Origin of the sequence: Staphylococcus sp. GDY8P120P (assembly GCF_017892065.1) — a bacterium.
Classification (GTDB): domain Bacteria; phylum Bacillota; class Bacilli; order Staphylococcales; family Staphylococcaceae; genus Staphylococcus; species Staphylococcus nepalensis.
This window is the reverse complement of the sequence record NZ_JAESKI010000002.1, coordinates 1-57,671: the sequence shown is the minus strand read 5'-3', so window position 1 is coordinate 57,671 and position 57,671 is coordinate 1. Positions and strand designations below refer to the sequence as shown.

At 32.9% G+C, this 57,671-nt stretch carries 60 protein-coding genes (1 of these 60 running past the window's edge); 16 read left to right on the top strand and 44 right to left on the bottom strand.

Features of this window, described 5'->3' with window-relative positions; translation table 11 throughout:
* On the top strand, nt 1-631 hold the 3' portion of the coding sequence (locus KA900_RS00620) for a metal ABC transporter permease (RefSeq protein WP_096810801.1). The gene continues 200 nt to the left of window position 1, outside the view; 631 of the gene's 831 nt are visible here — the last part of the coding sequence; the start codon falls outside the window, past its left edge; the stop codon is at nt 629-631.
* The gene (mntC, locus tag KA900_RS00615) at nt 631-1,563 is read left to right on the top strand and encodes a manganese ABC transporter substrate-binding lipoprotein MntC (RefSeq protein ID WP_210139175.1); all 933 of its coding nucleotides are present in this window, start codon (nt 631-633) and stop codon (nt 1,561-1,563) included. The genes KA900_RS00620 and mntC overlap by 1 nt, the downstream gene beginning before the upstream one ends.
* 274 nt (nt 1,564-1,837) lie before the next feature.
* On the opposite strand, the gene KA900_RS00610 is transcribed toward mntC, so the two are convergent.
* The 9 genes from KA900_RS00610 to KA900_RS00570 form a co-directional block, all read right to left on the bottom strand.
* Nucleotides 1,838-3,889 carry a cation:proton antiporter gene (locus KA900_RS00610; protein WP_103373007.1) on the bottom strand — a complete coding sequence of 684 codons (2,052 nt, stop codon included), beginning with the start codon at nt 3,887-3,889 and terminating at the stop codon, nt 1,838-1,840.
* 439 nt (nt 3,890-4,328) lie between these two features.
* Nucleotides 4,329-4,778 carry a Na+/H+ antiporter subunit G gene (locus KA900_RS00605; RefSeq protein WP_103372816.1) on the bottom strand — a complete coding sequence of 150 codons (450 nt, stop codon included), beginning with the start codon at nt 4,776-4,778 and terminating at the stop codon, nt 4,329-4,331.
* Nucleotides 4,753-5,055 carry a Na+/H+ antiporter Mnh2 subunit F gene (mnhF2, locus tag KA900_RS00600; protein WP_019468408.1) on the bottom strand — a complete coding sequence of 101 codons (303 nt, stop codon included), beginning with the start codon at nt 5,053-5,055 and terminating at the stop codon, nt 4,753-4,755. The genes KA900_RS00605 and mnhF2 overlap by 26 nt, the downstream gene beginning before the upstream one ends.
* Nucleotides 5,052-5,534 (bottom strand): Na+/H+ antiporter Mnh2 subunit E, encoded by a 483-nt coding sequence (gene mnhE2, locus KA900_RS00595; RefSeq protein ID WP_096810805.1) that lies wholly within the window; start codon nt 5,532-5,534, stop codon nt 5,052-5,054. Before mnhE2 ends, mnhF2 begins: the two co-directional genes overlap by 4 nt.
* Nucleotides 5,534-7,036: a Na+/H+ antiporter Mnh2 subunit D gene (gene mnhD2 / locus KA900_RS00590; protein ID WP_096810806.1), complete on the bottom strand. Its 1,503-nt coding sequence runs from the start codon at nt 7,034-7,036 to the stop codon at nt 5,534-5,536. Before mnhD2 ends, mnhE2 begins: the two co-directional genes overlap by 1 nt.
* On the bottom strand, nt 7,026-7,373 hold the full coding sequence (mnhC2, locus tag KA900_RS00585) for a Na+/H+ antiporter Mnh2 subunit C (protein WP_096810807.1): 348 nt from the start codon (nt 7,371-7,373) through the stop codon (nt 7,026-7,028). The genes mnhD2 and mnhC2 overlap by 11 nt, the downstream gene beginning before the upstream one ends.
* Nucleotides 7,370-7,795 (bottom strand): Na+/H+ antiporter Mnh2 subunit B, encoded by a 426-nt coding sequence (gene mnhB2, locus KA900_RS00580; protein ID WP_096810808.1) that lies wholly within the window; start codon nt 7,793-7,795, stop codon nt 7,370-7,372. Before mnhB2 ends, mnhC2 begins: the two co-directional genes overlap by 4 nt.
* Nucleotides 7,782-10,178, bottom strand: a complete 2,397-nt coding sequence (locus tag KA900_RS00575) for a DUF4040 family protein (RefSeq protein ID WP_210139174.1) — start codon at nt 10,176-10,178, stop codon at nt 7,782-7,784. The genes mnhB2 and KA900_RS00575 overlap by 14 nt, the downstream gene beginning before the upstream one ends.
* A gap of 23 nt (nt 10,179-10,201) precedes the next feature.
* Entirely contained in the window at nt 10,202-10,753 is a 552-nt protein-coding gene (locus KA900_RS00570) for a tyrosine-type recombinase/integrase (protein WP_096810810.1), read from the bottom strand.
* Nucleotides 10,754-10,899: 146 nt separating this feature from the next.
* Between KA900_RS00570 and sroA the strand changes: the two genes are divergently transcribed.
* Together sroA and KA900_RS00560 are read left to right on the top strand one after the other, a co-directional pair.
* Entirely contained in the window at nt 10,900-11,106 is a 207-nt protein-coding gene (sroA, locus tag KA900_RS00565; protein WP_096810811.1) for a sigS mRNA-stabilizing protein SroA, read from the top strand.
* Between the two features lie 14 nt (nt 11,107-11,120).
* The gene (locus tag KA900_RS00560; RefSeq protein WP_210139173.1) at nt 11,121-11,339 is read left to right on the top strand and encodes a DUF2922 domain-containing protein; all 219 of its coding nucleotides are present in this window, start codon (nt 11,121-11,123) and stop codon (nt 11,337-11,339) included.
* A 380-nt stretch (nt 11,340-11,719) separates the two neighbouring features.
* Here KA900_RS00560 and KA900_RS00555 read toward each other — a convergent pair whose 3' ends face one another.
* Entirely contained in the window at nt 11,720-11,956 is a 237-nt protein-coding gene (locus KA900_RS00555) for a hypothetical protein (RefSeq protein ID WP_096810813.1), read from the bottom strand.
* Between the two features lie 250 nt (nt 11,957-12,206).
* Between KA900_RS00555 and KA900_RS00550 the strand changes: the two genes are divergently transcribed.
* The 3 genes from KA900_RS00550 to sarA all read left to right on the top strand — a co-directional run bounded on the left by KA900_RS00550 (nt 12,207) and on the right by sarA (nt 14,930).
* On the top strand, nt 12,207-13,136 hold the full coding sequence (locus tag KA900_RS00550) for a DMT family transporter (protein WP_210139172.1): 930 nt from the start codon (nt 12,207-12,209) through the stop codon (nt 13,134-13,136).
* Nucleotides 13,137-13,254: 118 nt separating this feature from the next.
* On the top strand, nt 13,255-14,193 hold the full coding sequence (locus KA900_RS00545) for an efflux RND transporter periplasmic adaptor subunit (RefSeq protein WP_210139171.1): 939 nt from the start codon (nt 13,255-13,257) through the stop codon (nt 14,191-14,193).
* A gap of 362 nt (nt 14,194-14,555) precedes the next feature.
* The gene (gene sarA / locus KA900_RS00540; RefSeq protein ID WP_210139170.1) at nt 14,556-14,930 is read left to right on the top strand and encodes a global transcriptional regulator SarA; all 375 of its coding nucleotides are present in this window, start codon (nt 14,556-14,558) and stop codon (nt 14,928-14,930) included.
* A gap of 380 nt (nt 14,931-15,310) precedes the next feature.
* On the opposite strand, the gene KA900_RS00535 is transcribed toward sarA, so the two are convergent.
* The 15 genes from KA900_RS00535 to KA900_RS00465 all read right to left on the bottom strand — a co-directional run bounded on the left by KA900_RS00535 (nt 15,311) and on the right by KA900_RS00465 (nt 29,265).
* Nucleotides 15,311-16,111, bottom strand: coding sequence for an alpha/beta fold hydrolase (locus tag KA900_RS00535; RefSeq protein ID WP_210139169.1), 801 nt, complete (start codon nt 16,109-16,111; stop codon nt 15,311-15,313).
* A gap of 347 nt (nt 16,112-16,458) precedes the next feature.
* Entirely contained in the window at nt 16,459-17,169 is a 711-nt protein-coding gene (locus KA900_RS00530; RefSeq protein WP_096810817.1) for a hypothetical protein, read from the bottom strand.
* 164 nt (nt 17,170-17,333) lie between these two features.
* Nucleotides 17,334-17,840, bottom strand: a complete 507-nt coding sequence (locus KA900_RS00525) for an SA0570 family protein (RefSeq protein WP_096810818.1) — start codon at nt 17,838-17,840, stop codon at nt 17,334-17,336.
* 131 nt (nt 17,841-17,971) lie between these two features.
* Nucleotides 17,972-18,769 carry an alpha/beta fold hydrolase gene (locus KA900_RS00520; protein ID WP_096810819.1) on the bottom strand — a complete coding sequence of 266 codons (798 nt, stop codon included), beginning with the start codon at nt 18,767-18,769 and terminating at the stop codon, nt 17,972-17,974.
* Between the two features lie 3 nt (nt 18,770-18,772).
* The gene (locus KA900_RS00515) at nt 18,773-19,471 is read right to left on the bottom strand and encodes an HAD family hydrolase (protein ID WP_115342378.1); all 699 of its coding nucleotides are present in this window, start codon (nt 19,469-19,471) and stop codon (nt 18,773-18,775) included.
* Nucleotides 19,472-19,572: 101 nt separating this feature from the next.
* Nucleotides 19,573-20,523 (bottom strand): FecCD family ABC transporter permease, encoded by a 951-nt coding sequence (locus KA900_RS00510; protein ID WP_207572425.1) that lies wholly within the window; start codon nt 20,521-20,523, stop codon nt 19,573-19,575.
* A 278-nt stretch (nt 20,524-20,801) separates the two neighbouring features.
* The gene (locus tag KA900_RS00505; RefSeq protein WP_107644094.1) at nt 20,802-21,689 is read right to left on the bottom strand and encodes an ABC transporter substrate-binding protein; all 888 of its coding nucleotides are present in this window, start codon (nt 21,687-21,689) and stop codon (nt 20,802-20,804) included.
* Nucleotides 21,690-21,765: 76 nt separating this feature from the next.
* A complete protein-coding gene (locus tag KA900_RS00500; RefSeq protein ID WP_107644095.1) occupies nt 21,766-22,401 on the bottom strand; it encodes an endonuclease III domain-containing protein in 636 nt (211 codons plus the stop codon).
* Between the two features lie 160 nt (nt 22,402-22,561).
* A complete protein-coding gene (argS, locus tag KA900_RS00495) occupies nt 22,562-24,229 on the bottom strand; it encodes an arginine--tRNA ligase (RefSeq protein WP_096810824.1) in 1,668 nt (555 codons plus the stop codon).
* Nucleotides 24,230-24,679 (bottom strand): YwiB family protein, encoded by a 450-nt coding sequence (locus KA900_RS00490; protein ID WP_390894821.1) that lies wholly within the window; start codon nt 24,677-24,679, stop codon nt 24,230-24,232.
* 268 nt (nt 24,680-24,947) lie between these two features.
* Entirely contained in the window at nt 24,948-25,460 is a 513-nt protein-coding gene (locus KA900_RS00485; protein WP_096810826.1) for a YwhD family protein, read from the bottom strand.
* 156 nt (nt 25,461-25,616) lie between these two features.
* A complete protein-coding gene (locus KA900_RS00480; protein WP_210139168.1) occupies nt 25,617-26,933 on the bottom strand; it encodes an HD domain-containing protein in 1,317 nt (438 codons plus the stop codon).
* Between the two features lie 17 nt (nt 26,934-26,950).
* Nucleotides 26,951-27,430 carry a GNAT family N-acetyltransferase gene (locus KA900_RS00475; protein WP_103372857.1) on the bottom strand — a complete coding sequence of 160 codons (480 nt, stop codon included), beginning with the start codon at nt 27,428-27,430 and terminating at the stop codon, nt 26,951-26,953.
* A gap of 132 nt (nt 27,431-27,562) precedes the next feature.
* Nucleotides 27,563-28,108 (bottom strand): flavodoxin family protein, encoded by a 546-nt coding sequence (locus KA900_RS00470; RefSeq protein ID WP_096810829.1) that lies wholly within the window; start codon nt 28,106-28,108, stop codon nt 27,563-27,565.
* A 221-nt stretch (nt 28,109-28,329) separates the two neighbouring features.
* Entirely contained in the window at nt 28,330-29,265 is a 936-nt protein-coding gene (locus KA900_RS00465; RefSeq protein ID WP_210139167.1) for an aldo/keto reductase, read from the bottom strand.
* 852 nt (nt 29,266-30,117) lie between these two features.
* Here KA900_RS00465 and KA900_RS00460 point away from each other — a divergent pair.
* Genes KA900_RS00460 through KA900_RS00450 form a run of 3 tightly spaced genes read left to right on the top strand, consistent with a single transcriptional unit; the run spans nt 30,118 to nt 33,814 of the window.
* Complete coding sequence (locus KA900_RS00460) at nt 30,118-31,713, top strand: xylulokinase (RefSeq protein WP_103372856.1); 1,596 nt, start codon at nt 30,118-30,120, stop codon at nt 31,711-31,713.
* A 51-nt stretch (nt 31,714-31,764) separates the two neighbouring features.
* Nucleotides 31,765-33,012, top strand: a complete 1,248-nt coding sequence (locus KA900_RS00455; protein WP_318270843.1) for an MFS transporter — start codon at nt 31,765-31,767, stop codon at nt 33,010-33,012.
* A 19-nt stretch (nt 33,013-33,031) separates the two neighbouring features.
* Nucleotides 33,032-33,814, top strand: a complete 783-nt coding sequence (locus tag KA900_RS00450) for a glucose 1-dehydrogenase (RefSeq protein WP_103372855.1) — start codon at nt 33,032-33,034, stop codon at nt 33,812-33,814.
* Nucleotides 33,815-33,994: 180 nt separating this feature from the next.
* Here KA900_RS00450 and KA900_RS00445 read toward each other — a convergent pair whose 3' ends face one another.
* From KA900_RS00445 to KA900_RS00425, 5 genes are all read right to left on the bottom strand, one after another.
* On the bottom strand, nt 33,995-34,333 hold the full coding sequence (locus KA900_RS00445; RefSeq protein ID WP_210139166.1) for a YuzB family protein: 339 nt from the start codon (nt 34,331-34,333) through the stop codon (nt 33,995-33,997).
* 276 nt (nt 34,334-34,609) lie between these two features.
* Nucleotides 34,610-35,578 (bottom strand): sugar phosphate isomerase/epimerase family protein, encoded by a 969-nt coding sequence (locus KA900_RS00440; protein WP_096810834.1) that lies wholly within the window; start codon nt 35,576-35,578, stop codon nt 34,610-34,612.
* Between the two features lie 13 nt (nt 35,579-35,591).
* On the bottom strand, nt 35,592-36,638 hold the full coding sequence (locus KA900_RS00435; RefSeq protein ID WP_210139165.1) for a Gfo/Idh/MocA family protein: 1,047 nt from the start codon (nt 36,636-36,638) through the stop codon (nt 35,592-35,594).
* Between the two features lie 15 nt (nt 36,639-36,653).
* A complete protein-coding gene (locus tag KA900_RS00430; RefSeq protein ID WP_103372854.1) occupies nt 36,654-37,367 on the bottom strand; it encodes a ThuA domain-containing protein in 714 nt (237 codons plus the stop codon).
* 12 nt (nt 37,368-37,379) lie between these two features.
* On the bottom strand, nt 37,380-38,462 hold the full coding sequence (locus KA900_RS00425) for a Gfo/Idh/MocA family protein (protein ID WP_103372853.1): 1,083 nt from the start codon (nt 38,460-38,462) through the stop codon (nt 37,380-37,382).
* Between the two features lie 162 nt (nt 38,463-38,624).
* Between KA900_RS00425 and KA900_RS00420 the strand changes: the two genes are divergently transcribed.
* Complete coding sequence (locus KA900_RS00420; RefSeq protein WP_096810838.1) at nt 38,625-39,374, top strand: MurR/RpiR family transcriptional regulator; 750 nt, start codon at nt 38,625-38,627, stop codon at nt 39,372-39,374.
* A 60-nt stretch (nt 39,375-39,434) separates the two neighbouring features.
* On the opposite strand, the gene KA900_RS00415 is transcribed toward KA900_RS00420, so the two are convergent.
* The 6 genes from KA900_RS00415 to pta form a co-directional block, all read right to left on the bottom strand.
* Entirely contained in the window at nt 39,435-41,039 is a 1,605-nt protein-coding gene (locus KA900_RS00415; RefSeq protein ID WP_096810839.1) for an alpha-glucoside-specific PTS transporter subunit IIBC, read from the bottom strand.
* A 704-nt stretch (nt 41,040-41,743) separates the two neighbouring features.
* On the bottom strand, nt 41,744-42,820 hold the full coding sequence (locus KA900_RS00410) for a phosphomevalonate kinase (RefSeq protein WP_103372758.1): 1,077 nt from the start codon (nt 42,818-42,820) through the stop codon (nt 41,744-41,746).
* Nucleotides 42,821-42,832: 12 nt separating this feature from the next.
* A complete protein-coding gene (mvaD, locus tag KA900_RS00405) occupies nt 42,833-43,816 on the bottom strand; it encodes a diphosphomevalonate decarboxylase (protein WP_103372757.1) in 984 nt (327 codons plus the stop codon).
* Between the two features lie 5 nt (nt 43,817-43,821).
* Complete coding sequence (mvk, locus tag KA900_RS00400; protein WP_103372756.1) at nt 43,822-44,745, bottom strand: mevalonate kinase; 924 nt, start codon at nt 44,743-44,745, stop codon at nt 43,822-43,824.
* Between the two features lie 557 nt (nt 44,746-45,302).
* A complete protein-coding gene (locus KA900_RS00395; RefSeq protein WP_119488001.1) occupies nt 45,303-46,139 on the bottom strand; it encodes a lipoate--protein ligase family protein in 837 nt (278 codons plus the stop codon).
* Complete coding sequence (gene pta, locus KA900_RS00390) at nt 46,139-47,125, bottom strand: phosphate acetyltransferase (protein ID WP_103372755.1); 987 nt, start codon at nt 47,123-47,125, stop codon at nt 46,139-46,141. Before pta ends, KA900_RS00395 begins: the two co-directional genes overlap by 1 nt.
* Before the next feature lie 171 nt (nt 47,126-47,296).
* On the opposite strand from pta, the gene hemQ reads away from it, so the two are divergent.
* The 3 genes from hemQ (at nt 47,297) to KA900_RS00375 (ending at nt 49,846) form a co-directional block, all read left to right on the top strand.
* Complete coding sequence (gene hemQ, locus KA900_RS00385; RefSeq protein ID WP_096810845.1) at nt 47,297-48,046, top strand: hydrogen peroxide-dependent heme synthase; 750 nt, start codon at nt 47,297-47,299, stop codon at nt 48,044-48,046.
* Between the two features lie 568 nt (nt 48,047-48,614).
* The gene (locus tag KA900_RS00380; protein WP_369967586.1) at nt 48,615-49,382 is read left to right on the top strand and encodes a threonine/serine exporter family protein; all 768 of its coding nucleotides are present in this window, start codon (nt 48,615-48,617) and stop codon (nt 49,380-49,382) included.
* 11 nt (nt 49,383-49,393) lie between these two features.
* Entirely contained in the window at nt 49,394-49,846 is a 453-nt protein-coding gene (locus KA900_RS00375; RefSeq protein ID WP_096810847.1) for a threonine/serine exporter family protein, read from the top strand.
* Between the two features lie 51 nt (nt 49,847-49,897).
* Here the strand turns inward: KA900_RS00375 and KA900_RS00370 are convergent, their stop codons facing one another.
* The 7 genes from KA900_RS00370 to KA900_RS00340 all read right to left on the bottom strand — a co-directional run bounded on the left by KA900_RS00370 (nt 49,898) and on the right by KA900_RS00340 (nt 55,067).
* Entirely contained in the window at nt 49,898-50,095 is a 198-nt protein-coding gene (locus tag KA900_RS00370; protein WP_103372752.1) for a hypothetical protein, read from the bottom strand.
* A gap of 305 nt (nt 50,096-50,400) precedes the next feature.
* Entirely contained in the window at nt 50,401-51,564 is a 1,164-nt protein-coding gene (gene chrA, locus KA900_RS00365) for a chromate efflux transporter (RefSeq protein ID WP_207606458.1), read from the bottom strand.
* Between the two features lie 11 nt (nt 51,565-51,575).
* The gene (locus tag KA900_RS00360) at nt 51,576-51,878 is read right to left on the bottom strand and encodes a PadR family transcriptional regulator (RefSeq protein WP_096810850.1); all 303 of its coding nucleotides are present in this window, start codon (nt 51,876-51,878) and stop codon (nt 51,576-51,578) included.
* 218 nt (nt 51,879-52,096) lie between these two features.
* On the bottom strand, nt 52,097-53,584 hold the full coding sequence (locus KA900_RS00355) for an APC family permease (RefSeq protein ID WP_096810851.1): 1,488 nt from the start codon (nt 53,582-53,584) through the stop codon (nt 52,097-52,099).
* Nucleotides 53,585-53,647: 63 nt separating this feature from the next.
* Nucleotides 53,648-54,010: a DUF423 domain-containing protein gene (locus tag KA900_RS00350; RefSeq protein WP_096810852.1), complete on the bottom strand. Its 363-nt coding sequence runs from the start codon at nt 54,008-54,010 to the stop codon at nt 53,648-53,650.
* 24 nt (nt 54,011-54,034) lie between these two features.
* Nucleotides 54,035-54,406, bottom strand: a complete 372-nt coding sequence (locus KA900_RS00345; protein WP_096810853.1) for a DUF5327 family protein — start codon at nt 54,404-54,406, stop codon at nt 54,035-54,037.
* Between the two features lie 4 nt (nt 54,407-54,410).
* Nucleotides 54,411-55,067, bottom strand: coding sequence for a uracil-DNA glycosylase (locus KA900_RS00340; protein ID WP_210139164.1), 657 nt, complete (start codon nt 55,065-55,067; stop codon nt 54,411-54,413).
* 316 nt (nt 55,068-55,383) lie between these two features.
* Between KA900_RS00340 and thiD the strand changes: the two genes are divergently transcribed.
* Both thiD and vraX read left to right on the top strand, forming a co-directional pair.
* A complete protein-coding gene (gene thiD / locus KA900_RS00335) occupies nt 55,384-56,214 on the top strand; it encodes a bifunctional hydroxymethylpyrimidine kinase/phosphomethylpyrimidine kinase (RefSeq protein ID WP_210139163.1) in 831 nt (276 codons plus the stop codon).
* Nucleotides 56,215-56,601: 387 nt separating this feature from the next.
* Complete coding sequence (gene vraX / locus KA900_RS00330) at nt 56,602-56,772, top strand: C1q-binding complement inhibitor VraX (RefSeq protein ID WP_096810856.1); 171 nt, start codon at nt 56,602-56,604, stop codon at nt 56,770-56,772.
* Nucleotides 56,773-57,026: 254 nt separating this feature from the next.
* Here the strand turns inward: vraX and KA900_RS00325 are convergent, their stop codons facing one another.
* Nucleotides 57,027-57,467, bottom strand: coding sequence for an ASCH domain-containing protein (locus KA900_RS00325; protein WP_103372749.1), 441 nt, complete (start codon nt 57,465-57,467; stop codon nt 57,027-57,029).
* Between the last annotated feature and the right edge of the window lie 204 nt (nt 57,468-57,671).

The following is a 57,671-nucleotide window of genomic DNA, read 5'->3' as shown; positions in this document are numbered from 1 at the left end:
TGCATTAGTTACAGGTATGATCGCCAGCATTTTTATAGGCTTTATTACTAAAAGCAGTAAAACCAAACCCGACGCAGCTATTGGCATTAGTTTTACAGCCTTTTTAGCAACTGGGGTCATTTTAATTAGTTTAATAAATAGTACTACTGATTTATATCACATTCTTTTTGGTAATTTATTGGCAGTAACACAGTCTACTTTTTGGTCGACTGTAGTCGTGGGTGTCATTGTTATGATTTTAATTATTATTTTTTATAGACCATTAATGATTTCTACATTTGACCCTATTTTTAGTAGAATGAGTGGTTTGAACACTACTTTTCTACACTACTTCGTTATGTTATTGCTTTCACTTGTTACTGTAGCAAGTATACAAACTGTAGGTATTATATTAGTTGTAGCATTACTTATCACCCCTGCTTCAGCTGCATTTTTAATTGCTAAAAAACTACATACAATGATGATCATTTCCAGTTTAATAAGCATTATAAGTGCGATGGTCGGCATGTACTTTAGTTATATTTATAATATTCCAAGCGGTGCAACGATTGTTTTATGCGCGTTTGTTATCTATATCATTATTTTTGCTTGTAATAAAATGCAAGTGTTCACAAAAAAAGGAGTGGTTTAATGAAAAAGTTATTAACAGTTGCACTTATCTTCCTTTTATTCTTAAGTGCGTGTAGCAACGGTAAAAGTGATTCTTCATCTCAATCTCATGACAAAATAAAAGTCGTAACGACAAATTCTATTCTATACGATATGGTTAAAAACGTTGGTGGCGATAATGTTGAAATACACAGTATTGTCCCAATTGATCAGGACCCACATGAATACGAAGTTAAACCAAAAGATATTAAAGCATTGACAGATGCAGATGTCATCTTTTACAACGGATTAAATTTAGAAACAGGTAACGGTTGGTTCAAAAATGCTTTATCACAGGCCAACAAATCATATGAAGATGGTTCTGTTGTCAAAGTTTCACAGGACGTTAAACCTTTATACTTAAATGGAGCAACAGAAGGCGACGAATCTAAACAAGACCCACATGCCTGGTTAAGCTTAGACAATGGTATTAAATATGTAAAAACAATCAGTGATGCTTTAATTAAAAAAGATGACAAACATAAAGATGATATTGAAAGCCATACAAAGGATTATGTAGCTAAATTGGAATCTTTAAAACAAGATAGTCATGAGAAATTTAACGACATCCCTAAAGAAAATCGTTCAATGATCACAAGTGAAGGTGCTTTTAAATATTTCTCTAAACAGTTTGATATTAAACCTGGATATATTTGGGAAATAAACACTGAGAAACAAGGCACACCTGAACAAATGGAACAAGCTGTTAAATTTGTTAAAGATAACCACCTTAAACATCTACTTGTCGAAACTAGCGTAGACAAGAAAAGCATGCAAAGTTTAAGTGAAGAAACGAATTTAGATATCTACGGAGAAGTTTATACAGATTCCATAGGTAAAGAAGGCACTAAAGGTGATTCTTATTATAATATGATGAAAGAAAATATCGATATCGTACACGGCAGTATGGAATAATAACAAGGCTATTTAACCTACTTTGTAGGTGAATAGTCCCATGTCGTACGTTTCCCTCCTAATGACGTACGACATGGTGGTATTCAAGCCTTAAATCATCTATCTCCCTTAACTCCATCAATGGTTGGCTCCTCCCCCCATTGATGGAGATTTTTAATGAAAAAGGGAATTTTAGCTCAAATCATTTTATATCCTAAAAAATTCATTTCATTTATACAATTCAATTCACCAAAAAAACAGATTCCGATATCGGAATCTGTTTTTCACTGATAGCTTAATCCGTTAAACTATCAACAATAATCATTTCATCATAGTTAATGGCTTCACGTAATTTCAAAGCAGTTACCTCGTTAATTTCTTCATCTTCAACAAGTTCATTCAAGACGCGACGTTGCTCTCTAAGTGCCTCCAACTTAATTTTAGTGATTGACGTTTCACTTTTAGGATTAAAGAAATTCGAAGGTGTTAAGTTTTCAATTCTCATTAAATAACTATCACAAATCATGCCCACTTCTAATTTATTTTCTTCAGTCGTCTCTTTACCTAGACGACTTACCACGCGATAATGCACTGTTCTCATTACATTAGAAATTTCTCGCAAGTTATCAATCACAGATAAAGACGAAGCAGCGTTGGTTTTTACTTTTGTCTTAATTCTACTTTTTAAAATAAATGCTTTTAATTCAACTTTGATACGTTGGATTAAAGAAGACTGTTTATAAACTTGTGTACGTTCAGCATAACGCATGTAGTTATCTAAAACATTCGTTGTAATATCTCCATTAGATACTAAGCTATTAAGTGTATTGTTTTCAACATCAAATGCGATTTTTTGCAATCTTTCTAGTTCTTTAGTATTTTCATCTTCATTTTCAACCGTTTTAAGAAAAGCTAATTTATCATGATAATCTTTAATGACGTTACCGTATAAAAAACTAGATGCTTCAGATGATAATTGATTTAAATGTTCTATCACTTTCTCTAAAATATATATACGCGCTTGCTTAAAGTTCATACCACGTTGTTTTGGTTTTACTGCATTAGGTGTCACCATTGGCAACACAATTTGCGCAATGATTAAACTCATGACCACCATACCTGACGCAATAAATAGCAAATCATCTCTAAACACAAAGGAATGGTGATCCGCCAACATGTAAGGTAATGTTAAAGCAATAGCCAGAGAAATTGTTCCATGCACGCCACATAACGTCATGATAAAAGCATACATGCCTCGTTTGGGTGGTGTCTCTGAAACATTAGCATTATCTTCATAGTTGCTAAGTATTTTTTGGAACGGACTGATTGGTAAATAAAAATAAGGATATAAAACAAAAACCCATAAAAATCTAAATAAGTATATTGCTAAAGCGATTAAAACCGTAACAACAATTAGAAAGATAAAATTATGTGGTTCATTTTCTATAATTCTCCCGACAAGTTCAGGAACTAAAAATCCTAAAATAGAAAATACAAAACCATTCAAAGCATAACTTAATATATTCCATGTATGATTGTAACTCATTTGTAACCTTGTACGTGCCTGTGCGATACGATCACGTTCAAAACCATGTACTAATCCTGCTACCACTGCTGCAATAATACCTGATGAATGGAACATTTCAGCAACGAGATATGTAATAAAAGGGGTTAGAAGCTGTATAAATGTAAACATATTTACATTTTCAATACCTCTTCTAGAAAGTGATACTCTGAATCTAACTAAGGCAACACCAATAATTAAACCTACAATAAATCCGCCTATTGAAGATATTAAAAATTGTTCAACAGCATTTACCATTGAAAATCCACCTGTGATTAAAGCTGCTACAGCAATTTTAAAAGAAATAATACCCGCAGCATCATTTAACAATGATTCACCTTCTAAAATTGTCATAGAACCTTTTGGAAGAATTTTTCCATTTGTAATTGCTTGAACAGCTACTGCATCAGTTGGACACAAAATAGCGGCCAATGCGAATGCAGCAGCTAATGGTAATTCAGGCCATATCCAATGCACAAACAATCCAACTACTATAACCGTTGTGACCACAAGTCCTAAGGCCATCATTAATACTGGTTTGATATACCGGCGTAAATGGACACGAGACACTTTTACACCTTCAACAAATAATAATGGCGCTATTAGTGCAACCATAAATAGCTCTGAGTCAAAATGGAATTCAACAGGTATCGGCGTAATATACAATAACATACCGAGCATAATTTGGATAAAAGCTAGGGGGATTTTAGGTAAGGCGATATGTACAAGGGAACTTGCAATAACTACCGCTAAAAATATCAGTATTGTTTCAAATATTTGCATGGTTTCACCTCTTTTCAACATTAATGACTTTCATAATTGTTGAGGTTGAAACAAAAAATACCATCGTTTTTAATGAACAGATTGTGTCTCAAACTCTTACATATCTAGTTATTATTTTTAATAGATATGCTTTTTAAAATTAACACAATTACAGATATGTATTATTTTATCATTTTTTTAGTAACCCCTGAAACGGATTGCACTTCAAAAATAATATTTTCACCAAATATAATTTAAATAATACTGCACGCTTTATATCAATAAAAAAGGCTCTATACTAAACAGGGCTGATTTTTATATCAGTCTTCTTTGACAAAGAGCCATAAAAAAAGAACAGATTAGAAATTAAAGGTTAATTCATTGATTTCTAATCTGCTCATCTATAAATGACGTATTTTCTATAATGCTTTATTTTAACAATGTAAAGAAAGGCTTAAAATTAATATATGTCTTGTTCTTTTTCATTTACTTTACGTCTGCGTTGTTCACGTACTTGAGCACGTTTTTTTAATTGATCAAACGTATCATTTTCTGTAGCGCTTAATAAGATACTTGTTTGTTTAGGAGCATCACTTTTTCGGTACATATAAGCGCCCGTACGATATGCTGCTCTAGATATTAAATGCCCTCCAACAGGAGAGGTTAAATTGATAAATACCAATGCTAAAATCATTCTGACACTTAGGTACCCTTGAGAAGAAATAAAATAAATAATCACGCCAACAAGTGTTAACAATACTGACAGTGTAGAACTTTTCGTAGAGGCATGACTTCTTAAAAATACATCATGGAATTTAATTAGGCCAATCGCACTAATTAAAGCGATAATACTTCCTAAAAACATCATAAAAGCTGCAATTAAATTAACGATTTCGCTTGTTATTTGCATTAAAGACATGCCCCCCTTCTATAAATCTAGAGATAGACACAGTACTCACAAATGAAATAATCGCGATTAATAAGATAGAATCTAGGAATGAAAAAGTACCAAATACAATACTTAACACGCCCACCGTCGACATTAATATCGCACTAGCAGTATCAAATGCAACCACTCTGTCAGCAGTAGTTGGTCCTTTAACTAATCTAAATAAAGTTAAGATTAACGCAATACCAAATAAAATAATTGAACTAGTTATAAAGAAATTTATCAATGATTCGATCATTCTGCCACCTCCAATATGAGACCTTCATATTGTCTAATGCTTTTTAGCAGTTTCTGTTTTTCTTTCTCTGAAATGTCAATTGCATGTATAAAGATTTTCTTTCTTTCTTTTGAAATTCTTATAACCGTTGAACCAGGTGTAATAATAATAAGTATAGTTAAAAATGAAACTTCCCAATCTGTTTCCAATGTCGTTTCATACGTCACTAAGCCTGGATTTAAATCTTTCGTTTTAAATAAAATATAATTGATGGTTGTCATGCTTGATGTGATTAACTGGTATAAGTAAACAGCTAAAAATTTAATAGCCACCCATACTTTTTTCAAATAAAACTGTTGGCCGAAAAAGCGATGCAGTATATAGATAACTACTAAACCAATCAAGTAACCCGAGAAGAAGGTAGAGGCTCTAAATGATTCTTCGTCTTGAAATAACACCCATAAAAACGCAATGACCATATTAAGTAAGACTTGTCTCATTATTTATCCTCCTTCACTAAATGAGGATTCACCATTTTTTCATATAATCCGTCATCCATATTCATGTGGGTAGCATTATCTGTCACTTTAAAAATTAATGGCGCTGCCAGGCCCATCGCTAATATTGTTGCAACAAGCACGCCTATCAAACCTTTACGGTATGTAGGAACTGATTTAAATTCTAATGGCTCTCCTTTTTGAGCATTACCGAGATACATGGTAAAGAAGATTCTAAACAAGCTAAACATGGCAATTAGGCTAGTTAAAATCATCAATGCTAAACCAATGTAGTTACCATTCTCAAGTGCTCCTTCAAAAATAAACACTTTACCTGGGAAACCGCTAAATGGTGGTACGCCTCCAATTGCTAAAATCATCACCACAAAAGCTACGCCAAAAAATGGTTCTTGTTTCGCTAAACCATATAAATTTTTGTATTGTCGGTAACCGGTAATGTACACCAAACTACCAATTATAAAGAATAGTAATGTTTTTACAACAATATCATTCGCCAGATAAAAGATAGCGCCATTAACACCGGCAAATGTATTTGATCCTAAACCTAATATGATAAATCCAATAGAAAGGATAACCTGATATGCTGCTATCTTTTTTATATCTCGATAAGCTAGTACGCCAAACGCACCTATTAACATAGTTACACAAGATAAAAATACAAGCAGTGGATGCGTAATACCATTATGACTATCGAATAATAATGTAAAGAATCGAATTAACGCATAAGCACCTACTTTTGTCATCAGTGCTGCAAATAATGCTGCTAGTTCAGTATTTAATACTGCATAAGCTTTTGGTAACCACATGAACAACACAAGTGCTGCTTTCGCACTAAAAGCAATTAAAAACACCATCGAAATGATGACAACTGAACTTTCACCATGCATTTCACTTAATCTTTGGGCAACTAATGAAAAATTCAAAGTACCCGTTAGCTTATACAGCAAGCCAATTCCTAATAATAGTAACCAAGAACCTAATATATTAAGAACCACGTAAATGATAGCTGCACGTAATTGTTCGACTGATTGTCCCAACGTGACTAACACAAACGAAGCCAGTAACATCACTTCGAACATAACGTATAAATTAAACAAATCAGCTGTTAAAAATGATCCAATCACGCCGACTGTTAAAAACAAAATAAAACTCGGCAAATAGTAACGGATGGCTCGTTTTTCCTTTCTACCAAAGCCATACGCCATGATTAATGTAACGACAAAACTAGAAGTAGTTACCATTAATAGACTTAATGAATCACCCACAAACTGAATGCCATACGGGGCTTTCCATCCACCGAAATCTAAAGCAATTGGTTTATCTCTCATTACATGAATCAATAATAATAAAGATATAAGTGTCGTGACAGCCATTGTTCCAATTGAAAAAATTCTTGAAAGCCTACTCTGTGTACGAATAAATACAAGTACGAGCCCGCAGACTGCTGGGAGAAGTAATGGTAGAATTAATAAATTACTCATCATTATTGTCATCACCTCTTAGCACATCAATTTCATCTTCTTTAGTTACTCGATACGTTCTATATACGAGCACAAGTAAAAACGCAGTCATAGCAAAACCAATCACAATAGCAGTTAATACAATCGCTTGTAGCAATGGATCCACAAAGTTTTTGCTACTTTCACCAATAAGTGGTTCAACCATGTTTTTACCGTACTTACCCATGCTCATAATAATTAAATTTCCTGCATGCGTATAAATTGAGATACCAATAACAATACGTATTAAGTTGACGGATAATATCATATACGTTCCTATAAATATTAAGAAGCCAATAACCATTAATAATATCAAGTTCATGAGCGACCACCACTTATAGAAAGCATAACCGTCACTACAACACCGACTACCGCTAATACAATACCAGCTTCAAATATTGTCACAGTTGTTAAATGTACTTCGCCTAATATCGGCAATTGGACATGTGCATCAGTTTGGTAAAGGAACGGTTTACCAAAGAACATTGGAACGACGGCAGTAGCAAATGACACCAATGAACCAATAATCATTAATATTCTAAAATCAAGCGGTAAAGCGACTAATACTTGTTTAACATCAAAGGCCAAGAACATTAATAAAAATGCAGAACTGAAGACAAGTCCACCAATAAATCCGCCACCCGGATTATTATGCCCAGCTAAAAACAAGTAGAAGCCAAATGTTAACAATATAAAGACTACGATTTTGGTGATTGTGCGTAAGACTACATCATTCTCTTTCATCTTGACCCCTCCGTTCTTTAAAGTTAAGTAATGTATAGATTCCTAAACCAGCGATAATTAATACCATTCCTTCAAATAAGGTATCCATAGCACGGAAATCACCGAGAATTGCATTTACAATATTTCTACCACCTGCTAATTCATATGCATCATGATAGAAAGTAGAAATTGTTGGCATCGTTTCAGCTTGTTGAGCAATAAAGACAAGCATCACTACGATAATTGCCATTGCTAATGAAACGATAATCTTGACGGCCTCACGTTTTTTATGCACTTTCGTACGTGGAACGTTTGGTAAACGTGAAAAACTTACGATAAACAATATAGTAGTAATGGTTTCAACTACGAGTTGTGTTAATGCCAAATCAGGTGCTTTCATCAAGATGAAAAATATTGTTACACAATAACCAACGATACCATTTAATATAACCATCGTTAAACGTTGTCGAATAAATGTTAAGGCAATACCTAAAATAAAGACAACGATTAATGTGATAATTTCTAATGGACCAAACTCACTGACATGTATCTGTTTAACATCCGGAAAACCAGCTTGAATAATACCGTAGACCACTACGATGATGAAAATAGCTAATGTTAATGTAATATAGTGATTCAAACGGTTATTCATCAATGTGCGAATACTATATCCAGAATAATTTTCAAATTGTTTATATGAATCTAAGTATAAATCTGTAATAGATTTAACTTTAATTTTTTCTGCTTGCTTTTTCCAATTAATTTTAAACACTTCTATAAATCCTACAACAATTACAATTAAACTTAATATCAGTGGTAAATTAAAACCGTGCCATTGAGAAATATGTGGTGCGATGTCATCTACTTTTTCTCCAATTGTGATACTTCGTAATGCCGGTAAAATAATATAATGACCAAATAAATTTGGTATAAAGAACACGACCGGTAACAAAATCATCATAATTGCAGAAGGTAATGTAAATAAAAATGGCTCATGAGGCGTTTGTACTGGTAAATCTGCTTTTTTAAATTCACCCCAGAACACTTCTTTAATCATGTAAACTGCATAAATAAGCGTAAATATACTGGCAGTCACGCCTATAAATGCAATCATTATAGTTAAAATTAAATTAAATTGTGGTAATTGATGTGAACTTACCAAACCTTCAAAAAACATTTCCTTACTTAAGAACCCATTAAGGAATGGTATACCTGCCATAGATAAGGCAGAAAGTAACATAACTATATGCGTAATCGGTAGTACTTTCCTTAAACCAGATAATTTACGGATATCTCTTGTGCCTGTTTCATGGTCAATAATACCTACGCCCATAAATAATGCACCTTTAAATAACGCATGGTTCATCAAATGAAACAGACCCGCAAAGAGTATAAGTCCATAAATTTTTGAGAGCTCACCAGTGGTATGTTGTGCAAAACCACCGCCAAGTCCGACCATCGAAACAATCATACCTAATTGACTAATCGTAGAATAAGCCAAGATGGCTTTTAAATCATATTGACGTATGGCATTAATTGCGCCAAAAATCATCGTTATTAACCCTACAAAGGTAACAGAATATATATAGAAATCGCTTAGACCTAAAACAGGTGTAAATCTAAATAGTAAAAAGATACCTGCTTTAACCATTGTGGCAGAATGTAGATAAGCGCTCACCGGTGTTGGTGCTTCCATAGCTTTGGGTAACCAAATATGGAAAGGAAATTGCGCTGATTTAGTAAATGCGCCTAATAGTAACATAATAATAATTGGTATAAATAAATTGCTTTCGGCTATTTTGTCGCTTTGAGCAATAATAGATGAAATAGAATTAGTTCCTGTCACAGTGTAAATCATGATAAACCCTGTCAGTAATGCAAGACCACCAAATACTGTGATTATAAATGATTGAATAGCGCCAAACTGACTTGCTCCTTTATCGTACCAATAAGCAATGAGTAGAAAAGATGATACACTTGTCAGTTCCCAAAACACGTACATCAAAATAGTGTTATTTGAAGTCACAATACCTAACATACTGAACATAAATAGTAATAAATATATATAAAAGCGTGGTAAGTGATCATGTTCTTTTGATAAATATTGTGTTGCATAATAAAACACTGCTAACCCAATAAGTGATATTAACAAACTAAAAAATAAACTTAATCCATCTAGCTTAAAATCTATGTTGATATCTATTAAGGTGAGCCATGGTATTTTTACTGAGACAAATTGTCCCTTCATCACTTGCGGTATTTGCCACAAAAAGTAAACAGAAGAGATAATTGGTGCTATTAAAGCTATTAGACCAGAAATTTTGTGAAATTTACGATTTGTCATCGTAAGCAATACTACTACCATTATTAAAATAATCGCACTAAGTAGATAAATGAAACTCATTCTATCCCCCCTTTAAGTATAATTTATAAATTTAAAGCTATTGTTGTTTTGCTTGATTTCGTAGAGATACCAATAAACTTCATCGTTTCAAACGTGGTCTGGTGCCCCAAATATTTTTGAATAATTGATATAGATATACCAGATTGGTATGCATGATACGCAAATGTTTTTCGCAACGTTGTCAAACCAATGTGTAACATACCTAAATCTTCTGCGGCAGTATGAATAATACGGTAAGCTTGTTGCCTAGATAGACCTTTTAGTGTCCTATTTGACTGAAACAAAAGTTCACCATTTTCTAATTGTTGTTCTGTGATATATGCCATTAATTCATTTCTTAATGTTTCTGGTAATCTAATTTGAATCCTAGGGGCGTGCGTCTCCACCCAATAATATTTTACACCCTTATCTTCAATTCTTACATCTTGCACGTTTAAATTTAATAAAGAAGAAAGTTTCACACCCGTATGTATAGCAAACTTAAATAATAGATAATCACGCTGTGACTTAGACTTTAACGCTTCGTACATCGCTTTTATCTCATTAATATTTCTAATAGGATCTACTTGATTCATACATTCACCTCTGAATTCATTAATGTTCCATATTTAATGATATATCATGATTTTGTCACATGAAAGTATTTTGTCTAATTTTTTTAAATTTTTTTGCCCTTTTTGCAAATGAAAAACGATATATATAGTGAAAGGAGGTTACACAAATGAATCAAATCAGTCAACTAGCAGTCACCATGTCGCGCACATCCTATGATAAAGATGGTAAAGCTACTCAATTCAAGCGTCATTTTGCAAATTTAAATACTGAAGCAACTACTGACCAAATTAAAAGCTTTAAATCTATTATCGAACAAATTACTGGAGAAAAATTTGAAACTGTTGAAATTATCAAAACTGAAACAGTGAACTAAGGAGGTAAACTAAGATGACACAAACTTTAGAACTTGTATTTATTGACGCCGTGAATAAAGATATTAAAATACAAATACCGAAAATTGAACACTTCATCAATGAAAGTGCTGTAAAAGATGGAATGAATAAGTTGATTACACTAGATATATTAAGACCAAAAGCTGGCATTCCAACGAAGGTACATGCGGCACAAATCATCGATAAATCTACAAAAATTATTTTTGAGGTTTAATTAAGGTGTAGTAAGACCAAAAAAGCTATATAAACTAAATATCATGCATAAGTGCTAACTAACATTAAAAGGGATACAAGAAGTATTAATACACTTGCATGGGATGATACTAAGGCCAAGTGGGTTACATGAACTAATGCCCATGCATCATATCACTAACGCGATAAAATTGAGAAGTGATACTTTAGCGTTAGCACTTTAGAAAAGTAACACCTTATCAACTAATACCAACATTAAACTCAAGGCTGAGGCATCATTGAATTTATGGTGTCCCAGCCTTTTATCTATTAATATGAGAAAAATACGTTCCAGTAATCATAGATGTTCCAATTAAGCCGTAATTACAATTTTTGTACGTATCCTTATCACTATCCATTGCATTAACTATTCCTGCAAGGCCGCAACCTAACTGTATCACCGAAAAACACTTTACTTTTCCCCAATTTTTTACACATCGTGTACTGATCAAACACTTCAATAACTTGGGCAAGGTTTTTATACGATCTTCTAGGATTTAAAACTTCTATAAATTGACCTTTATGAACTCCTTCATTACTTCCTGCGCTTATAAAAAACGTTTCTTCATCTAATAAGCGTATAATCGAAAGTTGTTTCAATGTAAATTGCCACCGCTTCTTTAAATATTTAAATTACCATAAAATAATGATCCCTAATTTTTATGAGTATTTTTTATAATTTTGATTGATTCGTTTTACTTTTAAAAATCAATCAATGTAACTATTTTATTATATTTCTTTAATTGTGTACATCATTTTATGTACAGATTTATACACGACCACAAAATAATATAGGCATATCTGCATCTTTCCTATATAATGAAGTTATCTCTATAGAAAGCGTGATTTAATGATTCTTTTATATTTAGTAGGCATCATTGCTGGAATGGTTGTTCCATTCCAAACTTCAATTAATTCAAGGTTGAGTCTTTATACAAAATCCTCATTTTATGCTTCAACCATTTCTTTTGCTACTGGCACAATCTTTTTAATTTTGATTAATTTAATTACAAATCCGCATGTTTTTACTACACAATTTTATAGTGACCAAACTTTGAGTTATGTGTGGTTTATCGGTGGTATACTTGGGGTAGTATTTTTAACTGGGAACTTATTATTACTTCCAAGATTGGGCGCTTCCTTAACAGTAGTTATGACTGTCGCTGGACAAATTATTATGGGCGTTACAATTGATACATTCGGTTGGTTCGGCGCAGATGTAGAACCTTTTACTATATTTAAAGTGTTAGGTATCTTATTTTTAATTTTGGGGATCATTCTTATGAATTATTTACGCAGAAACCCAAAAGATAAAAATATGAATTCTAAAGTTTATATTTGGCTCATAATTGGATTTATATTTGGTTTTTGTCCTCCAATACAAACAGCTATCAACAGTGCTTTAGGCCAACAAGTGCATTCATCTATATTAGCATCATTAATCTCATTTATAATTGGAACAATAACATTATTTATTTTAACAATGATTTTCAACAGAACACTTAAAATGACTACTTACCATTCACAAAAAGGTAAATTAAAACCTATTTATTTCATTGGTGGTATCTTGGGTGTAATTTTTGTTACTACAAATATTATACTAATGCCTCATCTTGGTGCAGCATTAACTACAATCATTGTGATGTTAGGTCAAATGTTGATGGGAATTATCATCGACCATTTTGGTCTATTAGGCACATTTGTAAACAAAATCACCAAAAGAAAAATCATCGGCATCATTGCAATGATGATTGGTATTATACTTTTAAGATTATTTTAATAAATAAAGCACAGCGTTATTTACTTTTAAAAAATGGTGGATAACGCTTTTTTTATATGGCAGAAAAGATACAAACACAGTATAATCATTACATTAAAACATTAGAGGTGATAAATTATTGAAACGTATCTGTATTCTACTACTCGCATTGCTTATCTTATTTAGCACAACTGCATTATTTTTATGGTTATATTTAAAATCAAAAACAACCTTCATCGCAAATAACCAAATTGAAACGATAAAGGTTACCTACAAAAAGCCCCAATACTTCATAGGCAAACAAGAGCCTTCTCAGTTAATCACAATCGATTATAATCCAACTAAGGGCGCCATACATGATTGGTATGTTCAAAACCAATCGAAGGTAGCACAAAATCAACCACTTTTCGAATACTATAATCCCCAAATCGAACAGCGCATTACTTTAAAACAAAGACAACTCGCTCAATTAACTCAAAACAAAACATACGCATCTACGAACTATGATTTAGCTATAAAAAATCTAGAAACTGAAATTGCGCAACTACAAACTCAATTACGCACAACCATCTTCGCTCCTATCTCTGGTATAATTAACATAAATTACACATATTCTTCTTTAAATAAGTTACCATTGGTTCAAATATACGATGCAACACCTATCATAAGAGCAAAGGTTTCTGAAAACGACCGCCCCTTTTTGCATGTAAAAGATAAATTAAAAATAAAAGCCAAGAACGGGAGGACTTCTAGCGGAGAAATAAAGCAAATTTCTACACTGCCACTCAAGCAAAATCAAGCATCTCAAAATTCCAAATATTTAATTGAAATTACACCAAAACCTGCTTACTTCTTTGGAAGTCATGTTGAAATTGAAATACCTAATACTCAAATTGAAATACCTCGCACAGCAATAGATAATGATCAATTCGTTTACCTGCTAAGAAATAAAAAAATTATTAAAAGGGTTATTAAACTAGAAAAATCGGGTAATAAAAAAACTATATTGATAACTGAAGGATTAAAGCCCGGCGATGTCATAGCTAGGAATGCTGGTACTGTGCGATTTAAAAATTAAATGTGTACAGTATAAATGCCATAATCTTTTAAAATGATATTTGTCTTTTATGTTTTTTATCAAATAGTGACAAATTGTAATAGAGAAGCATTAATTATGATTCAATCATTGGTATTTAAATAATTGAATTAATAATTTAAATCATTACTGTGATGTTTAAACGGTTTTTTGTTTACTTTCTATTTTTATTTAGTTATAATAAATTAAATAATGCTGGTTTTAATATATTTTACCCAAATTTATTAGAGCTGTAAATTATGATAAAAACTTTGTATTCAACTTTGAATTAAGACAAATTATTATACAAAAAGATTTTTAATATGTATATTTGATTGGGCATATAAATTAGGGAGGAATTAAGCATGGCTATCACCAAAATTAACGATTGTTTTGAATTATTAGCGATGGTAACATACGCTGATAAATTAAAGAGTATTATCAAAAAAGAATTTTCAATAAGTTTCGAGGAGTTTGCTGTATTAACATATATTAGCGAACACGAAAGTGAAGAATATTACTTAAAAGATATCATCAATCACCTAAACTATAAACAGCCACAAGTTGTTAAAGCAGTTAAAAATTTATCTCAAGAAGATTACTTTGATAAAAAACGTAATGAGCACGATGAAAGGACTGTATTAATATTAGTTGATTCTAAGCAACGCAAAAAGATCAACGAATTATTATCACGTGTCGACAAACGTATCCAAGCATCAAATGATGAAAAAGAAGTATAAACAGCTTTTTCTTTCACATAATACATCTATAAATAATTCAAAGTCTGGGTCATGACTAAATGATTCAGACTTTTTTATGCGGCGCTTTGCCAAAGCGGTCTGAGACAAATTTTTTCGCTTAGACATTCTTAGGTTACTTAATCTCTTTTTTAATATAAGAAGCATAAAGTCGCGAAATTAATAAGATATAGTTGCCCAAGTTTTCATGATTTCTATACCCGAATGATATTTTCTTATAATAAGCTGCATTTTTTATTGGTAGTTATTTATTCTGATGTGGTAACACTATGAGTTGAGGCTGTGCCCGTGAAAAGTGTGCATAAAAAACTGTCGACAAAATCAGAGACTTTGTCGACAGTCTAAATAGCTCAGCTAGTTCATTACTCTTGATACACGCTCGGTTTTATAAAGTTCAAAAAAGCTTCTAAAAAATGTTTCGGTTCTTCTATATGGGGAGCGTGGCCTGATTGATTAAATTCAACCAAGGTTAATTTTTTAAACACTTGTTTATACTTATTCAACATTTCTTCAGTAACAAAAGGATCGTATTTACCATTAACGATTAAAGTAGGTATGTCTGTTTCTTCAATTATAGTATCCTTGTTAAATACTGGAAATTGCATTAAAGCTCGTGTAGCAACGGCGCTATCTTCAGCTGATTGCCTATTATAAATAAGCTGTGATTGAAACCACTTTTTAGCCTTTTCTTTGTCTTTGTATATATAAGGCAGTAATAATAATAAAGATTCAGATTTATCAAAACCTTCTATTTCGTCTTCATGTTCAATCATTAATTTATTTAATTCAAATACACTATCTACTAAATTACAGGCAACTAATGTTAATGACTCTACCATCGATGCATATTCATCAGAAAAATGCTTAGCAATGAGACCGCCCATGTCATGCCCTATTAAGTGTGCCTTTTTAACATTTAATTTATGCATCAATATATATAAGTCTTCTACATGATCTTTCAAACGAAATGCATTGGGCTTGGATGACTTGCCATGTCCCCTAACGTCATAAATGATGACGTCAAAGTCGTTTTTTAATTCGTCTTTCAAGTTACATAGAGAAGCAAGATTGCCATCTAAACCATGAATTAAAATGATAGGAAAGCCTTGACCCTCACGGATATATGCCAATTCAATGTCACAATTAATTCTTATTTTTTCCATTTTGGGCCACCTCCTTTATATGATTTATATACCCTTGTTTAATAATGCTTACGCTCAATTTTAAATATTTAGCCATAGTACCTTCTTTTTCTTCATTCTATAAACTTAATATTAAATTAAACACGTTAAAAAACCTATAGTTCTCGCATGACATACTTATTTTCTAAAAGTGTTTCTTGCGCCTGCCCTGTCTTGGTCAAGATGAAATCACAATATAAGCAACAGCAGATAGATTAGAACTATTTCCTAAGCTAATATATATGTTCGAAATAAAACAATTTTAAATAAAAAAATGCATCTCCATTCAAAAAATGAAGATACATTTTTATTTATTAGTATAAATATTGCTATTTTCTAGAAGATATTCTAATCGTGTAATAGATAATCACGATTAATAATAAAACCCAAATTACGATTGAAGCAATTTGTGTAACGATAGGGTTACTAATCATTGCATCTATCGTTTTTTGACAAAATAACAAACCTATGCCAGTAAATTCTAACCTTCTAAAGTAAATACCTGAAATGCTAAAAATGATACCAACAAAAAAGACAAATTGATGTGCGTATATTGTGACAGCTACAATACCTAAATCAAAGCCAAAAGCATGCGCAAAGACTAGTATTAACGCTACTGCAGCAACACTAAGGCCAATAACCCTCTCGAATTTATTACTATAGAGATAATTTTTCCAATCAATTCTCAAATAAATAAAAATTGATATTGGCAAGATAATTAAACAGTAAAAAATGGATAAACCAGTCGCAGCCTGAAATGGCACATATTGTTTGTCATACAAATAGGATAGCAAAATAAAATTGATAATAAAAAATACGATAGGATTTAATTGTAATGTAAATAAATTACGTTGAATCGTTAAAATAATTTCAGCTGGTGACTTTCTTCTGTATTCTATATAATCCAAATCTTGTGCTTCCGATTTTTTCAATTCTTTTTTTAGTTTCCCTTTAATATCATCTATAAGATTTGGGGAAAGACCTTTATGAGTGAAATAATCATTGATATTTTCTACTAATACTTTGTCGTTAACTCTCATGATAGGCTCCTTTTTTATATTAAATAAATACTCTATATATTAATATATGTAAATGACTAACATATATAATTAAACTTTCTCTCATTGTAACAATAAAATAACCGACAAGTATATAGCATTACACTTGTCGGTTTATTATTCATTTTAAATATTACAAGTGAAAGTTATTTACCAATATCAATACGATAAAGCTTGATATTTTTATCACTTGGTGATGAAGAGCTAAATTGGTAAGATACTTCGTTATCTTGAACGTAACCAAAGTTACCTGTCACATTATTATAATGCTCACGCGTAATAGCCGTGTCACTTACATGTTTTTTCACTTCTTTGTATGCAGGACCATTTGTATCATTATAGCTCATAGAAATACGAGTGATTTTTCCATCGTTTTTCTTACCATCCGCAGTTACAACAAGTACACCATTATCTTTTTTGAATTCATAATAGTGTTCTGAACCGTCAGGTTTATATGAGTAAATTGGTTTTTTATTATCTTTTAATACAGTTTGAATAGAATTTCCTAATTTTGCACCTTCTAACGATTGATCGCCATGTTGTAATTCAGTAACGTTTTGGATTGAGTTCCCAGATGCCGCTTCAACAGTTCCTGCATTAATACCAGAAAATGTTAATCCTGCAACTAAAACTACTGCACATAACCTTTTCATAAGCACTCTCTCCTTCTATATTTAACTGACTTTTATTGTGCTTGTTTTTATTGTACTATAAATATTACTAAAATAACAGTCATGTTACAAAAAGATTACAAAACAAGTTATCTTGTAATCTTTTTGTGGTACTAAGCTACTGATGGAACTTGCTGTTTTATAAATTCAGCAACATGATTCATAAATTTATCTTTTTCTTCTACAAATGGATATAACCCCGATGCTTCAAAAACTTCAAATCGCGTGTCACCGATATAATCAGCAACTTCTTTCGCTTCGAATACCGTCGTCCGTTCACCATGTTGCCCTACTACAATTAATGTCGGTGCTTTTAGTTCTTTTAAATAATTCATAACATTGTTATCAATAAATGATTCTTTTACTGCTTCAATTTCAGATTTTGTAGACATACTGTTGGTATATTCCACTTGTTTCAAGAATTTTTTAGCTTTCCTTTTAGAATAATATAGTTGTTTATCAAGGAATTTCTGTTGTGCTTCACCATCCCAATTTCTAATCTTATCTGCATATTTTCTATATAAACGCTCTTCAGGCGTGATGTCATTTAATAGTGTAGGATTAACCATTGTTAATGAAGTTACAACGTCAGGATATTGTGCAGTAAATAACGCAGCAATCGAACCACCCAACTCATGTGCTATAATCGAACACTCACTAATATATAAGTAATCTAATAGCTCTTTTATATCTTTAGCATATGTCTGAAAATTAATTTTAGTAGGTTTATCCGAGTAACCATGACCCCTTAAATCAATGAGTACGACTTGATAAGCATGATTAAATTTAGCTTCTAAACCTTGAAATACTGAAAAATTATCAAAAGCAGTGTGAATCATTACGATCGCTTTGCCTTCCCCACTCGTCTTATAGTTTAAAGCTATACCATCACTTGTTGTAAATAAGTTCATATTTTATCTTCCTTTCTTACTAATTGATAATATGGAGAGTAATTCTTCTGTAGTTTTAATTGTAAAATCTACTTCCTCTGGTAATGGCGTAAGATCATTTTCATTATCTTCTTTAAACCAAACACTAATCATGCCCATTGCTCTAGCAGGTGCCACATCATTAAGTGGGTCGTCACCAACATACATTGTCTCTTCAGGTTTGGTGCCGAGTTGAGTTAACATATCTTCGAAAATTTTAGGATGCGGTTTACGGTATCCTACTGTCTCTGAAGTAGATAAATAATTTACATTATCCTCAACCCCTAATGCGTGTAAACGAAACTGTTTAATTTTTGACTTACCATTTGCGATTACACCAGTTAAATATCCATATTGTGTTAATTTTTCTAAAGTATATTGCGTATCATAATAAGGGAATACATACCTATAAAAATGCATTTCAAAATCACTGAATAAATCTTTCCAAGTTAGTCGATCTATATGGAAATCTTTAATTATTGCTTTATACAATTCAGGTTTATCATGGTCTTCGTCATCATCCAATTCTATAAATTTCCGTTTAAAATCTTCTAGTTGGATACGTACAAAATAATCATGAAATCTTTCATATTGCTCTTCAATAAATTTTTCTCTAGATTTATTTCTGTCTAATAATGTACCTTCTAAATCAAAAACGATCGCTTTCACATGCGTTAAATCCATAGCTATAACCTCTTTAATCTTATGTTTACCTTACGCCAAATCATAATTAATAAATATCATTATATAGTATAAATCGTTTCTCGACGATAGTCATTTTTAGTTTATTCAATTGCACGTGGTTGCGTAATCATAATATAAAACAATACTGGGATGCCAAGCATTGCTAATATGATACTGGCCGGGATTTCGAACGGGCTTAACAACACACTACCCAGCCAATCAGACAATACCATAACTGTACCACCAATCAACATATTTAACACCATCTGTTGTCCAATATTAAATTGTTGATTTTGACGACGTACAAGTTGCGGGATGACCATTCCAATAAAACCAATAATACCAACGTACGCTACTATAACAGCAGTAATAATAGATGCAATAAACAACACACCATACGTTAGTAATTGTACATTTAATCCGAGCGATTGCCCTTTTAATTGGCCTAATTGCAATATTTTAATTTTTGAAAGTAGGCTAAACAAAATGATAATACCAATAAAAAGTATGATGCCTATATATATTACTTCATTGTACTCTGCTGAAGAAAAGCCACCAAACATATAATTTACTATATTATTCATTTTCTCTTGATTAAAGATGATTAACACATATAAAAAAGCATTAAATAAGGCGCCTATCATAATGCCAGATAATATTAAAGTTCTTATAGGGTAACCTCTAGACATAGCAGTAGTGAGCGCGATAACAATGATTAATGTAATAATACTGAATAATACTGAAAACACTGGCAACCAAATAAATGATAATCCTAAGACGACAGCCACACCTGACCCGAAAGTGGCACCACTTGCTAACCCTAGAGTGAAACTATCAGCTAATGGGTTATTTAATAATGTTTGGAACATATGGCCTGCTAGTGTTAAACCAATACCAGCTAATAATGCTTGTACTGTTCTAGGGATTCTAACTTGAAATAATATAGACTGTGTCAATACTTCGTGGATATCACCAATATTCCACAACAAACTTAATAACATACTAGTGATGAGAATTAAAAAACAAATGATTAATGCTTTACTGTATTTCATGTATTTTCCACGCTTTCACTAAAATCTCTTAACCTTTAATAATTATAACAAAATGCGTACCAATCATAACTAGCATGGTATACATTTTTACATATAAAGTAAATAACCTATGTCAACTAACAATAGAACTAAATATAATATCTATAATCATGTTTTATGGTTTCTTTTGATAAAGGTATTTCGGTTAAAAAACACCCCTAAAATGAAGTATTTAAACATCATTTTCAGGGGTATATATCGTATTTTTAATTATTTTTTAGTTGCCGATTGCTTACATTTTATTTGCCATATATAGCTTCTTTTAAAGCTTCCAAACCATTGTCTATACGCGGGCCTGGCCTTGAAATTTCATCTCCATTGACAGATTTCATCTTGTTGTTTTGTACGGCATTAATTTGGTTAAATCCGCCACGTTTATCGATTATCTGTTGGTATTCAGAAGTTGAAACACCCATCGTCGATATCATTATATCAGGATTTTGTTTAATAATGTCTTCTTTACTAACCTTTTGCCACCCATCTAAATTAGAAAAACTATTTTCTGTCTTTAATTGGGTTAACATATCATCAAAGAACGTATTTTTTCCTGCAGTATATATTTCTGGTTCAGAGGAAATTTCCATAAATACTTTTTGTCCTTTAGCATCTTCCGGTACTGATTTTTTCACTTGATCGATATTATCTTTCGTTTCTTTTACAAGTGCATTAGCTTCTTTTTCTTTATTTGTCACTTTACCAATTTGTTTAAAAGTAGCATACATTTCATCAATAGATTGTGCATCTTTCACATAAATTACTTTTACGCCACTATCTTTTAAGCTTTTCAATACTTTATCGTTAGTGGCCTTTTGAGATTCATGGGCCAATATTAAATCTGGTTTAGCTTTCATCAGTGATTCTTTGTTAAGTTTCATCGCATCAAATTGTTGTTTATCTTTAACTTTCTTGGGATAATCGTCAACAGTTGAAACGCCTATGATATCATCACCTAAACCAAGTTCATACAATATTTCTGTATTGCTAGGCATAAGAGAAATAATGCGTTTATATGATGATTGGTTATCAGATTCTGTATCATTTTTAGGTTGCTCTGACTTAGTGCCACAAGCAGTTAATACAACAACAAAAATGAGTAAAAGATACACTAATTTATTCCATGTTTTCATGACTTTAACTCCTATCCTTTATTTGCTTTTATCTTATCAAAAATTCATCTACTTAACGACATCATTTTTATGAAATTTATATTTTAAAATACTTATCTAAAAATGTATATTTCTTTTCATTTTTACTACTAAAGTAATTTTTTCCGAAGTTATCTAATAAAGCATGAAATTCATTGGCATCCTTATTTGTAAAAAATGTAGGCAGTTGGATATGTTGCTTTAACTTTTCATAACTCTCTGTATGCTTGTAGCCTAACTTAGCATAAATCCTTCTAGTATAGCTATCTGGTATAAATGCCACTTCTTCGAAAACATACACTAACAAGACATCAGCAGTTTCACTCCCAATCCCTTTTATTTTTAATAAGGCGTTACGTAATTGAGATTCGTAATATAATTGTATTGCTTGGAAATCAAACTCAAATCTTTTTAACCAATTGAGCACAGTTAATATAGTCATGGCTTTATTTTTATAGAAACCGCTAGATTTTATTATTGTTTGTAGCTGTTCTAACTCCAAAGTTAATATACATTCTGGGTCAAAGGCTGTCTCTTTCTTTAAATTTTGAAGCGCATACGCCGCATTTCTCCAGTTTGTATTTTGCACTAAAATGGCCCCTAATATCACTTCCATTTTAGATTCGGCAGGCCACCAATTTTGCGCACCCATATTTGAATATAACGTGCGATACAACGACTGCGTGTCTAACATATATAACCCCCCTATCCATTAGTTTTAAAATATTATATGTGCAAGACAATAAAAAAAAGTAAGCAAGGTTTAGTCTTAGAAATGATGATATCCCATCAAACTGTTAGACAAACCTCATACTTACTTTTCGAAATCCGATTATAATTATAAACAGATTTATTTACATTGATTCTGGGGCAGTGACACCAACAAGGTTCAATGCATTGTGTAGTGTAATTCTCACTGCATCAATTAATGCAATCAATGCTTTTGTTTTTTCTACATCATCTGTTAACACTTTTTCATCGTTATAAAATTTATGGAAATGTGCTGCTAAATCCTGAATATAGTTTGTAATTCTATGTGGCGCTCTATGTGTTGCTGCACTTTCTATAGAAGTTTCAAAGTCCGCTAATTTTTTCAATAGTTCTATTGCTTTGTCATTTGTAATAAGTGCATAATCTGCACTAGTTGAAGGTTCAATACCTCTTTCTTTAGCTTGCTTTAAAATAGAACAGATACGCGCATGCGCATACTGTGCATAATATACTGGGTTATCTTGTGATTCTTGTTTTGCTAACTCCATATCAAAATCAAAATGCGTATCTGGACTGCGCATTGTTAAGAAGTAACGCGCTGCATCTACGCCTACTTCATCCATGATTTCACGTAAAGTAATGGCATTGCCTGTACGTTTGCTCATTTTTACTTCTTGGCCATCTTGCATTAAGCGCACCATTTGCATAATTTGAATTTCAAGACGTTCGCTATCTACGCCAAATGTTTCCATTGACGCCTTCAAACGTTGTATATAGCCATGATGATCTGCACCAAATAAGTTAATTAAGATATCATTGCCACGTTCAATTTTATCATAATGGTAAGCAATGTCTGGTAAAAAATATGTGTAGTTACCATCTTTTTTAATCAATACACGATCTTTATCATCAGAAAAATCTGTTGTACGTAGCCATGTTGCACCATCTTCTTTATACGTATAACCAAGTTCCGTCATTTTATCTAACACTTTTTGAATTTCACCTGACTCGTAAAGCGTCGTTTCGCTAAACCAGCTGTCATAATGCGTATTGAAATCGGCTAAGTCTTTTCTTAATTTTTCCATTTCATAATCAACGCCTAATTGTCTAAACGTTTTTATACGTTCTTCTTCTTCTAAGTCTTTTAATTCTGGTTGTTTTTCTGCTAAATCTTTACCAATATTGATAATATCTTTACCATAGTAGCCACCTTCCGGCATCTCGAAAGAATCGTCGCCAAGCGCTTCGAAGTAACGTGCTTCAATAGAACGTGCTAAGTTTGTAATTTGGTTACCAGCATCATTTATATAATATTCTCTTGTTACATTGTATCCTGCTGCTTCTAAAATATTAGCTAATGTATCACCAACGGCTGCGTTACGTGCATGGCCTATATGTAAATCACCTGTAGGATTAGCAGATACATATTCTAATAAAATACTTTCCCCATTTTTTATCTCTTTTTGACCGAAATGGTCTCCTTGATTGATTGCTTCAGTAATAATAGCTGTTAAATAAGCATTATCTAAATAAAAATTAATAAAACCTGGGCCCGCAATATCTACCTTTTCAACTTGCGCAGCCGTCGTATTTAAATGGTCTACAATCGCTTGAGCAATTTCACGTGGATTGCGTTTCGCAATTTTTGTTAAAACCATTGCAATATTTGTAGAATAATCACCATTTTTATTATCTTTTGGTATTTCAATTTTTATTTCAGGAATTTCATTCACTTCAGCAAGTTGCGCTTTTTGAATACTTTTTTGAATTTCTTCAACCAACGTTTGCTTGACTTGTTCAACTATGTTCATTTACGGCATCTCCTTGTAAGTAATTTCATATTGATAAGACCCCATCTTCTCTTCATCTTGAATTAAATCATAATGCACTTTCAGTTTACCACCGTTATCATTTACAAAATGTAAAATAGAATGCGTATGAACCGTGAGTGGGATACGGCCACCACTAATTTCATACAAAGTCATTGTATCTTCACCTTCTACAAAGTGAAGATTTAATTTAATGTCGCCATTTCGGATAATTTTTACGCCTGAGTTTTCAATTTTAACCGTTACATTAACTGTAGCGCCATCTATCTCTTCCTGATAACGTATAAAATCAGCTTTACGTTTTTGCCAAGACCCTTTAGTAGATAATGAGAATTTTTCTTTGTTATCGAATTGTTTAACAACTTGTTTCGTTTGGATTTCAACATTGTTTTCCAATGTACGTTTCACCCTAATCTTTAAAATAATACACATCATTATAGCATACTTGAAATAAGCAATACAGTTGCTAAAATCATTTTAAATATATAATTTTTATTTCTAAAACTTAATCCGTCAAACGGCCTTATGACTTAAACAATTTCATCATAATAAAAGAGCAGACACACAAAATCAAAATTCCAATCTGACTTCGCATCTCTGCTCTTATTAAAGTGAGCTATCCTCAAAAAGTAAACGATAAAGATACTTTGACATCCGTACTCACCATGTCTAATACATCTGTTCAAAAATCATTTGAATCTTATTTAGACTTTAATGCTTCACGTAGTGCATCATCTGAGTTATTCCACATATCTAAATCATGTGATTTGAGAAACGCTTTTAATATTTGTTTATTGTTATCGCCAATATGGTCAATGTCAATTAAATGTTTCATAGATTTATCCATCATATTAACATGCTCTGGCATACTCTTATACCCTCTACGGATACTTCTATTAACTAATAAATAACATGCTGTAAGGCCTGCATAGTATGGTCCGTTTTCTCCACGTTCAGTAGTTACCCAACATAACCAATATGGTTTAGCTTCCTCGCCTTCAACTTTTTCTTTATCTTTGATCCATTTAACGCCTTTTTCTACGCTTGAACGTGCATGCATACCAGCAATATCGATAAATGCTTCTTCATTTTCAACATCAATAAAAACAGGCGCAACATTATCCAAGCTAATAGACCCAATATTGGTACCTTTATGTCCATCTAACGGGTCATTTTTTATAATATTAAATTTAAATCCTTTATTCTCAGCCATCCGTGTACACCTCCTATATTAAAATCAGCAGATACACCATATCTTAAAAGCTGCCCAGCTATACTGACTATACTAAAATTTTGCCACATTCATCAATGAGTGAAAAGTAATCAATTTATAATCCTATCTCAATACGTTAAAAATATCATCCTAAAATTAATTCAATTCATCTAATATGCTATTAATTGCATTTCTGACCTGATCATCTTCAATATCAGATATAAATTCTTTTGGATAATATAATTTATAATCTTGCCTATTAATCCCCGTTATACTATGAATAACCAACGACTGGCTACTGATTTCTCTTATTTTGCCATTACGTCTTAATAAATGAATTGGTTGTCTATCTGATCCTGGACGATCATAATCATATGGCAAGTCCGAAAATGATTCGCTTACAAAATAATAAGTCGGGTCTATACCAGCTTGTATAAACAAATCAGTTAATTCCGTAATTGTAATAATAGAACCATCGAACGGCATATATTTAAATAAGTCACGATTAATAAATCTACGTGATAAATCACTTAATATTTCATCATCTTCATTAATCCATGCTTTTAAATAATATACAACTACCGCTTCATCTAAATCTACATATTGTTCAATAGTCACAGATTCCTCAAAGAATGGAACAAAATCAGTAGGGTATTTCTTAAACGTGTACCCTTCATTATATAGTTGTTTAGCGCGTTTCAAACAATTATTGAGTAATACTTCTCCACCCCGACTAACTGGATGGAAGTAGATTTGCCAATACATTTGATAACGACTCATAATGAAGTTTTCTACTGCATGCATACCACTTTCTTTAATAAGCACTTCATCTTTTGAAGGTCGCATTAATCTCAATATACGTTCCATATCAAATTGACCATACGTAACACCTGTGAAGTACGCATCACGTTGCAGATAATCCATTCTATCAGCATCTATTTGTGACGAAATCATAGAAATAACCAATTTATTTTCGTGCGTCTTGTTGATGACATCAGCTATTTGCTGAGGGAAATCTTCAGAAACACGTCTTAATACACTATTCACTTCCGTTGGTCCAGTAATAATTTTCTGTGTAAAACGTTCATGGTCTGTGTTAAAAATTTTTTCAAAACTATGTGAAAAAGGTCCGTGCCCCAAATCATGTAATAGCGCAGCACATAATGCAAGTGGTCGGTCATTGTTATCCCAAGCTTCGCGACCGTTAAATGAATCATCAATTAATCTACGAACAATTTCATATACACCTAAAGAATGTCCAAATCTACTATGTTCAGCGGTATGAAATGATAAATACAACGTACCCAATTGCTTTATACGTCTTAAACGTTGAAATTCTTTCGTTTTAATTAAATCCCAAATTACTTGGTCTCTTACATGTATATATCTATGAATGGGGTCTTTGAATACTTTTTCTTCAGGTAATTTTTGTGTAGCATATGTTGTCAATGTCAATGTCGTCCTCCTGTTCATACCATATTGATGGACAATTATCTTAAAGTTTTACGCATCAGTGCCAAATCCATTTCTTCCCCATACATAACGTGCACATAGGAGCGCACTCTTTCAAATCCTTTTTGCTCATAAAATGACACTGCTTCGTCGTTCTTATTATCTACTTCTAAGAACACTTCGTTGTATTCATCTTTGAAATACGCTAAGCCTTCTTTTAATAAATCAGAGCCATAGCCATGATGCTGCCATGAAGGCCTTACATAATGTGCTGATAAAAATAATTCAGTACCATATATAAAATTGGCAAAACCAATAATACACTGATCTTCTTCGATAACTAAAAATAATTGTTCTTCTAATCTTTTAAGTAAATGTTGTTCATTATATGAAGCAGCTAGCAACTCATTTACCGTTTTAGCTGCATAAATATTTAAGTACGTATTATACCAAGCTTTTGTTGCTACATCTCGGATGCCTACAACATCATCTGGCGTTGCTTTTCTAACTTTATGCATGTTGATTTCCCCCTATTTATGATAGGTAATAATATCTATATTATAACATAATTTTAGTATTCAAAATACTTTATCTATTCAAATGAAAATAGCTTGGACAATATATAACAATTGACCAAACTATCTGTAAAATTATTCATTTCTGCTTAATGTTTCTTGCCATTCTTGAGCACGGTCCAAAGCATACGAATCTTTTTTAATATCTCCAGGTTTCTCTGCAGTGCCAATAATATAACCAGATAACGTACCACCTAAAAATTCTAAACTATATTTCATTTGGGTGATACATGGTTTAGCTTTAACTTTAGGAAAATCACCGCCAACGATAATAAGTCTAAAATCTTTCTCAGACATTTTCGTTTTGAAGTCTCTGTAATCAGGGTCCATCAATGTTTCAGACCAATGATCAATGAAAGCTTTTAACGACGCTGACAAACTATACCAGTATACAGGCGAAGCAAATATAACTGTATCACTGGCTAATACTTTATCTATGATTTTTTTATAATCATCTTCGTATACGGTGATGACGCTTCCATCATGTCTTACATCTCTAACTGGGTTTAAGCGATATTGCGTTAAATCAAACCATTCGTAATCGTGGCCCTTTAAGGCCATTTTAGTCAATTGAGCAGTGTTCCCCTCTGGGCGACTACCCCCGAATAAAACTGTAATCATAACAATCTCCTTTTAATACTTTTCATATATTCTATTAAAACCTTAAAATTAAAATGTTTTAATAATTTTACATATTTTTTCATAAATATAATTTCTCTTAGTAAAATTAAATTATAGCATTAAATGATTTGTAAGAAAATTCTAAATTCTGTATATTACAAAATTAATTCAAAAATCTATAAAATATAGATGTGCATAACATAAAGCACATCTACATTTCATTATTTTCTAGGAAATAATTGGTTTATTTTTTCTATTTCTTCTTTAGTTAGTTTAACGTCTAACGCAGTTAAGTTATCTACGACTTGGTGGGGTTGCTTAGCCCCGGGGATTACTACATCCAATGATGGTTGCGTTAAATAGAACGCAAGCACCACGTGGGCTACATCAACTCTATGATTGTCTGCAATATCTCTCAGCTCATCTATTTTCTCTAAATTTTCCTTGAACCTATCACCTTGAAATTCAGGATTTTCAGCACGCAGATCATCAAATTTTGTATTTTCAGTATACTTCCCAGCTAAAAGACCAGATACTAAAGGGAAATAAGGAATAAATGTAATTTGGTTTTCTTTTGTGTAGTCAAATACGGCTTCATTTTCGCGATTCAGCAAATTGTATTCCATTTGTACAACATCTACGTGCCCGTCTTTATTTGCTTCTTTAATTTGTTCTAAACTAAAATTCGAAACACCAATCGCTTTGATTTTCCCTTCATCTTTTAATGATTTCAACGCTGCAACCGCTTGATCTTTAGGTGTCGTTTCATCTGGAAAATGAATATAATACAAATCAATATAATCTACCTTTAGTCGTTTTAAACTTTGCTCTACTTGGTTTCGCAGAAAGTCAGGATCATTCGACATTTTAACATTGCCTTCTTCATCAAAGTAATGTGCACCTTTTGTGGCAATTGCAAATTCATCTCTTGCAAATTCCTTAACTGCTTCTCCAACAAGTTCTTCTGAACGTTCTGGTCCATAAATATAGGCCGTATCTAAAAGTGTAATACCGTTTCTAACAGCTGTACGTACTGTTTCTTTACCCTTTTCTTCGTCTAAATTATTATATAAATTATGTCCGCCTACCGCATTTGTACCTAAAGCAATCGGTGACACCATAACATTTGATTTGCCTAACTGTACTTTTTTTGTCAAATCTGTTCAGCTCCTTTTGTACTATAAATAAAACTTAATTGATTTATCATTCATTTAAAAATAGGCTTGTTCGTGATAACCATCAAACTCAAATATTTAAATGAGGTTTAATCATTTCTAAATTTCATAATATTCATTTACCCTATTTAGCCCACTTTAATAATATTCTTTTGCATAAAATTCAACTCATTTTATAATTCAAATAAGCAAACGATATATACATCAATATTTCATGTCACGTGCGCCATACTTTGAGTATAAAAAATCGAAATTCGCTATATGCATATATTTCTAGCACTCAATTTCAAACCAATATAACGTAACGAAAGATGACATAAAATAGATACATACCTTACGCTCATCTAAAATGTAGCAATTTCTATATTAAAATTGTAATGAATTGCTTAAAAAGCGACCAGAAACTCATTTCAAATAGATAACTAGCCTTTTTCACGGTCTATGTATAACCTACACAATGGCAGGAAAGAGGCTATATTTCATACAATAAATCCTTTCTCTCACCAAACTTTTAGTGATCGGAAAACTTTTAGATTACACCGATTACTTGATCTAAAACCATTCCACACTTATTGCTATAAAACCTTTTTATAATTGCATCCCCAGCCATTTACTAGCTTAATCATCATGACAGTCACGATAATATTTATCTCTATCACCTTTCACATCAATATAAAATATTAAAAAAATAAATCTATATTAAACTTTTAATAAATAAATATAATTTAGCAAATGTACTAATTTAGTAATTTGATTTAATTGACTTTTATCTCTTTTTAAATTAATATTCATTTTTGTTAGCGGTTACATAATTTGATGAAAAGGAGCAAGAAAATGGAAAGTGATGATATCAAGCACTTGGTTGATTCAGGTCAACTGTCTGTAGGAATCGAACTAGGCTCTACGCGTATTAAGACAATTGCTATAGCACCTAATTGTGAAACAATTGCAACAGGTGCTTTCGAATGGGAGAACAAGTACGAAAATGGCTATTGGACTTACTCAATTAATGATGTGTGGGTAGGTATCCAAAAAAGTTATGCTGAAATGTCAGAAGCCATCCAAAATCATTGTCATACTCAAATTAAGTCAATAGCATCTTTAGGAATTAGCGGTATGATGCATGGTTATTTAACATTCGATGAAAATGATGACTTGTTGGTGCCCTTTAGAACTTGGCGAAACAATAATGCTAACAAAGCTGCTCAAATCTTACGCGAAGATTTTAAAGTTAATATCCCTGAGCGCTGGAGTATAGCACAACTTTACCAATCAGCGATAGATGGAGAAGCACATGTCAAAAAAGTAAACTATATGACTACCCTATCTGGATATGTTCATTGGTATTTAACTGGTGAAAAAGTGTTAGGCATTGGAGATGCCTCCGGTATGTTCCCTATCGACAGTGAGCATAAGTGTTTCCGTCAAGATTTGTTAGAACGTTTTAATTCATTATTTCAAAAATCAGGTTACTCACAAGATATTAACGAAATATTACCTAATGTCGTTGTAGCTGGTGAAATCGCCGGTTATTTAACTGAGACAGGTGCAAAACTGTTAGATCCAAATGGTGAATTGGAACCAGGGTGTCCCTTGTGTGCACCAGAATCAGATGCTGCTACAGGTATGGTAGCAACGAATAGCGTAGCACCAAAAACAGGAAACGTGTCAGCTGGAACTAGTATTTTTTCAATGATTGTACTAGAAAAGCCAATCGTTCATGTTTATCCTGAAGTCGATATTGTAACGACCCCTGATGGCTACGACGTTGCAATGATACATGCAAATAACTGTACTTCCGATATCAATGCTTGGATAAATTTATTTGAAGAAGTATTTCAACTCATGAACGTAAAATACGATAAAAATGAACTCTTTACCAAATTATTTGAAAGCGCTTTTAACGGAGATGAAACATTAGGTAAATTGTTATCTTATGGTTATGTTTCAGGTGAATTTATAACTGATGTAAAACAAGGTTATCCAATGTTTTTACGTCACGTTGATAGCGAATTTAATATAGCGAACTTTATGAAAACACATATTTTCAGTGCTTTTAGCACTTTAAAGATTGGTATTGATTTATTGAAAGAAAAAGAAAATATTCAAATCGATAGCATGCTGGGCCATGGGGGTATTTTTAAAACAGAAAAAATAGCACAGTCATTTTTAGCTGCAGCGCTGGAAACGCCTGTTAGTGTTATGACAACAGCAAGTGAAGGCGGCGCATGGGGTATCGCTATTTTATCTCGTTATTTACTAGAAACTCAGTATTCAAATTTGGCCAATTACTTAAACGTTAAAGCTTTTGACAATACTGAGCAAATCACATTAAACCCTAAGGAAGAAGATATCGAAAGTTTTAGGCATTATATTCAAAACTTTAAGTCGTTATTACCTCTCCAGCGACAAGTAAATGATTATATTTAAGCAATATCAGCAGTTTAGAAACAATATTTTTATAGAGTAGGAGAGATTATTGTGAACTCACTAAGTACAAATAGCTCTAAACAATTTTTAGGACTGCCTTTAACTTTAATTTGGGGCTATATCGCAGTTGCTGTTTTTATGACTGGCGATGGTATTGAACAAGCCTTTTTATCAAAATATATCGTTAGTATTGGATTTGAAGCACACCAAGCATCCGCTGTACTCACACTATATGGTCTGGTAGTTGCAATTGCATCCTGGCTTTCTGGTATTTTGGCAGAAATATTTAGTCCAAGGAAAGTAATGGCATTCGCATTTATTATTTGGATCATTTTTCATGTTGGTTTTTTAACTTTAGGGTTAGAACAACAAAGTTATCCAATGATGCTCATCATGTATGGTATCAGAGGCTTTGCTTATCCTATGTTTATTTATAGTTTCGTTGTGTGGATTACTTATTCTGCTCCGAAACATCGTTTAGCTTCAGCTATGGGGTGGTTCTGGGCAATGTACTCCGTTGGCATTGGATTTTTAGGAACATATTTGCCAAGTTTTACCATCCCATGGATTGGTTTTATGGGGACATTATGGTCATCAATTATATTCATTTTAATTGGTGGTTTAATGGCAATGTTTTTAGTTAAAGATAGAAAAGGCTCTGAGAAAGAATCAGATAAGTTAACTCCAAAAGAAATATTAATTGAATTTGCTAGAGGTGTAACGATTTTAAGAAATCCTCAAGTAGCCATTGCTTGTGTAGTTAGAATAATTAACCAATTGGCCCTGTTTGGACTCGTTGTCATTATGCCAATCGTGTTTACTGATACCGTCGGGTTTACTACTTCAGAATGGTTGAGAATTTGGGGATTGATGTATATTGTAACTATATTCACCAACCTATTTTGGGGTGTTATAGGAGATAAAATTGGTTGGGTACGACAAGTCCGCTGGTTTGGTTGTATAGGCATGGTGCTTTCTACATTGGCCTTTTACTATTTACCTATTTGGACCGGACCTAACATTTGGGTTGCTGGCGCTGTTGCAGTTATATTTGGGTTTGCTGTTGCTGCATTTGTACCCATGTCAGCAATTTTCCCTATACTAGAACCTAACCATAAAGGGGCTGCAGTTTCTATTCATAACTTATCAGCTGGTTTAAGTAACTTCGTAGGGCCTGCAATTGCAACCATAACTGTTCCAATAGGTGGTCCTGTATTAACCATTTGGACTTATGCAATCATTTATTTTATAGGGTTTATTTTAACTTTCTTTATGAAAGTGAACCAACCAAATCATTAAAAAGGAAAGGTGTTTTAACATGACAAATATTTTAGAACAATTTAAATTAGACGAGAAAGTAGCAATCGTAACAGGAGGCGCTATGGGGTTAGGTAAAGCCATGGCTACTGCATTAGCACAAGCTGGTTCTAATATTGTAATTGCCGATATTAACAAAGAAATAGCGGACGAAACAGCCAAAGAAATTAGTGATAACGAAAATGTAGAAGCAATCGCTATAAAAGTTGACGTGACAAACCCAGAAGATGTCAATCAAATGGTCGAAGCAGTAGTTAAACAATTTAAAAAAATAGATATTTTAGTTAACAACGCTGGAATGACAATTAATGCAAAAGCTGAAGAGATGTCATTCGAGGATTGGAATAAAGTCATCAATCTAAACCTAAACGGTATATTTTTAGTTGCACAATCAGTCGGTCGTGTAATGATTAAACAGGGCTACGGTTCCATCATTAACACATCTTCTATGTCAGGACTTATTGCTAACAAACCACAAGAACAATGTTCATATAATGCTTCTAAAGCCGGGGTAATCATGTTAACGAAAAGTTTGGCAATGGAATGGTCAAAATATAATATAAAAGTGAATACAATCGCACCAGGTTATATGAAAACGGAACTTACTAAACCTTTCTTTGACCAAGGTGGAGAAATGATTAAAGACTGGATGGGATTCACACCTATGGGCAGACCAGGCACACCAAATGAACTCGGTGGTATTGTTGTATATCTAGCTTCTGATGCTTCTTCATTTGCCCAAGGTAGTGTGTTTACAATTGATGGTGGCTATACAGCACTTTAAACTTTAATAATAAATAATGTTATATTTTCAAATAAAATAGAATTAAAAAACACTTTCGTACCAATCTCATATTACATGATGAAATTAACGGAAGTGTTTTTAATATTCATTCGTACAAACAATCATCAAAACGCAACACATAGATTAACCCTCTCTTGTATCTTCGATTTTTGGTGTTTATCATTTACTTTTCTTCTTAGCTAATTTTTCTTTTAATTTGCGGTCTTGATCTTCTTTTCGTCGTTTACGTTCTTCGTTACGTTTTCTTAAGCGTTCTTCTTCTTCTGGATCTCTTGGTTTTTGTAATTGTTTTTCAACTTTTTCCATAAGTTCCTCTTCAGTTAAGGCTGCGAGTGGCCGATTATTAACAAATGCAAAAGTTTTACGTCGACCAGGCCCACAATAGGATTGACAACCGATTTCTATTTCAGCATCAGAGTCTAATTTTGTAAGTTTTTTCTCTAAAGATTTACAATTAACACCCTGACAATCGTCACAAATCAAAAATTTATTTTGCAAAACCACCCTCACCTTTCTAAAATTTTATTATAAATTCAAAACCGCTTCATTTTATATAAAGTATGTATATAAACCATATAAAAACTAATTTATCCTCATTCATGTCTTACATTTATAACTCTAATTATTTTACTCTATTTATAAAAAAATTCAAGTTCCACATCATAAAATAATGTAAATAACTTTTTTGTCAAATAACTAAAAAACAGCGTAGAAACCTTTTGTTTCTACGCTGCATTTACATTAAAAATCCAGTTACTACATCATTGAAACCAGCTACGTCCACCATAAATCTGGGGCAGGATGTTCAATGTTGATTGATTTTAAATTATTAACAGCTTTGACAAATCCCTCTTCAATAGACATAATTGGATCTTCATGTTCTATACTAATTACATAGTCATACCCATTGATTCTTAATGCACTAACCATTTCTCCCCAAACATTAGGACTATGCCCATAACCAACAGTTCGGAATGTCCAAGCTCGAGTGTTAACATTACTATAGGGTTGCATATCAGTTAATCCATACATATTTACATTTTCTTGATCAATGTATGTATCTTTTGCATGAAAATGGTGTATTGCATTCTCTTTACCTAATATTTTAATCGCAGCTATTGGGTCAATACCTTGCCACCAAAGATGACTTGGATCAAGATTTGCGCCTATAAAATCATTTGTCACTTTTCTTAATTTTAATAATGTATAAGGCGTATGAACTAAAAATCCTGCATGTAATTCGATCGCAATCTTAACTCCCTGTTCCTTCGCAAATTCGCCAAGTTTTTTCCAGTAAGGTATAAGTTTTTCTTCCCATTGCCACTCCAAAATATTGGAATAAACAGTTGGCCATGGGGTTACTGGCCAATTAGGGAATTTTGCTGTTTCATCTGAACCAGCTACACCTGAAAAAGTATTAACTACTGGAACATTTAATAAAGCTGCTAGTTTAATGGTTTTAATTAACGTTTCATCTGATTTTGCAGCAGTTTCATTATTAGGTGATATAGGGTTATTATGACAACTAAAAGCACTTATACTTAACCCTCTTTTATGAATCGCATCGATATATGCCTTACGTTTTCTTTCATCTTCTAATAAATCATCTAAAGGGCAAAATTGGTTACCAGGGTTACCGCCTGTCCCAATTTCAATCATATCTACACCGGCATCCACAACATAATCCAACATCTCTTCAAATGTTTTATCTTGAAATAATACAGAAAATACTCCGATTTTCATAAAAAATCACTCCTTAAACGTTTGATAATCTTATACTACGGCCTTCAACACTACTTTTATATATCGCATCGATTATTAAACTGGTACGCTGTGCTTCTTCAGGTTTCACTACTAAATCTGCTTCGCCCAAACAACTTTTCACAAAATTTGTCGCTTGTCTTTTTGCCGCTAATGTTTCATCGTGGTCCACTACCGCTTTTTCTGTAAAGCATGTCCCATATTTATGCTGATATAATTCAAAAGGATATAAACTGATACCACCATCAACACCTGAAATACTTAAATGTTTTGAGTCATCTTTGATATTGGCTGCCCAAGAACACTCAAATTGCATTGATGCATTATCTTTAAATATAATAAAGCATGAGACATGATCATCAACATCAAATGTTTCATGATTAAATGTCCCCCAGTCATTGATTTGATTGGGCGTTTTACTCAATCTATTGTAAGTTTTAGCTAAAATTTCCACCGGTTCATTATCTTCTAATAGCCATAAAGAAAGATCAAGTAAGTGGCACCCATAATCAATTAAGCTGCCTCCACCTTGCAACAATTTATTAGTAAATACACCCCAACCAGGGACTTTTCTCCTACGCAATGCTTGTGTACGAATAACTAAAGGATCTCCTACTGCACCATTTAAAATAGCTTTTTTGGCAGTTATAGCAGCGTCTGTAAATCTATAATGGTAACCTATTGCTAATAATTTCCCAGAATGATTTGCAGCTTCCACCATCCTTTCGCATTCTAATTTATTCAAAGCCATCGGTTTTTCACAAAAGACGTGAACACCAGAATTTAATGCTGCTATACTAATTTCAGCGTGAAATTTATTGGGCGTGCATACTGCGATAGCATCAACTAATTCAAACATCTGTTGATAATCTTCCATTACAAATTCAATATTGTTATTTTCTGCAACATTTTTAGCCAAATCATAATTAATATCATGCACTGCCACTATGTCAGTAATTTCGTTTAATTCTTGAAATGCTGGTATATGTCTATTTCTAGCAATACCTCCACAGCCCACAATTCCAATTTTTAATTTATTCAAATTGTCACCCCCAAATCATTTTTCTGATATATCCTCCAGTGGTTTAACATTGCCATAATCATGTGTTGGTGCATGGTTACGCTTCGCCCACTGAACACCATTTTTTATAACTCGTTGAATCTCTTTATTGTAATAAGTTGGATAACTTTCATGCCCTGGCCTAAAATAAAATATTTTTCCTTTCCCTCTTTTAAAGGTCACACCGCTTCTAAATACTTCTCCCCCTTCAAACCAACTTATAAAAATTGTTTCATCAGGCGCAGGAATATCAAAATGCTCTCCATACATTTCTTCTTTATCTAATTCAATATAACTATTCAGCCCTTCAGTGATTGGATGTGTAGGGTCTACTACCCATAACCTTTCTTTTTCATCTGCTTCTCTCCATTTAAGATCACACGTTGTTCCCATCAATGATTTGAAAATCTTAGAAAAATGTCCAGAATGTAAAACAATCAACCCCATACCTTCCAATACGTGTGATTTTATTTTTTCACAGATTTCGTCTTGGACTTCATCATGCGCTTTATGCCCCCACCAAATTAAAACATCTGTTTTATTTAAATTTTCGTCCGATAGACCGTGATGTGCTTCGTCTAATGTTGCAGTTTCAACATGATGTTCTTCTAAAAATGATGCAATCGCCTTATGAATACCTTCAGGGTAAACTTTTCTCACTTCTTCATTTTCTATTTCATGTCTATATTCATTCCAAATTAGGATATTCATAACATTGCCCCTTTAATTATTGCTTAAATATATTGCTTCTCCTGTTTTAGCTGATTGATAAATTGCTTCCAGAATTTGAGTAACGACAAACGCTTCCCTAGGTTTTACTACCGGGTCTGTATCGTAAAGGATATTGTTTATCCAAGAACGAGCCTCTTCTTCAGCTTCATCTACAGACTCGCTTTCAAAAAAATCCACACCTGGGTTATCATACTCAATTTTCGAGGTAAATAAAGTGCTTAAATCTTCTCCATGAATTCTCAATCCGTCTTTCATATCAGCGCCACCTTCCGTTCCTGATAGTGAACATTTGGCTTCATCCACTTCTAGGCTGTTAAGCGCCCAACTGGATTCTAAAATAATTGTTGCGCCATTTTTCATTTTTATAAATCCAAATGCAGAATCTTCAACTGTAAATGTTTCTGTATCCCAAGACCCCCAAGCATTTGCGGCATTTTCTTTTTTTCCTAATTTATGGAATGTAGAACCCATCACAGATTCTGGTTCATAGTTATCCATCATCCATAATGTTAAATCTAAGGCGTGTGTGCCTATATCAATAAGCGGGCCTCCGCCTTGCTTTTCTTCGTCTAAAAATACACCCCAAGTTGGCACGGCACGTCTTCGAATTGCATGTGCTTTACTAAAATAAACTTCTCCTAAATCCCCTCGTTGACAAATTTTATGCAAATGCTGGCTATCAGCTCTAAATCTATTTTGGTAACCTATTGTTAATTTTTTATTATTATCTTCTGCCGCTTTTATCATTTCTGCCGCTTCTTCAGAAGTTTTTGCCATCGGTTTCTCGCACATAACATGTTTGCCTGCGTTTAATGACGCCACAGTTATGTCTTTATGTGTATTATTAGGTGTACAAATATGTACTACGTCAATTTTGGGATCTTTCAACAATTCATGAAAATCTTCATAAACTTTTGAATTTTCCATTCCGTATTTACTAGCTGATGCTTTCGCTTTTTGAATATCTATATCACAGAAAGCTTTTATCGATACTTCCGGTATTTTTTCTAAACTGGGAAAATGTTTACCATTTGCAATGCCTCCACAACCTATTACGCCAATATTTAAATTCATAGAACCAGCTCCATTCTTTTATTTAAAAAACAAAATTATTATTTTTATTAACAAAATATAAAAACAACTATTAAATTTGACTTATTAATAATTTATATATTAACATTAAGCTATATTTTCAATATTCGGAAATTTTTCCAATGGACAGGTGGCATCGAAAATATGGTACTTGATGATTTAATTAATAAACACTTTAGTCATTTGACTGAAAATGACTTACATATTATTAGTATTATTCATAAAAATATAGATAAAATAACAACTATGAAAATCTATGACTTAAGTTTATTGACGCATACCTCCATATCGACAATTCATAGATTAGTCAAGAAACTCGGTTTCGAAGGTTACAGTAATTTTAAATTTTATATAAAAATGCAATCTAACCATGAACCTACTAAATTAGTAAATACAGACCCAATTATTGAAGACGTACAGCGAACCCTAGAACATCTCGAAATGTTTGATTATAATTTGCTCATTAAGTTAATTGAATCAGCCCCAATTATTTATATTTTTGGGACAGGAATGGCTCAACAAAATGTAGCTAGAGAAGCTCAGAGACATATGTTATCTATTTCAAAAAAAGTTATTGTTTTAAATGATGAAAATGAGTTCAAATTAGCTATAAATCAAATGGATGATGAAGATTTACTATTTATTATTTCTTTATCAGGCGAAACGAAAAAACTAAAAGAACCGATTCAGTTGATAAAATCGCGTGAACTTAAATTTGTTTCCTTGACTACGCTTCATGACAATTACATTGCTCAAAATGCAAACTTTAATATCTATGTTAATAGTTCACCTATACAATTTTTTAATCACATTGATTATTATAGTTTCATCCCTTATTACGTCGTATTTGATTTTATAGCTAGGGCCTACCACAATTACATGATTTCCAAATGATATGTTGGCGATGAATTATTTTCCAAATTCGATTTATAATTCATCGCTTTCTTTGTAGTTTTACTCATTTAATAATTGTTCTACAGATTCTCTGACTTGTGGGACAGAAAGCCCTACAATGACTTGCACATTTTTGCCACTTTTAACCAAACCATGTGCGCCCCCGACTGTTTTAAAGAAGTCATCTTCTTTTATTTCATTTGGGTTTGCGACAGTTACTCTTAATCTTGTAGCACAATTAGTAACATCAACGATGTTTTCTCTACCACCTAAACCTTCTATATAAATCGCAGCTTTATCATCGTATTCACTACCTTTTTTATTATTACTATCTTTCTTTTTATTAGATTGGTAATCTTTTTTTGTATATAATTTTGTATCTTTATTATCTTCCTTTTCTCGTCCAGGCATAGGTATATCCAATTTCAATATAATAAACCTAAATAAATAGTAGTAGATAAAAATAAATATGATACCGATTATAAATTGAGCTACATAAGTCCCCCAATGAGAACCAAATAGAGGAATCCAATTGGTAGCTGCTATTTCAATCAACCCGCCACCTAAGTTACCAACTAGCCCAAAAGCGTGCATAATTGTTACCATTGTTGCACCGAGAACAGCGTGTATTAAGAATAAAAACGGTGCTATAAAAATAAATGTAAATTCAAGCGGTTCAGTGATGCCCGCAAAAACGGCTGTTAACGTCGCAGCTAGTAATAAAGCACCAACTTCTTTCTTTTTATCAGCTTTAGCAGTTGAATATATCGCAAGCGCAATACCAATCGAACCAAACATTTTAATGTTACCTTGTAATAAAAATCCTCCCCCTGGGAAAATTTCTTTTAATGACTTATTGGTCTGTGAATATTCATTTAAATGGGAGATCCAAAACGATTTAATACCTCCATCAACAACTGCTGGTCCATATTCAAATGGTGTATATATAAAATGATGTAAACCTGTAGGTATTAAAATTCTCTCTAAAAAGTGGAATAACCACACCCCTACATAACTTGATGAAGCTAAAAATGTTTGCAATGAAGCTATCCACCCTTGAACGATTGGCCATCCCCAACTCGTCAACAACGCCATCGGAATCATACAGAAAAATGAAATCATAATCACGAAAGGAGAGCCTTGAAAAATACCTAATGATTCAGGTAATTTTTTATCATAATATCTATTATGTAACCATATTGCTATACCTGATATAATGAGCGCTCCAATAATATTAGTATCAAGTGTTTTTATACCTACTAACTCCGTTATACCAGTACCCTCTCCTATATTGCCTTTAAAATCAACACCAAAAGCAGGGCCCCAAGTAGTTAAAATACTATTAATAAAATAATTAAACATTAAGTACGTAACTACAGAAGACATAACGGCGTGACCAGCTGATTTTTTAGCCAATGAAATAGGTAAACCTATTACAAAAATAAGTTCTATATTTTGAAAAAGTGTCCAGCCACCATTTTCAATTAAAGTCCATATTTGATACCATAAACTATCAGGATTTGCTATCCCCCCCATAATAGCCTCATTTTTAAATAATGTAGCTATCCCAACAATGATACCGAAAAATGGAAAGAGAAGCACTGGTACAATCATAGCACCTCCAAATCTTCGAATTGCGTTTCCAAAATTTCCTCCGAATTTCATATAATCACCCTTTTTCAAAACGCTTATTGAAAGCGCTTTCTTAAGTGAATGATATATCTTAAATCATGTTATTTCAATGCTATAGCAAGATTTAGATACGCTATATCTACAAAAGAAATCATTTCCATTTAAAGGTAAATTTTCCTGGAAATATAGCGCTATTTCTTTCATCATCGTAAAAAATCAAAAAAACAGCGCTTAAATCTTATAATTTAAGCACTGTCCCACGGTAAGCTACATTTTTTCTATTTCTTTAATGATTTGTTCTATTGATTTGATGGTCCATCATCTTTGTATAAGTAATATTTTCACTAAAATGTCAGGCTCTATGGATGACCAGCCATGATTAAGGCAATACTTATCTTTGACAAGTTCATAAGGAAAATTTAAATCTAATCGTTTCATCTATTTTAGGTGATAAGTGAATTCAGATATAGAAATCATTTCATATTGGTTTTTTATCAATTGCTTTATTCAACATTATAAATGTCATCGATATTCATTTTCATATCTCATAATATTTTGGTTTAATATTGTCAGTTATTTATGTGGCACTACGCGTACAGTACTAGTCAAAGACTACAAAATGAGGCATTGCCATAGAAAACGTGTATAAAAAACTGCCAACAAAGTCGGAGACTTTCTCGACAGCCTGAACAGCACTTGAATCTTACAATTTAAGTACTGTCTCATTATTTACTATTCTATTGTCCGTGATAAATATTAAATTCTAAAGGTTTTACTTCATTTTCTAACCATTCTTTATAAATAGACTGTTTGTCAACGCCGTTATTAACGATTGTGATACCGCAATCACCGCCGCCTGCGCCAGATGTTTTAGCAGCACCACCATATTTTTCAGCTACAGAACACAATACTTTCAAATGTGAAGTTTCTATATCTATCGTCGCTTCTTTATCCATAGACTGAATAATTTCACGGTTGATACGAATCATCTGTTGCACACCTTTAATGTGATTCGTTTTAAATGCATGTATTAATTTTTCCACACAAGCGTGAGAACGTTCTAAAAATTTCCCATAAAAAGTAGGATCTGATTTTAAACGCTTTACTTCACTAACTAAATGATGTGATGAAGCAGGCGATCCTGTCCACCCTATTAACACTTGCATATTTTCTGGTGGTTGCAAGGGTTCGATGTGCAATCCAGGCCAGTTTTTATTCAATACTTCATTGACTGAAGTATCTTCAATTTGTTGAGAAACCCATTCATGATCAAACGTACTATAAGCAAGCCAACCTGTGTATACACTTACGGCAATGTCCCCACATGAACTTAAACTTTGTAGTTTCATATTGGCGATAACTGCGAGTTTATAAATATAAAGGTTCGATAAATGCGTTTCATAAAACTCATTTAAAGCTTTTACAACTGACACAAGCACTGCTGCACTCGATCCTAAACCATATTTATGGCCGTTAGCGTCATCTAAATTACTGTCTATAGTTAAGTTAAAATGTTTTAAATTGATACGGTTGCTGCTAACAAATTGTTCAAAAACTTCTATAGCTGTGATGACATATTTCAACTGTTTAGCTGCATGTAAATCAGATACTACAATCTTATCTTCTTCTCTTTGAAAAGTGACCGGTTCATGATGTAAAGTTTTAGAATGTATCGTGCCCTCTGCCGCATTAGAATCTTCAATTGTAGCTGTTACAAATCGATTTACAGCAATCAAAACAGATTTATATCCAGGTTCTGTAACGGCGTATTCACCTGCAATATAGAGTTTACCTGGAGCTTTTACTCGAATCATGTTATCTCTTCCTTACTCAATAATTTCAACGTTTGTGCGTGTAATGTCACTCGCGATAATTTGATGATCCTCAAACGATTTCTGTAGTGCATCAATCACTGCTTGTTGATTTTTCTTCTCTACTAAAATTTTAACATTAGGCCCTGCATCCATCGTAAAGTAGCATGGATAACCAGCTTCACGACATTGGTGCACGATGTCCATTACTAAGTAACTGTCTTCAACCATATATGTAAATGGTGGTTGTGCACCTAAATTTGTAGCATGCATTCTTAAACCATTTGCTTCAATAACCTCACCTAAATATTTAAAATCCTTGTCTTTAATCGCATGCTTAACTGACGCTATATCCTCATCTACGTGGTCTAACCAATATTGGTAAAAACGAGAAGTATCACGTGTATGTGACATACCGGCACGACTGGATACTTTTTTAGTTTTATTATTTATCACTACAAAAATCATGGCTAACTCATCTTCCCAATGGTCTGCATCAATAGGAAAACTGTATGATGTTGCATCATCATAACCTTTTTCCCATTCTACAAAACCACCATAAATACTCCTAGAAGCCGATCCTGAACCCCTTCTAGCAAGTCTAGATAGTTCTTTACCCGTTAATTTAAGATTTAAAGCTTCATTACAAGCTGCTGCTAACGCGGCATAAGCACTTGCTGATGATGCTAATCCTGCAGCTGTTGGTACGAAATTGTCACTTTCAATATATGCATACATAGACGTACCTGCTATATTTCTAACAACATCCATAAATCGACGTATTTTAGCCGCTTCCGAATCATCTACTGTCTGCCCATTTAAAACAAGCACATCTCTGATATATTCTTCAGAAAATGTCACTTTAGTTTCTGTATAAAAACGATCTAATGTTACCGACAAACTATTATTCATCGGAATAATATACGCTTCATCAGCCTTGCCCCAATATTTAATCAATGCAATATTTGTATGTGCACGTGCCTTGCCACTACTAACCAACGTTCCTAACCTCCTAAATATTCAATCCATGTATGATGCGCGCCTAAGCTTTGCGCGCTTTGAGCAATTTTTTCAGCTACGTCTATAGTCGAAGCAAGGACAATCATACTACCGCCTCTGCCTCCACCAGTTAACTTACCAGCGATAGCACCCTGTGCTTTGCTTATTGTTAACAACTGCTCAATTTTTTCATGACTTACTGTGAGCGTGCGTAAATTTTCTTGGCACAAATCAAACACAGAAGCGAGTTGTTCAAAGTTATGATGTTCTATAGAGTCACGTGCTTCATGGACCAGTTTACCGATATGTTCTACATAGCTAAGGTATGAACTATCTGCTTTGCATAAATGATGTACGTCTTCTACTGCTTGTTTTGTCGATCCTCGTATACCAGTGTCTATGACAACCATATAACCATTTAAATCTAATGGTTTTAACGTTGTGACTACGCCATTTTGAAACCAAACGGGCTTATTAGATACAATCGTTTGTGTATCTATGCCACTTGGTTTACCGTGCGCAATGCGCTCTGCCCAATTCGCTTCTTCAATCAACATTTCATCCGATAAGGGTTTGTTTAAATAATCAAAGCTCGCACGTACAAATGCTACAGCCATTGCAGCACTAGAACCTAATCCCCTTGATGGCGGTAAGTTTGTATCAATTGAAACTTTTATTGGTGTTTGAATATGATATTCATTTATAAATCGTGTTATCACTGATTTTAAGTGTTCAGGTGCATAAGTTAATTCACCATCATAAACTTCACTTTTAATATAAGAAGATTCATTAACATTTAAGGATTCTATTAAAGCTCTTACTCTTCCAGTAGTAAATGGAATCGCAATTGCAGGCTCTCCAAACGTCACCGCGTGTTCTCCTATTAAAATCACCTTACCATTTGCTTCCCCATAACCTTGTTGTGCCATATTTTCAATCACCTTTAGTATTTTCTTTAAATTTAAATAGTATATGCCTTACACTGCGATTGCCTTTTATTAATTACTTTTTATTGATAGCCATATAACATTTCCCAGGAAATGCTCCACTTAATCGCATTTTCGCTATAGTGTTCATATCTTCTCATTTTTAATCAAGAAAAAATTACGTGCATCTTATTTACACAACTTAATCAAATTTCACACAAATCAAACTATATTATCTCATAATTTTCATATATTAACATACGACTCGAGTCATAGTTTTAATTTTTTTACTCAAATTGGGTAAAATAAGTTATAAATAGTTAATACCTGCTACTAATTGTAATCAATACTTATCTAGTATAAAACGCTCTGGCTTATTATTCAAAAACTTCACTTTATCTTACCCAATTTATTTTCAATTTTTCAACGTATACTTTCACTATATTACTTATTTCATTACTATAATTCAACAAATATAACAATCTCTTTAATTATTTAACGTATTAAAAAAGCCAGAAACGATACATTTAATGTTGTATCATTTCTAGCCTTCATTTTAACTAGTCCATTTTTTGATTAACTTTAGCATTTCGTTCAATCATTTTTTCAAAATATCCTTCATAACGTTCCCACTCATCATTAGTAATATCGTCCATTGTTAAATTGGCACCTAAATCTTTAAGCGCGTATAATAATTGGAACATAACATCTTGAACTGTTAGCTGTTTATCTAATAGTTGCTCTAACGATGCCATACATTGAGGATTAATATTTGGATATTCAAATTTTGTTTGTTCACCTTTTAAAGCTCGCTCATAAAAAGCTTTCATTAAAGCAGCGCGTTCACTGCCATCTCCTTCAACACAAAGGTATACTTGAACAGCAATACCTCCACGCACACGTCTTTGTGAAATCCCCGCAAATTTTTGCCCATTAATACTCAAGTCGAATTTTCCTGGGCAATAAGATTGTTCAATCTCATAAGTCTCAATTTCAACATTTTCATCTTCAAACATTTTGGCTACTAATAAATACATCACTGAAAATGCTTCATCAATCGTAATGTCATGTTTGCCTTTAAAAATAAGAGAAATATTGAGTATGCCTTGGTCCAATACTACGCCAAGACCACCTGAGTTTCTCACAATTGCATTATAACCTCGTTCTTCTGTCAAATAGCGAATGCCATCTTGTAAATACGGTAACCTAGAATCATGTATACCTAAAATAATAGTATGTTGATGTATCCAAGTACGTACAATGCTACTTGACAAATCTTTACCAACACTTTCCGATAACGTATCATCAAAAGCAAATGATTGCATTGGCGCTAAACCAGAAGAATGATCAACATAACGCCAGGTGGTACTGTTAAAATATTTGCTAGCTAAATCCATTATTGTAAAGCTTGTGCAGCAGTGATGATTGATAAATTATACACGTCTTCAATTGAACAACCACGTGATAAATCATTCACTGGTGAATTAAGACCTTGTAATACAGGGCCTACCGCATCATAACCACCTAGACGTTGTGCAATTTTATAGCCAATGTTGCCAGCCTCTAAACTTGGGAAGATAAATACGTTAGCATCTCCTTGAATTTTTGTATCTGGCGCTTTTTTCTTAGCTACTTCTGGTACAATTGCAGCATCAAATTGGAATTCCCCATCAACAATAACATCTTCAAGTTGATCAGCTTCAACTTTCTCTTGAGCCAATTTTACAGCGTTTGAAACTTTTTCAACATCGTCAGATTTCGCAGAACCTTTCGTTGAAAAACTTAACATTGCTACACGAGGTGACATACCGAAACTTTGGGCAGATTTTGCGCTTTCTACTGCAATTTCAGCTAAATCTTGCGCTTCTAATGTAGGGTTGATTGCACAATCACCAAAGATGTATTGTGCTTCGTCTTTAATCATAAAGAAAATACCTGATGTTTTGGATACGCCTGGTTTTGTTTTAATGATTTGTAGTGCAGGACGTACCGTATCACCAGTTGAATGTGCAGCACCACTAACAAGACCTTCAGCTTTGCCTGTATACACAAGCATCGTGCCGAAATAATTGACATTTTTTAACATTTCTTGAGCTTGTTCTTCAGTCGCTTTACCTTTACGGCGTTCAACAAAAGCTGTAACTAACTCTTGTTTTAATTCGCTTGTTTCAGGGTTAATAATCTCTAAGTTTGAAATATCTAAACCGTTATCTTCAGCTAATGCATTAATATTTGCTTCATTACCCAATAGTACTGGTGTGACATAATCAGTACTTTGTAATTGTGTCGCCGCTGTTAATACACGTTCATCTTCTCCCTCAGGTAAAACGATTTTCACATTTTTTCCTGACAGTTTTTCTTGTAATACATCTAATAAAGACATAGGGGCCTCCTCTAATTTTTAATACTTTTATTTTTCCAATACTATTATACGTCATTTTTTTATATAATTCCATGTCACCAATTTGTAATCATTTACTTATGTTTTACAGTTACCTTTATGATAGAATTTTTAGTGGAGATATAGAAATTTTTCATAAAGGAGCGATTCAATATGCCACAAGCACCAGAAACTTTAGATGGTTGGTATAGTTTACATTTATTATATGCTATCGATTGGGCTAGTTTACGTTTAGTTCCAGAAGAAGAACGACAAACGTTAGTTGAAGAGTTACAAGCCTTTTTAGATAAACATGAAGAAGCACGTACGAATCATGCAGGAGATCATGCGTTTTATAATATTACTGGTCAAAAAGCAGATATTCTTTTATGGGCTTTACGTCCTGAACTAAAAGATCTTAATGCTTTTGAAAATGAATTTAATAAATTGAAAATCACTGACTTTTTAATCCCAACGTATTCATACGTTTCTATTATTGAATTAGGTAATTATTTAGCTGGTAAATCTGATGAAGATCCATACGAAAATCCTCACATTAAACCGAGATTGTTCCCAGAATTACCACAAACTGAGTATATTTGTTTCTATCCTATGGATAAACGTCGTAACGAAACATATAACTGGTATATGCTACCATTAGAAGAACGTCAAGCGCTAATGTATAACCATGGTAAAATTGGTCGCCAATATGCTGGTAAAATCAAACAATTTATCACAGGTTCTATGGGGTTTGATGATTTTGAATGGGGTGTTACGCTATTTGCTGATGACCCACTTCAATTCAAAAAAATTGTTTCTGAAATGAGATTTGATGAAACGACAGCACGTTATGGTGACTTTGGCAGTTTCTACGTAGGTACCATCATAACTAAGCATAGTCTACCGACGCTTTTTGAGGTGTAAGATAGAGATAATTGCAGATTAAGTGAAGCATAGGTCAGAACCCTAACTTTTTCTACATTTGTATATTAATCCATTCATAAAAGATTCAGAGGCATTTTACGTGCCACTGAATCTTTTTTTTTACTTTTCTTTCATTTCCTAATTCTCTTCTTCTTGGTTGGCATACTCCGACATGCATAACTCTCTCTAACCCCCTACTTCGTAGGAAGAAAACAACTAAAAGGCACACTTGAAGTTAAACAAGTGTGCCTGTCTGAATGTAGTGTGTTTGGGAGAACTTTAATCACTACTTAATTTAAGGGTTAACTGCTAAATATTGTCGCTACTCAATATTTTTTGTAACAGTCAACTAATACTATTTTAACCTATTTGAAACATTTGAAACATAATTGAATTGCTAAAATTGTATAAAATTCAATTTTTTAAAATTTAAGCAGTGTTTTTTTACCAACATATCAACTGAATAAAGTGTTACAATAAACCATATTAACTTACTAACTTATAGTGCTATGACATAGAATATACGCATAGTTTAGTTAAATAAAGTATAATTGGTGATTAAATGACAATAAATAATCAATACTCGGAAAGTTATGATGAAAGAATGGCAAAAGATGTCATTATCTTAGCCGGAAGAATTTTGCTTGAATCTGGCGCAGAAGGCTCCCGCGTTGAAGATACAATGACACGCATTGCCTTTACTTTAGGTTACACGGAAAGCAATAGTTTCGTTACGAATACGGTTATTAACTTTATGTTACATAACGAATCTTATCCAAGAATATATAGGATTAGAACAAGAGACACCAATCTCCATCGTATATCAAGAACCAATCGTGTTTCGAGACAACTTTCTGATGGTGCCTTATCAGTTGAAGACGCGTTCCAAGAGTTACAAAAAATTTATAATGAACAAAGTATTAAACATGATTTATTTTTCAAATTTATTGCAGCTGCTATTATCTCTATTAGCTTTCTATATTTACAAGGAGGCTACTTAATCGATATATTTACAGCGCTCATTGCAGGAGCCTTTGGTTATCTTGTCGTAGAAATTCTAAGCAGACACTTACATGCCAAATTCATCCCAGAATTTATGGGTGCGCTCGTCATCGGTACAGTGGCAGTGCTTGGAAGTTCTATCATACAAGGTGGCTCTATTTCAGCGATTATTATTTCATCAGTCATGCCGATTGTACCTGGTGTTTTAATCACTAATGCTATTCAAGATTTATTTAGTGGCCATATGTTAATGTTTACAACGAAATCATTAGAAGCATTGGTAACAGCTTTTGGTATTGGCGCTGGTGTAGGTACAGTACTTATTATTTCTTAGGAGCAATGTCTATGTTTTGGATTTTAAATTTAATATTTAGTTATACCGCTTCATTATTCTTCGGTATTATATTTGATGTTCCAAAATATTTATATAATGCTGTTGGAATTGTTGGTGCATGTGGCTGGATGGTCTATACGTTAGTTTATGATGGTTTTCAACTTCATACCATTTATTCAAGTTTCTTCGGAAGCCTAGCATTGGGCTTATTGAGTCATGTGATGGCTCGCTTAAAAAAAGAACCAGTTATTTTATTTATGGTGCCTGGCATTATACCATTGGTTCCCGGAGGATCAGCCTTTGATGCGACCAAAAATCTTATTTTATTAGAATTTAGTAAAGCGATTAATACTATGTTAGAAGTAACGCTTATTGCAGGGGCAATTGCTTTAGGTTTGTTATTCGCCGATCAAATTTCTAAACTGATTGTTTCTGGTACAAAATTCAGTAAAAAACATATATAATTATCAAATTAATAAACATCTGAGCGTCAATTTAAGAGGCACAGATGTTTATTAATTCGATGTATTATATTTCCATTTTAAAAAACTAGCAAAAATAAAGCGCACCATTAATGCAATGGTTGATACTAAGAGACCTGCATGATAACCAATTATCGCTTGTTCCGATTGCATTGAAATACGATTGGTCACTGTAGCTACAACTATTGCAACGAAGGCTGTACCGAATCCAGACCCTATGTTTTCAATCATATTTATACTCACACCTGCTGCTGGTAACTACTTACTTTTCAAATCATAATAAGTACTTGTCGTTAACGTTAGCGTCGCCTCTCCGACCGCTCATCCTCTTACGAACAATATTAATCCAAGTCAAATTATCGACGTATCACCATTAATAAATATAAACGGAATCGAAACTAATAATGAAAGTAGCGAAGCAACCATTACCACTAATTTTGCCCCGAATTGATCTGTAAAACATCCAATGAGCGGGCGTGTAACTAACATATATATTAACTTAGAATGGCTCCTTATTTATTAAAACAAATACATCATCAATATAGTATAATTCCAAATATTAATCCCAATATGACAACTCCCCATGAAGGGCATTTATAATACATAAGTAAGATGAATAACACACTTGCTAACGCAAAGTCTAATTCTGTATTAATTGTCGATTTCCAAATCGGATTGTAAAAAGCTGCAATTAATATACCGACTACACCAGCGCTAATCCCTTTTAAAAACGCGTTTACATAGACATTGGATTTGATACTATCCCAAAAAGGTAATACGCCATATAACAATAAAAATGCTGGTAAAAAAATAGCAAATGTCGCTAATACCCCCCCTACTATGCCTTCTATTGAAGTGCCAATATAAGTAGCAAATGTAAATAATGGACCCGGAACACCTTGTGCTGCCGCATAACCAGTTATAAATTGTTCAGAAGAAATAAGGTTTTGTGGTACAAAATCACTTTCTAACAATGGTAAAACGACATGTCCGCCCCCAAAAACCAATGCGCCAGAACGAAAGAAACTATCCATCATTTGAACCCATACATTAGTGGTTATAGAACTTAAAATAGGTAAAGTAATAAGTAACGAAAAAAACAATAAAAGTGATATCACACCTATGCTTTTAGGAACCAAAAACAGCTTATCTCTTTTCCCTACATTACTGTCATCTTTACTTTTTAAGAAAAATGCGCCGTATAATCCTGTGAAAATCAACGCAATAACTTGAATGTATACACTATGGATGAGCAACGTAAGCAGTAAGACAAATAATGCTAACGTGATGGTTGTTTTAGTATTCGTTAATTTCTTCCCCATGCCAATAATAGCTTGAGCCACAATAGCGACAGCAACCAATTTCAAACCTTGAATCCATGAAAAAGTAGTTTGACTATTTGTAAAAACAAGCACAAATACCATTAACATAACTGCAGATGGGAGCGTAAACCCTATAAAAGAGATAAAACCGCCAATCATACCCCCTCTAATCGTCCCTATACCTATACCAACTTGACTGCTAGCTGGCCCCGGCAAAAACTGACATAACACGACTAGCTCAGAGTATTCTTGTTCATTTAACCATTGCTTCTTTTTAACATATTCATCATAAAAATATCCTAGATGGGCTGTTGGCCCACCAAAAGATATGAAACCAAGTTTAAAAGCCACAATAAAAATCTTGAAATAGTTAGACATTTTAAGTCTCCTTAAACTTCATTTATCAGCTCATTTAGTTTTTGCTTTGTTTCAGTTAAAAAAGTTTCTCCACTAACAGTAATAGTATAGTACTTTCGCTGTTTACCATTAATAGTTCTATGCTCGCTTTTCAACAAATCTTCTTCTTCCATTGTATGAAAAATTGGGTATAGCGTGCCTGGGCTCATATGATAACCATGCGCTTCTAATTCATTAATCATCCAAGAACCATAGATAGGAGCTTCTTTAGCATGATGCAATATATGAATATAGATAAAACCTAAAAATACTTTTCGTTTAATTTTACGTTCCAATTAATTACCCCTTTCATTAAAATCGGAATTCGATATCTGTTTTCGATTTTATATTATCTCTACTTTTTCGTCAATTTTAAACTCACAATAAAAAAAGCGCCTTTCCATATTCGTATATCTTGCGAATATGGAAAGGCGCTACTTTATTTTATATCATTTTAAAAATATTACCTTTAATAAGATATATGTTTCTTTCATAATTTACTTTTTAAGTTTGTCTAACTTTTTGATTCACTTGTTTTATTTTCATTAATAAGATCTACTACTTCATCTTCTGAACGGTTTAAGATAAGTTTACTTAATTTATCATTATCCATTTGTTTTAATTTTGGATAACGAACAATGAAAAAGATTAATCCTATAATTAACCAACTGAACAACGCGATATATGATGGCATTGATAAACCAGCTGGTGAACTTGGAATGAGTAGCAATAATAAGAAAATAAATGACACAAACGTACCTAAGATTGCTAATGTTTTATATACTGGCCCGTAAGTATTGCTTGTTTTATCATAACTAAATAATCGTGCGGCTGATAGACAAGTGATAAAGTATGCAATCGATACACCAGTAGATGACATATCAACAATCCATGTTAAAGCTGTGCGGCCTAACCACGGCGCTATTAATGTAATTGCAACTAAGAAAATAATAGCGACATAAGGTGTTTTATATTTACTGTGTAATTTACTAAATACTGACGGCATAATACCAGAACGTCCCATTGAGAACAATAGACGACTTGAACTCATTAAAAATCCATTTAATCCAGTGAAAATACCCATAATAATAGCAATCGATAAAATTGCTAGACCTATATAGCCAAATGCGCCACTTGTTACAGCGCCTGTTAACCACAGTTGGCCATTCAAACCATTCGCTGAGCTACTTAACCATCCTGTATACAGAATCATGAGTACATATGTGATTGCTGCGGCTAACAAACTATATACGATTAATTTAAATGTTTTGTTTGGAGAAAAATCAAATTCTTCTGCAGTTTGTGGGATATTATCAAATCCTACATAAGCCCATGGCGCTACAGCGACAATCATAATAATAGATGTCATCCACCCTTTTTCTTTATTCGCTAATGGTTGTAAATTTTCTAAAGAGAAGTTACTACCAAAGAAAGAACCGAAAAATAATATTAAGACTGTAATCACCAATGCTACACAGAAATAAAATTGTAGTGATCCTGAGATACTTGTACCTTTAATTGCAATAAACATAAATATAACTAATAATAATGATGCAATTAATATTTCCGTGATATAGACATCCCATCCTGCAATGGTATACAGTTTACCTGTTTCTAAAATATCAGGTAATAAGAATTTAATTAATAAACTAAATGCAGTTGCGTTTAAAGCTACTACACATATATAACCAAAAGTTAAAAACCATGATGAGAAAAAACTAACATATCTACCAAAACCTAAAAAGCTAAATGCGAAAGCGCCCCCTGAAACTGGAAAACGTTCAACGAGTGCTCCATAACTGACCGCAATTAAAATCATTAGTAAGGCGCCAATAACGATACCAATAGCAGCGGGAATAGGGCCAGATTGACCAATCCAATCACCAGGTAAAATAAATGCGCCCCAACCAATACATGAGCCATAAGCAATTGCCCATACAAATTTCTCAGATAAGTTTTGTTTTAAATCTCCTCTATCTACTTTCCTATCATTTTTTCCCATAAATAAAATTCACCTCATGGATTGTATTATACCCCTAAGATGAATTCTATAACAATTATAAATTTATATTTTAAATGTACCTATAACTAACATCAACCAACCTACGATAAATAAAACGCCGCCAATTGGTGTAATTGCGCCAAGTATACGAATTTGCGTTAGCGCTAAAATATAAAGTGAACCACTAAAAAATACAATACCTAAAAATAAAAGCCAACCTGCCCAATTTACATTGATTGATGTTGTACCGCTAATAACGCCGATCAATAATAAACCAAGACCATGATACATTTGATAAGTTGTTGCCTTTTCCCATACAGATAAATATTTGTCTGAAAGTTTCCCTTCCAAACCGTGCGCCCCAAAAGCACCAGTACCAACTGCCATTAAAGCATTTAAAGCACCTAAAATAATGAATATTTTCATCAAAATGGACCCTTCCTTCCTTTACTAAAAATCAAAAATTGAATCACCATTACCAATTTCATCATCGGTGACTAACTTATTGGTATTTAATGAATGCTTATTATGTGTATTTTGAGCTGAGGATTGAGACACCTTTCCTCCCATCGCTTTTATTTCTTCAGGTGAAATATCTTGTTTTTTGCCAGACGCATGTTGCGTTACATTTCGTGCTGATTGAAATGATGAAGACAGCGAATACGTGTTGTCTCTATAGTGTTGCTTACTATTTGAACTAGTCACTAACGACGTTAGTGTGTGTATCGCATAAATATGCTTTTCAAATTCTGCGTCGTTCTTAGCTTCATCTGCTTGAACTAATTCTTGTTCAATAAGTTGAACAATTTTATCTTTTTCCATTTATTTATAACCCGCTTTCACACCAATTTACTGGTTCAATACCATTTTTTTGTAAATATGAATTTGCTAAAGAGTATGGCTTTGAACCAAAGAAACCACGATATGCAGACAACGGACTCGGATGTGGTGATTTAATGATATGATGCTTAGAGGTGTCAATGAGTTTAACTTTTTGTTGAGCTGGCTTTCCCCATAAAATAAACACAACATTTTTCAAATTTTCCGAAACCATTTTAATGACTTCGTCCGTAAAAATTTCCCACCCGATATTTCTATGAGAATGAGCTTGTCCTTGTCGTACAGTTAAAACCGTATTTAATAATAAAACGCCTTCTCTAGCCCAATCTTGTAAATGTGGCGATTTACGAACACATCCTATATCGTCTTCAAGTTCTTTATACATATTTCTCAATGATGGTGGAAATTTAGCGTTGGGCTGTACAGAAAACGCTAAACCGTGTGCTTGGTTAGGCCCGTGATAAGGGTCTTGACCCAAAATAACAATTTTCACTTTTTCAAAAGGCGTAAGATCAAATGCTTGATATATATTTTCTCTATCCGGATATACTGTTTCTGTAGTATATTCATTTTCTAAAAAATGATGCATTTCGCTAAAATCATGTTCCGTAGTTATTTTTTGAAAAACATCAGACCATTCCATATAACACTTCACCTCGATTAATATAGTAACATAAAGCACTACTTTCTCGCTTGCGGGATTAGTAGTGCTTATGCATGAGCTTCTGCTCAGGCCTTCCTTTAAACACATTCTGTAAGCAAGTACAGTAAAATTTATGCATCATTTGTAAGAAACTATACTTAATTACTTCCTATTTTAATATGCAAATAGAATGTATGCAAAATAATGTAATAACTTACCCATAATGTTAATCCCAATACATTACAAACGTCGTTATTTAGAATAGTCGACAAACGTGATATGATATGATTAAAAGAAATTTTAGGAGTGAAAATTCATGGCATTGAAAAAAACATTAACCGTTGCAGGTTCAGACACAAGTGCTGGCGCAGGTATGCAAGCAGACTTAAAAACGTTCCAAGAGTTAGGAACTTACGGTATTGTTGCCTTAACATCTATTGTCACAATGGACAAAGAATCTTGGTCTCATGATGTTACACCGATACCGTTTGACGTATTTGAAAAACAATTAGAAACAGCAATTTCAATTGGTCCAGATGCTGTGAAAACAGGGATGCTAGGAACACAAGAAATAATCAAACGCGCAGGAGAAGCATATGTAGAATCAGGCGCTAATTACTTTGTAGTCGACCCAGTTATGGTATGTAAAGGCGAAAACGAAGTCTTAAATCCGGGGAATACTGATGCTATGATTGAATATTTATTGCCAAAAGCGACAGTGGTGACACCAAATTTATTTGAAGCGGGCCAACTAGCAAATTTAGGTACACTAAAATCAATTGAAGATATGAAGAAAGCTGCTGAAATTATTCATAACCAAGGTGCTAATCATGTAATCATTAAAGGCGGCAAAGCGTTAGATCAAGCCAAATCTTATGATTTATATTATGATGGTGAACATTTTTATCAATTAACTACGGGTATGTTCCAACAAAGTTATAATCACGGCGCTGGTTGTACATTTGCTGCTGCCACTACAGCGTATTTAGCAAATGGTAAATCTCCAAAAGAAGCGGTCATTGCTGCTAAAGCATTTGTTGCTTCTGCAATTAAAAACGGATGGAAAATGAATGATTTCGTCGGACCAGTAGATCACGGCGCTTATAACCGTATTGAACATATAGACGTTGAAGTAACTGAAGTATAAGTTCTCACGATAAGTAAAAAAAGCTGAAGCATGGTTATAACTAACGATGCTTCAGCTTTTTTTATTGCTTCTTTCATCATACAGATTCAATCACAAATTTGTGAGAAGTGAGACTTTATATTTTTATTGTTCTCATTTACTGTCTACATCATCTTCATAGCTGAGACATTATGGATATTCCTGTCCCTATTCAAATCGTAATTATTTATACTCGTTTGTAATGTAGATAAATAATTTTTTTCTCATATTTAATTAATATATTCAAATGTTTCAGTCTCAAAACGAATCAGACTAATGTCTGATTTGAATTTGATACTACAGGCCCATGTTATTTTTTAGTATTTCTATTATTATAATAAGTGTAGAGAGACAAGGAGGTATGACATCATGATTATCTACAAACAGTCTTTTGAAAATGGTAACCCTATATATGAAATTATCACCAAGACTTTTAAAACGATTTCTGTTAAATGCGATGAAAATTTCAGCAAAAATGAATTATATAACTTACTCTCTCTACTTGAAGGTGATATCGATAACTTAGCATTAGGTTATTAATCACATTTCAATACATCGATGATTAAACAGAAATAGAAGCGCAAGCCCAAGACTAAAATTCAGAAGAAACAGAACAATGAACTCCCCTTTAGAAATATGAATCATGTATATGTAACTGTCCCATTATATATATATGAAGTAACACATCCCTTATAAACACTCACCCAGAAGCGGCACATAGTTAGGCAAAGATTGTCCCCTTTGCTTGCTTGGAGAGCAAACTCGAAGCTACCCTAACTATTGTGCCGCTTCACTTATACGTATAAAACTTTAAATTCTTCACATACCATTATTTCAGATTCATCAAAATTCAAACCTAATGACTGATAATAAGGTTCAAAAAATGCAATATGCGCTTTTTTCCAATAATTTAAGGATTTATCTCCCTCCCCTTCGAGATATGCATGACGTTCAGAAACTTCATTAAATGGCACTTGGTATATATGTGTAATTTCTATAATACATTGAGGTTCCCCAGCCTTATTTAGCACAATACTCACTTCTCCTACTTGAGGTAGTTTTTCGTTTTCAACTCTATATGAGCTATATCCACTTGTTGTAGCAGTTTTTTCACCTTTTCTAACTAACGTTGCTAATTTATCTTCATCTACGCCAAACGACCATGCTTCATATGTTTTATTTTGATATTCTGGAAATAATTCAATAAATCCTTCCCAATATTGTTCTATAGTCATGTTTTCTTCCCCTTTTATTATGTATGATTAATAATTTATTTAAAAATAACATAACAAAAAGTAGGACAAAAACCTAATTTTTAATGTAGACTTTTGTCCCTTTTATTCAAAATATTAAAAAAAATGATACGAACTATTTTATATCCACCCAAACATTTTTAATAACAAAAAGTGAGACATTTAATTTGGCACTGAACCCTTAAA

What these genes read in the sequence shown, in the direction of transcription:
- vraX (WP_096810856.1), top strand. Translation starts at nt 56,602, where the DNA reads ATGATTATCTACAAACAGTCTTTTGAAAATGGTAACCCTATATATGAA.
- mnhB2 (WP_096810808.1), bottom strand. Translation starts at nt 7,795, where the DNA reads ATGAAAGAGAATGATGTAGTCTTACGCACAATCACCAAAATCGTAGTC.
- KA900_RS00485 (WP_096810826.1), bottom strand. Translation starts at nt 25,460, where the DNA reads ATGGCTGAGAATAAAGGATTTAAATTTAATATTATAAAAAATGACCCG.
- mnhD2 (WP_096810806.1), bottom strand. Translation starts at nt 7,036, where the DNA reads ATGATGAGTAATTTATTAATTCTACCATTACTTCTCCCAGCAGTCTGC.
- KA900_RS00480 (WP_210139168.1), bottom strand. Translation starts at nt 26,933, where the DNA reads ATGAACAGGAGGACGACATTGACATTGACAACATATGCTACACAAAAA.
- KA900_RS00510 (WP_207572425.1), bottom strand. Translation starts at nt 20,523, where the DNA reads ATGAAATACAGTAAAGCATTAATCATTTGTTTTTTAATTCTCATCACT.
- KA900_RS00345 (WP_096810853.1), bottom strand. Translation starts at nt 54,406, where the DNA reads ATGGAAAAAGATAAAATTGTTCAACTTATTGAACAAGAATTAGTTCAA.
- KA900_RS00570 (WP_096810810.1), bottom strand. Translation starts at nt 10,753, where the DNA reads ATGAATCAAGTAGATCCTATTAGAAATATTAATGAGATAAAAGCGATG.
- thiD (WP_210139163.1), top strand. Translation starts at nt 55,384, where the DNA reads ATGGCATTGAAAAAAACATTAACCGTTGCAGGTTCAGACACAAGTGCT.
- argS (WP_096810824.1), bottom strand. Translation starts at nt 24,229, where the DNA reads ATGAACATAGTTGAACAAGTCAAGCAAACGTTGGTTGAAGAAATTCAA.
- mnhE2 (WP_096810805.1), bottom strand. Translation starts at nt 5,534, where the DNA reads ATGAGACAAGTCTTACTTAATATGGTCATTGCGTTTTTATGGGTGTTA.
- KA900_RS00575 (WP_210139174.1), bottom strand. Translation starts at nt 10,178, where the DNA reads ATGAGTTTCATTTATCTACTTAGTGCGATTATTTTAATAATGGTAGTA.
- KA900_RS00470 (WP_096810829.1), bottom strand. Translation starts at nt 28,108, where the DNA reads ATGATTACAGTTTTATTCGGGGGTAGTCGCCCAGAGGGGAACACTGCT.
- mnhC2 (WP_096810807.1), bottom strand. Translation starts at nt 7,373, where the DNA reads ATGAACTTGATATTATTAATGGTTATTGGCTTCTTAATATTTATAGGA.
- mntC (WP_210139175.1), top strand. Translation starts at nt 631, where the DNA reads ATGAAAAAGTTATTAACAGTTGCACTTATCTTCCTTTTATTCTTAAGT.
- KA900_RS00500 (WP_107644095.1), bottom strand. Translation starts at nt 22,401, where the DNA reads ATGTTAGACACGCAGTCGTTGTATCGCACGTTATATTCAAATATGGGT.
- sarA (WP_210139170.1), top strand. Translation starts at nt 14,556, where the DNA reads ATGGCTATCACCAAAATTAACGATTGTTTTGAATTATTAGCGATGGTA.
- pta (WP_103372755.1), bottom strand. Translation starts at nt 47,125, where the DNA reads ATGTCTTTATTAGATGTATTACAAGAAAAACTGTCAGGAAAAAATGTG.
- KA900_RS00440 (WP_096810834.1), bottom strand. Translation starts at nt 35,578, where the DNA reads ATGAAAATCGGAGTATTTTCTGTATTATTTCAAGATAAAACATTTGAA.
- KA900_RS00430 (WP_103372854.1), bottom strand. Translation starts at nt 37,367, where the DNA reads ATGAATATCCTAATTTGGAATGAATATAGACATGAAATAGAAAATGAA.
- KA900_RS00530 (WP_096810817.1), bottom strand. Translation starts at nt 17,169, where the DNA reads ATGAGAGTTAACGACAAAGTATTAGTAGAAAATATCAATGATTATTTC.
- KA900_RS00420 (WP_096810838.1), top strand. Translation starts at nt 38,625, where the DNA reads ATGGTACTTGATGATTTAATTAATAAACACTTTAGTCATTTGACTGAA.
- KA900_RS00550 (WP_210139172.1), top strand. Translation starts at nt 12,207, where the DNA reads ATGATTCTTTTATATTTAGTAGGCATCATTGCTGGAATGGTTGTTCCA.
- KA900_RS00505 (WP_107644094.1), bottom strand. Translation starts at nt 21,689, where the DNA reads ATGAAAACATGGAATAAATTAGTGTATCTTTTACTCATTTTTGTTGTT.
- KA900_RS00395 (WP_119488001.1), bottom strand. Translation starts at nt 46,139, where the DNA reads ATGGATTTAGCTAGCAAATATTTTAACAGTACCACCTGGCGTTATGTT.
- chrA (WP_207606458.1), bottom strand. Translation starts at nt 51,564, where the DNA reads ATGTCTAACTATTTCAAGATTTTTATTGTGGCTTTTAAACTTGGTTTC.
- hemQ (WP_096810845.1), top strand. Translation starts at nt 47,297, where the DNA reads ATGCCACAAGCACCAGAAACTTTAGATGGTTGGTATAGTTTACATTTA.
- KA900_RS00460 (WP_103372856.1), top strand. Translation starts at nt 30,118, where the DNA reads ATGGAAAGTGATGATATCAAGCACTTGGTTGATTCAGGTCAACTGTCT.
- KA900_RS00525 (WP_096810818.1), bottom strand. Translation starts at nt 17,840, where the DNA reads ATGAAAAGGTTATGTGCAGTAGTTTTAGTTGCAGGATTAACATTTTCT.
- mnhF2 (WP_019468408.1), bottom strand. Translation starts at nt 5,055, where the DNA reads ATGATCGAATCATTGATAAATTTCTTTATAACTAGTTCAATTATTTTA.
- KA900_RS00560 (WP_210139173.1), top strand. Translation starts at nt 11,121, where the DNA reads ATGACACAAACTTTAGAACTTGTATTTATTGACGCCGTGAATAAAGAT.
- KA900_RS00415 (WP_096810839.1), bottom strand. Translation starts at nt 41,039, where the DNA reads ATGAAATTCGGAGGAAATTTTGGAAACGCAATTCGAAGATTTGGAGGT.
- KA900_RS00350 (WP_096810852.1), bottom strand. Translation starts at nt 54,010, where the DNA reads ATGAAAATATTCATTATTTTAGGTGCTTTAAATGCTTTAATGGCAGTT.
- KA900_RS00450 (WP_103372855.1), top strand. Translation starts at nt 33,032, where the DNA reads ATGACAAATATTTTAGAACAATTTAAATTAGACGAGAAAGTAGCAATC.
- KA900_RS00610 (WP_103373007.1), bottom strand. Translation starts at nt 3,889, where the DNA reads ATGCAAATATTTGAAACAATACTGATATTTTTAGCGGTAGTTATTGCA.
- KA900_RS00520 (WP_096810819.1), bottom strand. Translation starts at nt 18,769, where the DNA reads ATGAACTTATTTACAACAAGTGATGGTATAGCTTTAAACTATAAGACG.
- KA900_RS00325 (WP_103372749.1), bottom strand. Translation starts at nt 57,467, where the DNA reads ATGACTATAGAACAATATTGGGAAGGATTTATTGAATTATTTCCAGAA.
- sroA (WP_096810811.1), top strand. Translation starts at nt 10,900, where the DNA reads ATGAATCAAATCAGTCAACTAGCAGTCACCATGTCGCGCACATCCTAT.
- KA900_RS00425 (WP_103372853.1), bottom strand. Translation starts at nt 38,462, where the DNA reads ATGAATTTAAATATTGGCGTAATAGGTTGTGGAGGCATTGCAAATGGT.
- KA900_RS00375 (WP_096810847.1), top strand. Translation starts at nt 49,394, where the DNA reads ATGTTTTGGATTTTAAATTTAATATTTAGTTATACCGCTTCATTATTC.
- KA900_RS00370 (WP_103372752.1), bottom strand. Translation starts at nt 50,095, where the DNA reads ATGATTGAAAACATAGGGTCTGGATTCGGTACAGCCTTCGTTGCAATA.
- KA900_RS00605 (WP_103372816.1), bottom strand. Translation starts at nt 4,778, where the DNA reads ATGCAAATAACAAGCGAAATCGTTAATTTAATTGCAGCTTTTATGATG.
- KA900_RS00515 (WP_115342378.1), bottom strand. Translation starts at nt 19,471, where the DNA reads ATGGATTTAACGCATGTGAAAGCGATCGTTTTTGATTTAGAAGGTACA.
- KA900_RS00535 (WP_210139169.1), bottom strand. Translation starts at nt 16,111, where the DNA reads ATGGAAAAAATAAGAATTAATTGTGACATTGAATTGGCATATATCCGT.
- mvk (WP_103372756.1), bottom strand. Translation starts at nt 44,745, where the DNA reads ATGGCACAACAAGGTTATGGGGAAGCAAATGGTAAGGTGATTTTAATA.
- KA900_RS00340 (WP_210139164.1), bottom strand. Translation starts at nt 55,067, where the DNA reads ATGGAATGGTCTGATGTTTTTCAAAAAATAACTACGGAACATGATTTT.
- KA900_RS00475 (WP_103372857.1), bottom strand. Translation starts at nt 27,430, where the DNA reads ATGCATAAAGTTAGAAAAGCAACGCCAGATGATGTTGTAGGCATCCGA.
- KA900_RS00490 (WP_390894821.1), bottom strand. Translation starts at nt 24,679, where the DNA reads ATGTGTATTATTTTAAAGATTAGGGTGAAACGTACATTGGAAAACAAT.
- KA900_RS00355 (WP_096810851.1), bottom strand. Translation starts at nt 53,584, where the DNA reads ATGGGAAAAAATGATAGGAAAGTAGATAGAGGAGATTTAAAACAAAAC.
- KA900_RS00410 (WP_103372758.1), bottom strand. Translation starts at nt 42,820, where the DNA reads ATGATTCGAGTAAAAGCTCCAGGTAAACTCTATATTGCAGGTGAATAC.